General features: G+C 53.4%; 51 protein-coding genes and 1 pseudogene (2 of these 52 only partly in view). 13 read left to right on the forward strand and 39 right to left on the reverse strand.

What is annotated here, in order from left to right; translation table 11 throughout:
* The 6 genes from NNL38_RS20755 to NNL38_RS20780 all read right to left on the reverse strand — a co-directional run.
* Positions 1 to 176: the start of an ABC transporter permease gene (locus tag NNL38_RS20755; RefSeq protein WP_255390763.1), read on the reverse strand. The gene continues 643 nt to the left of window position 1, outside the view; the window shows 176 of its 819 coding nt (coding positions 1-176); it begins with the start codon at positions 174 to 176; its stop codon lies beyond the left edge, outside the window.
* Positions 173 to 1,159: an ABC transporter ATP-binding protein gene (locus NNL38_RS20760; protein ID WP_255390764.1), complete on the reverse strand. Its 987-nt coding sequence runs from the start codon at positions 1,157 to 1,159 to the stop codon at positions 173 to 175. Before NNL38_RS20760 ends, NNL38_RS20755 begins: the two co-directional genes overlap by 4 nt.
* The gene (locus NNL38_RS20765) at positions 1,156 to 2,499 is read right to left on the reverse strand and encodes a nitrous oxide reductase family maturation protein NosD (protein ID WP_255390765.1); all 1,344 of its coding nucleotides are present in this window, start codon (positions 2,497 to 2,499) and stop codon (positions 1,156 to 1,158) included. The genes NNL38_RS20760 and NNL38_RS20765 overlap by 4 nt, the downstream gene beginning before the upstream one ends.
* A 92-nt stretch (positions 2,500 to 2,591) precedes the next feature.
* Positions 2,592 to 4,490, reverse strand: coding sequence for a TAT-dependent nitrous-oxide reductase (gene nosZ, locus NNL38_RS20770; protein WP_255390766.1), 1,899 nt, complete (start codon positions 4,488 to 4,490; stop codon positions 2,592 to 2,594).
* Positions 4,491 to 4,577: 87 nt separating this feature from the next.
* Entirely contained in the window at positions 4,578 to 6,710 is a 2,133-nt protein-coding gene (nosR, locus tag NNL38_RS20775) for a transcriptional regulator NosR (RefSeq protein ID WP_255390767.1), read from the reverse strand.
* A 320-nt stretch (positions 6,711 to 7,030) separates the two neighbouring features.
* The gene (locus tag NNL38_RS20780) at positions 7,031 to 7,927 is read right to left on the reverse strand and encodes a mechanosensitive ion channel family protein (RefSeq protein WP_255392298.1); all 897 of its coding nucleotides are present in this window, start codon (positions 7,925 to 7,927) and stop codon (positions 7,031 to 7,033) included.
* 531 nt (positions 7,928 to 8,458) lie between these two features.
* Here NNL38_RS20780 and NNL38_RS20785 point away from each other — a divergent pair.
* A complete protein-coding gene (locus NNL38_RS20785; protein WP_255390768.1) occupies positions 8,459 to 8,950 on the forward strand; it encodes a hypothetical protein in 492 nt (163 codons plus the stop codon).
* A 7-nt stretch (positions 8,951 to 8,957) separates the two neighbouring features.
* On the opposite strand, the gene NNL38_RS20790 is transcribed toward NNL38_RS20785, so the two are convergent.
* The 6 genes from NNL38_RS20790 to NNL38_RS20815 form a co-directional block, all read right to left on the reverse strand.
* The gene (locus NNL38_RS20790) at positions 8,958 to 9,407 is read right to left on the reverse strand and encodes a DUF3429 domain-containing protein (protein ID WP_255390769.1); all 450 of its coding nucleotides are present in this window, start codon (positions 9,405 to 9,407) and stop codon (positions 8,958 to 8,960) included.
* A gap of 109 nt (positions 9,408 to 9,516) precedes the next feature.
* Positions 9,517 to 11,043, reverse strand: coding sequence for a bifunctional GNAT family N-acetyltransferase/carbon-nitrogen hydrolase family protein (locus tag NNL38_RS20795; protein WP_255390770.1), 1,527 nt, complete (start codon positions 11,041 to 11,043; stop codon positions 9,517 to 9,519).
* Positions 11,044 to 11,210: 167 nt separating this feature from the next.
* Positions 11,211 to 11,420 (reverse strand): hypothetical protein, encoded by a 210-nt coding sequence (locus NNL38_RS20800; RefSeq protein ID WP_255390771.1) that lies wholly within the window; start codon positions 11,418 to 11,420, stop codon positions 11,211 to 11,213.
* A 50-nt stretch (positions 11,421 to 11,470) separates the two neighbouring features.
* Complete coding sequence (gene groL / locus NNL38_RS20805) at positions 11,471 to 13,066, reverse strand: chaperonin GroEL (RefSeq protein WP_255390772.1); 1,596 nt, start codon at positions 13,064 to 13,066, stop codon at positions 11,471 to 11,473.
* A 48-nt stretch (positions 13,067 to 13,114) separates the two neighbouring features.
* A complete protein-coding gene (locus NNL38_RS20810; RefSeq protein ID WP_255390773.1) occupies positions 13,115 to 13,405 on the reverse strand; it encodes a co-chaperone GroES in 291 nt (96 codons plus the stop codon).
* A 235-nt stretch (positions 13,406 to 13,640) separates the two neighbouring features.
* Positions 13,641 to 14,459 carry a LysR family transcriptional regulator gene (locus NNL38_RS20815; RefSeq protein ID WP_255390774.1) on the reverse strand — a complete coding sequence of 273 codons (819 nt, stop codon included), beginning with the start codon at positions 14,457 to 14,459 and terminating at the stop codon, positions 13,641 to 13,643.
* Positions 14,460 to 14,576: 117 nt separating this feature from the next.
* On the opposite strand from NNL38_RS20815, the gene NNL38_RS20820 reads away from it, so the two are divergent.
* On the forward strand, positions 14,577 to 15,452 hold the full coding sequence (locus NNL38_RS20820; RefSeq protein ID WP_255390775.1) for an MBL fold metallo-hydrolase: 876 nt from the start codon (positions 14,577 to 14,579) through the stop codon (positions 15,450 to 15,452).
* Between the two features lie 90 nt (positions 15,453 to 15,542).
* On the opposite strand, the gene exaC is transcribed toward NNL38_RS20820, so the two are convergent.
* Positions 15,543 to 17,063: an acetaldehyde dehydrogenase ExaC gene (gene exaC / locus NNL38_RS20825; RefSeq protein WP_255390776.1), complete on the reverse strand. Its 1,521-nt coding sequence runs from the start codon at positions 17,061 to 17,063 to the stop codon at positions 15,543 to 15,545.
* A 360-nt stretch (positions 17,064 to 17,423) separates the two neighbouring features.
* On the opposite strand from exaC, the gene NNL38_RS20830 reads away from it, so the two are divergent.
* Complete coding sequence (locus NNL38_RS20830; protein WP_255390778.1) at positions 17,424 to 19,244, forward strand: sigma-54-dependent Fis family transcriptional regulator; 1,821 nt, start codon at positions 17,424 to 17,426, stop codon at positions 19,242 to 19,244.
* Here the strand turns inward: NNL38_RS20830 and NNL38_RS20835 are convergent.
* Positions 19,241 to 20,122, reverse strand: coding sequence for a LysR family transcriptional regulator (locus NNL38_RS20835; RefSeq protein ID WP_255390779.1), 882 nt, complete (start codon positions 20,120 to 20,122; stop codon positions 19,241 to 19,243). The two genes, NNL38_RS20830 and NNL38_RS20835, sit on opposite strands and share 4 nt — an antisense overlap.
* 84 nt (positions 20,123 to 20,206) lie before the next feature.
* Complete coding sequence (locus NNL38_RS20840) at positions 20,207 to 21,304, reverse strand: GlxA family transcriptional regulator (RefSeq protein ID WP_255390780.1); 1,098 nt, start codon at positions 21,302 to 21,304, stop codon at positions 20,207 to 20,209.
* 86 nt (positions 21,305 to 21,390) lie between these two features.
* Here NNL38_RS20840 and NNL38_RS20845 point away from each other — a divergent pair, with 86 nt between their 5' ends.
* Positions 21,391 to 22,107 carry an HD domain-containing protein gene (locus NNL38_RS20845; protein WP_255390781.1) on the forward strand — a complete coding sequence of 239 codons (717 nt, stop codon included), beginning with the start codon at positions 21,391 to 21,393 and terminating at the stop codon, positions 22,105 to 22,107.
* 223 nt (positions 22,108 to 22,330) lie between these two features.
* Complete coding sequence (locus tag NNL38_RS20850) at positions 22,331 to 22,852, forward strand: copper resistance protein NlpE (protein ID WP_255390782.1); 522 nt, start codon at positions 22,331 to 22,333, stop codon at positions 22,850 to 22,852.
* 93 nt (positions 22,853 to 22,945) lie between these two features.
* Here NNL38_RS20850 and NNL38_RS20855 read toward each other — a convergent pair whose 3' ends face one another.
* From NNL38_RS20855 to NNL38_RS20865, 3 genes are all read right to left on the reverse strand, one after another.
* Entirely contained in the window at positions 22,946 to 24,781 is a 1,836-nt protein-coding gene (locus NNL38_RS20855; RefSeq protein ID WP_255390783.1) for a hybrid-cluster NAD(P)-dependent oxidoreductase, read from the reverse strand.
* Between the two features lie 194 nt (positions 24,782 to 24,975).
* Positions 24,976 to 25,617: a nitroreductase family protein gene (locus NNL38_RS20860; RefSeq protein ID WP_255390784.1), complete on the reverse strand. Its 642-nt coding sequence runs from the start codon at positions 25,615 to 25,617 to the stop codon at positions 24,976 to 24,978.
* 58 nt (positions 25,618 to 25,675) lie between these two features.
* Positions 25,676 to 26,566, reverse strand: coding sequence for an EamA family transporter (locus tag NNL38_RS20865; protein WP_255390785.1), 891 nt, complete (start codon positions 26,564 to 26,566; stop codon positions 25,676 to 25,678).
* A gap of 126 nt (positions 26,567 to 26,692) precedes the next feature.
* Here NNL38_RS20865 and NNL38_RS20870 point away from each other — a divergent pair, with 126 nt between their 5' ends.
* The 3 genes from NNL38_RS20870 (at position 26,693) to tnaA (ending at position 29,347) form a co-directional block, all read left to right on the forward strand.
* Positions 26,693 to 27,232, forward strand: a complete 540-nt coding sequence (locus tag NNL38_RS20870; RefSeq protein ID WP_255390786.1) for a MarR family winged helix-turn-helix transcriptional regulator — start codon at positions 26,693 to 26,695, stop codon at positions 27,230 to 27,232.
* Positions 27,233 to 27,525: 293 nt separating this feature from the next.
* The gene (tnaC, locus tag NNL38_RS24805; protein WP_369414639.1) at positions 27,526 to 27,600 is read left to right on the forward strand and encodes a tryptophanase leader peptide; all 75 of its coding nucleotides are present in this window, start codon (positions 27,526 to 27,528) and stop codon (positions 27,598 to 27,600) included.
* A 259-nt stretch (positions 27,601 to 27,859) separates the two neighbouring features.
* Positions 27,860 to 29,347 (forward strand): tryptophanase, encoded by a 1,488-nt coding sequence (gene tnaA, locus NNL38_RS20875; protein WP_255390787.1) that lies wholly within the window; start codon positions 27,860 to 27,862, stop codon positions 29,345 to 29,347.
* A 243-nt stretch (positions 29,348 to 29,590) separates the two neighbouring features.
* Here tnaA and NNL38_RS20880 read toward each other — a convergent pair whose 3' ends face one another.
* Together NNL38_RS20880 and NNL38_RS20885 are read right to left on the reverse strand one after the other, a co-directional pair.
* Positions 29,591 to 30,898, reverse strand: coding sequence for a DASH family cryptochrome (locus tag NNL38_RS20880; RefSeq protein WP_255392299.1), 1,308 nt, complete (start codon positions 30,896 to 30,898; stop codon positions 29,591 to 29,593).
* Between the two features lie 131 nt (positions 30,899 to 31,029).
* Entirely contained in the window at positions 31,030 to 31,953 is a 924-nt protein-coding gene (locus NNL38_RS20885; RefSeq protein ID WP_255390788.1) for a DMT family transporter, read from the reverse strand.
* Between the two features lie 134 nt (positions 31,954 to 32,087).
* Between NNL38_RS20885 and NNL38_RS20890 the strand changes: the two genes are divergently transcribed.
* Entirely contained in the window at positions 32,088 to 32,981 is an 894-nt protein-coding gene (locus NNL38_RS20890; RefSeq protein WP_255390789.1) for a LysR substrate-binding domain-containing protein, read from the forward strand.
* A gap of 69 nt (positions 32,982 to 33,050) precedes the next feature.
* Here the strand turns inward: NNL38_RS20890 and NNL38_RS20895 are convergent, their stop codons facing one another.
* The 3 genes from NNL38_RS20895 to NNL38_RS20905 form a co-directional block, all read right to left on the reverse strand.
* Entirely contained in the window at positions 33,051 to 33,620 is a 570-nt protein-coding gene (locus NNL38_RS20895) for a porin family protein (protein ID WP_255390790.1), read from the reverse strand.
* A 189-nt stretch (positions 33,621 to 33,809) separates the two neighbouring features.
* Complete coding sequence (locus tag NNL38_RS20900; protein ID WP_255390791.1) at positions 33,810 to 34,742, reverse strand: DUF3179 domain-containing protein; 933 nt, start codon at positions 34,740 to 34,742, stop codon at positions 33,810 to 33,812.
* A 106-nt stretch (positions 34,743 to 34,848) separates the two neighbouring features.
* Complete coding sequence (locus NNL38_RS20905; protein ID WP_255390792.1) at positions 34,849 to 36,003, reverse strand: serine hydrolase domain-containing protein; 1,155 nt, start codon at positions 36,001 to 36,003, stop codon at positions 34,849 to 34,851.
* Between the two features lie 277 nt (positions 36,004 to 36,280).
* Between NNL38_RS20905 and NNL38_RS20910 the strand changes: the two genes are divergently transcribed.
* Complete coding sequence (locus NNL38_RS20910; RefSeq protein ID WP_255390793.1) at positions 36,281 to 36,832, forward strand: 3'-5' exonuclease; 552 nt, start codon at positions 36,281 to 36,283, stop codon at positions 36,830 to 36,832.
* Between the two features lie 62 nt (positions 36,833 to 36,894).
* Here NNL38_RS20910 and NNL38_RS20915 read toward each other — a convergent pair whose 3' ends face one another.
* Complete coding sequence (locus NNL38_RS20915) at positions 36,895 to 37,350, reverse strand: hotdog fold domain-containing protein (protein ID WP_255390794.1); 456 nt, start codon at positions 37,348 to 37,350, stop codon at positions 36,895 to 36,897.
* Between the two features lie 358 nt (positions 37,351 to 37,708).
* Between NNL38_RS20915 and NNL38_RS20920 the strand changes: the two genes are divergently transcribed.
* A complete protein-coding gene (locus NNL38_RS20920; RefSeq protein WP_255390795.1) occupies positions 37,709 to 39,508 on the forward strand; it encodes a hypothetical protein in 1,800 nt (599 codons plus the stop codon).
* A gap of 84 nt (positions 39,509 to 39,592) precedes the next feature.
* Positions 39,593 to 41,698, forward strand: coding sequence for a YjbH domain-containing protein (locus NNL38_RS20925; RefSeq protein ID WP_255390796.1), 2,106 nt, complete (start codon positions 39,593 to 39,595; stop codon positions 41,696 to 41,698).
* 64 nt (positions 41,699 to 41,762) lie between these two features.
* On the opposite strand, the gene NNL38_RS20930 is transcribed toward NNL38_RS20925, so the two are convergent.
* The 15 genes and pseudogenes from NNL38_RS20930 to NNL38_RS21000 all read right to left on the reverse strand — a co-directional run bounded on the left by NNL38_RS20930 (position 41,763) and on the right by NNL38_RS21000 (position 57,262).
* Positions 41,763 to 42,749, reverse strand: coding sequence for a DUF3187 family protein (locus NNL38_RS20930; RefSeq protein WP_255390797.1), 987 nt, complete (start codon positions 42,747 to 42,749; stop codon positions 41,763 to 41,765).
* A 289-nt stretch (positions 42,750 to 43,038) separates the two neighbouring features.
* Entirely contained in the window at positions 43,039 to 44,544 is a 1,506-nt protein-coding gene (locus NNL38_RS20935; protein WP_255390798.1) for a hypothetical protein, read from the reverse strand.
* Between the two features lie 274 nt (positions 44,545 to 44,818).
* Complete coding sequence (locus tag NNL38_RS20940) at positions 44,819 to 46,294, reverse strand: hypothetical protein (protein WP_255390799.1); 1,476 nt, start codon at positions 46,292 to 46,294, stop codon at positions 44,819 to 44,821.
* A gap of 105 nt (positions 46,295 to 46,399) precedes the next feature.
* Positions 46,400 to 47,608, reverse strand: coding sequence for a cation:proton antiporter (locus tag NNL38_RS20945; RefSeq protein WP_255390800.1), 1,209 nt, complete (start codon positions 47,606 to 47,608; stop codon positions 46,400 to 46,402).
* Positions 47,609 to 47,625: 17 nt separating this feature from the next.
* On the reverse strand, positions 47,626 to 48,189 hold the full coding sequence (gene msrA / locus NNL38_RS20950) for a peptide-methionine (S)-S-oxide reductase MsrA (protein ID WP_255390801.1): 564 nt from the start codon (positions 48,187 to 48,189) through the stop codon (positions 47,626 to 47,628).
* A 77-nt stretch (positions 48,190 to 48,266) separates the two neighbouring features.
* A complete protein-coding gene (locus NNL38_RS20955) occupies positions 48,267 to 48,926 on the reverse strand; it encodes a cytochrome P460 family protein (protein WP_255390802.1) in 660 nt (219 codons plus the stop codon).
* A 98-nt stretch (positions 48,927 to 49,024) separates the two neighbouring features.
* Positions 49,025 to 49,579, reverse strand: a complete 555-nt coding sequence (locus NNL38_RS20960; RefSeq protein ID WP_255390803.1) for a cytochrome P460 family protein — start codon at positions 49,577 to 49,579, stop codon at positions 49,025 to 49,027.
* A gap of 61 nt (positions 49,580 to 49,640) precedes the next feature.
* Positions 49,641 to 50,066, reverse strand: a pseudogene (gene msrB, locus NNL38_RS20965) (peptide-methionine (R)-S-oxide reductase MsrB); the annotation flags it as partial.
* Between the two features lie 207 nt (positions 50,067 to 50,273).
* Positions 50,274 to 51,185, reverse strand: a complete 912-nt coding sequence (locus tag NNL38_RS20970) for a LysR family transcriptional regulator (protein ID WP_255390804.1) — start codon at positions 51,183 to 51,185, stop codon at positions 50,274 to 50,276.
* A 245-nt stretch (positions 51,186 to 51,430) separates the two neighbouring features.
* On the reverse strand, positions 51,431 to 52,657 hold the full coding sequence (locus NNL38_RS20975; RefSeq protein ID WP_255390805.1) for a DUF3179 domain-containing (seleno)protein: 1,227 nt from the start codon (positions 52,655 to 52,657) through the stop codon (positions 51,431 to 51,433).
* 120 nt (positions 52,658 to 52,777) lie between these two features.
* Complete coding sequence (locus tag NNL38_RS20980) at positions 52,778 to 53,683, reverse strand: LysR family transcriptional regulator (RefSeq protein WP_255390806.1); 906 nt, start codon at positions 53,681 to 53,683, stop codon at positions 52,778 to 52,780.
* 48 nt (positions 53,684 to 53,731) lie between these two features.
* Positions 53,732 to 54,895 (reverse strand): glutathionylspermidine synthase family protein, encoded by a 1,164-nt coding sequence (locus NNL38_RS20985; RefSeq protein ID WP_255390807.1) that lies wholly within the window; start codon positions 54,893 to 54,895, stop codon positions 53,732 to 53,734.
* Between the two features lie 420 nt (positions 54,896 to 55,315).
* Positions 55,316 to 56,008, reverse strand: a complete 693-nt coding sequence (locus NNL38_RS20990; protein ID WP_255390808.1) for a ChrR family anti-sigma-E factor — start codon at positions 56,006 to 56,008, stop codon at positions 55,316 to 55,318.
* Complete coding sequence (locus NNL38_RS20995; RefSeq protein ID WP_255390809.1) at positions 56,001 to 56,618, reverse strand: sigma-70 family RNA polymerase sigma factor; 618 nt, start codon at positions 56,616 to 56,618, stop codon at positions 56,001 to 56,003. Before NNL38_RS20995 ends, NNL38_RS20990 begins: the two co-directional genes overlap by 8 nt.
* A gap of 32 nt (positions 56,619 to 56,650) precedes the next feature.
* Positions 56,651 to 57,262 (reverse strand): hypothetical protein, encoded by a 612-nt coding sequence (locus NNL38_RS21000; RefSeq protein ID WP_255390810.1) that lies wholly within the window; start codon positions 57,260 to 57,262, stop codon positions 56,651 to 56,653.
* Positions 57,263 to 57,404: 142 nt separating this feature from the next.
* Here NNL38_RS21000 and NNL38_RS21005 point away from each other — a divergent pair, with 142 nt between their 5' ends.
* Positions 57,405 to 57,671 carry the beginning of a DUF4397 domain-containing protein gene (locus tag NNL38_RS21005; RefSeq protein ID WP_255390811.1) on the forward strand. It continues 1,125 nt past the right edge of the window, so the window shows 267 of its 1,392 coding nt (coding positions 1-267); it begins with the start codon at positions 57,405 to 57,407; its stop codon lies off the right edge, out of view.

Here is a 57,671-nt window from a genome sequence, read left to right on the forward strand (position 1 = left end):
GACAGGCTGGCGATTGTTGTCGAGAGAGAGGCGACGCCCAGTTGGCCGGAAGCGGCTGAACCATAGTAGCTGAGGCCGATGGCCAGTACCGCGAAAATGAATGTGATGGACAGTAGCCAGCGATTGCGCAGGCCATCCTGAAACTCTTTCAGGGCAACAGCGAATAAAGCATTCATGATGATGCAACCTCCGGTGGGGTAAGCGGGCGTCCGGCAGCGTTCGGCTGCGGGGCTGAGGGAGCGACAGCCCCCTGACACTGTGCGTCGTTTATGTTGAGGTAATACTGGTAGAGCTGCTCCAGGTTGGCCGGCTCGATGCTGATATCCGGCAGCAGAGGATCGTCCAGCAGCTGGCGGATCACGGCTAGTTTTTGCTTTTCAGGAACCTGTAGCTGCTCCGGTCCGGTTTGCCACTGGCTTAGCTCGGGGTGGCTGCTGAGGAGGGACGCCAGCTCAGGGATACGAATCGTGGCCGGGAGGTTGGCTTTCTCCCGCAACTGGGCTAGGGTGCCGATGGCTTTTTGGCGCCCCCCGGCCAGGATCATGGCCCGATCAATATGCTGCTCGACGCCTGGGAGGACATGGGAACAGAGGATGACGCTGGTGCCGTTGGATTTTAGCTGGTCGACACGCTGGTAGAAGTCCTGGGTGGCGATAGGATCCAGCCCGACCGTGGGCTCATCCAGCAGGAGAAGCTTCGGGTTGCCGAGAAAGGCCTGTGCCAGCCCGAGGCGCTGGCGCATCCCTTTGGAGTAATGTTTTACCTTCCGGTTTAAAGCATGGGTCAGGCCGACCTGCGCCAGCAGTGCTGGTACTTCCTGCTGACTGACTTGTTTCAGCCGGGCAAAGTAGGTGAGAATTTCCAGGCCGGTTAAATGGTCGTAGAAGCTGACGTTTTCAGGCAGGTAGCCAATTTGCCTGCGGCTTTGCCAGGCCTGTTTGGACTGGGGGTCCACGCCGAAAATACGAACTTCTCCGCTGCTGGCTGGGATCACCCCCAGAATGATTTTCATCATGGTGGTTTTGCCCGCTCCGTTATGGCCAAACAGACCAAGCACTTCTCCGGGGTTCAGCGCCAGGTTGATTGCCTGCAGTGCGTCCAACTGCTGATACTGTTTGCCGGTCTCGCTGAGTGAAATAATAGGTTTCGTTGCTGTCATTGGATTCCCCCGACGTATGCTGATTGGCCGGATGTTGAGGATGTTCGGGCTGCCGATGTGGCCGACTCTTCTGCTGAACCTGTCATGGGCAGCATCAACGGAAAGCTGTCTGTCACCCCTGCGGGTTTGAGGATTGGAAACTGTTTCTGGACCCAGCGCAGCATCAGGATGGCCGGGCTGTCCAGCAGCACCTTGGCTTCAGGATATTGCCAGACGAGCTTGTCGATGCCGTCATTAGGCTCAAAAGGCGTATCGCCGCGGCCATCGTTATTGAGATCCCAGCCGAGATAGTTGCTCCAGAAGTTCCCGGTGCCATTCTGGCTCCATTCCTGCTTCCGGTTCGAGACATATTTCACCTGAACTGGGTTGTTGAGAAAGGTGTTGCCAAAGACCTTGACGTTCTCTGAGCCGGCCGTCAGGTGAATACCGATTTCAGTGGTGTCAATGGTGTTGAAACTTAGGGTGTTGTAGCCCGAGTTGTAGACGAACAGCCCTTTGCCGTCGCGGCCGTTGACCTTGTGCTCCGGCTTGGTCCAGACATTGCTGATGCGGTTGTGGCTGATCTCTGAGTAGGTGATGAAGTTCATCAGAAAGCCGTAATCTTCGCTGTCGCGGGTTTCGTTGCCAATCACGGTCAGCTTGCGGGAGCTCATCAGTGCGTAACCGGCCCGGGTACGAAAGGCCAGATTGTCCTGAACCCGGTTGCTGTGGGAATACATATAGTGAATGCCGTAGCGAAGATCGTGCATGGTATTATTTTTTAATACACTTTGCTGGCTGGCGATAATATAGAGGCCGTCGCGGGTGTGGCTGACGGTGTTGTTACTGACGTCGGCATGTTGAACCCGGGACAGCTGGATGCCGTTGCCGCGGTCGGCTGAGCGCAGTTGCGGGTTCCCGATAACTTCATTGCCTTCGACTTTGATGTGTTGGCCGCCCTGGATCCAGATGCCAAAACCGTCCCCTTTCAGGCGGTTGTTGCGGATCACCAGGTGGCTGGCATGCTTGTCGGCATAGATGCCGGCATTTTGTGCAGTCAGATCGCGCCCCCAGTTGTGAATATCCAGGCCTTCAATCCGGATCCGCTCGTTCTGTAACAACAAGGCATGTCCTTTACCGCCGGCATTGATCCTGGCCCCCGGGGTGCCCTGCAGTTTGACGGCGCGGCGTATGACAAAGTTGCCGGTGTATTCTCCGGCAGCCAGGGTGATCACGTCGCCGTCGGCAGCGGTGTCCAGCACCTGCTGTAGGTTATCTTCCACTGAAACCCGAATGGTCTCAGCCAGCGCCACCGGCTGCAGACACAGCAATATCAGCAGTGAAATTATGGATTTGATCATCGCTGTCTCTCTTCCGCGATTTCTGTACAGGAGATTGCGTTCATGATGTCGATGAAGCGCCATCACCGAGTGATGGCGCTTTGGCACCGGGCTTATGCTTCGACCAGCATCCGGCCGCGCATCTCCATATGGAGGGCGTGGCAGAACCAGTTACAGTAGTACCACTGGACGCCCGGCTTGTTGGCAATGAAGGTGACTGACGCGGTCGCCTGCGGCCCAATCTCCATCTGTACGCCGTGGTTGGTCATACAGAAGCCGTGGGTGACGTCTTCGACCATATCCAGGTTGGTGACCACCATAGTCACTTCATCCCCGAGCTTGACCTTGAACTCGGTCAGGCCGAAGTTCGGAGCGACCGAGGTCATATAGACCCGCACCTTGTTGCCGTCGCGGATCACCTTGTTCTGGGTCATCACATCAACGCCGTCTTTTTCCGCCATCGCCAGTGTTTCAGCGAACATCGGATCATCCCGGGTCCACAGTTTTTTCGGTTTGACGACACTGCGGTGAACGATCATGCAGTCGTGGGGCTCGGCGAAGGTCGGGCCGTCATGGACCAGTTTCATTTCATCCCCGGAGATGTCGATCAGCTGATCGTTTTCCGGGCGCAGCGGGCCAACTGGCAGGAAGCGGTCTTTGGAGAATTTACACAGCGAGATCAGCCACTTGCCGTCAGCATCCCGTGTTTCCCCCTGTGAGGTGTGGTTATGGCCGGGTTGGTAATGGACATCCAGCTTCTGACGCAGGTAATTGACCTTCTCACCATTGTAAGCCTTGATCGCATCTTCAACGTTCCATTTGGCGATCTGGCTGTCGAGGAACAGGGTGGTGTAGGCATTGCCGCGGTTGTCAAAGGCGGTGTGTAGGGGCCCCAAGCCAAGCTCTGGCTCGGCAACAATCGCATCCCGTGGCTGGATCTTGTCGTCAAACAGGTCATCGAGCTTGTCGATGCCGATCACGGACACGGTTGGTGACAGTTTGCCGTTGGCAACAAAGTATTTACCGCTGGGCGAGGTGTTCAGGCCATGCGGTGACTTGGGTACAGGAACATAACGGGTGAGCTCTGAGCCTTTGCGGCCGTCCAGCACCGGGATATCGTTGCCGTTGTAGGTTTTATATTTGCCCGCTTTCAGAGCCGCTTCACAACGCGGCAGGTTGAATATCACCACATGATCCCGCTCAGCGGTGATCATCTCACCCAGGTTCATGCCCATTTCTGAGTTATAGCAGGTCGAGGCAAAGTACTTGCCGTCATAGTCGGCATCTGTGTTGTCGAGGTTACCGTCAACCATGACCTGGAACGCCACTTCCATCGTTTCGGCATCAATGACGTTGAAGAGGGAGCGGTAAGTGCTGACATCTTCCAGGCTGGCTTTGCCGTCGTTGTTCATTGGGATCTCGAACTCGCCGTTACAGAAGATGTACTTGGTTTCCGGGACTTTCTGCACCCGTAGCCCATGGATCGCCTGAACGTTCGGAACGGTCATCATTTTGTCGGTTTTCATCACATCACAACGGATCCGGGCGACCCGGCTGTTGGCTTTGTCATTGATAAATACGTATTTGCCGTTGTAGCGGCCGTCGGTCATGCTCATATGCGGGTGGTGTGAATCGCCGACCAGCATATCAACACTGTCGCCTTTAATTCGCTTACTTTCGTTGGTGATCCCCCAGCCGGTGGCGCTACAGGTGTTAAATACCGGGATCCGCATCAATTCGCGCATGGAAGGCAGGCCCATAATGCGCACTTCTCCAGAGTGGCCGCCACTCCAGAAGCCGTAATACTCGTCCATTTCGCCCGGATGGACAAATGGGGAATTTTGCGCTTCCTTGGCTTTGGCTTGTGCCATGGAGGCGAACATGGCCGCTGACATCGGGGCGACGGCTGCGCCCAGGCCGAGCGCCGCTGTTTTGCCGAAAAACTTGCGCCGCTCTTCGTTTTGCGGGGCATCCGGGTGTGCTGTCAGACCGTTGTTTTTGTTGTCACTCATTGTAGGTTCTCCGTACCGTGTCCTTCTACACCAGAGGTAGTGAGGTGTTGTGATTCTTGTTAAACATGCGTTGCTGTTTTTTGATGGTTATTCGGTGACCGTCACAGGAATATCTTGTGAGTTGTCCCGGCGTTTTTTGCGTGCCAGCTTTTTCAGCGGTGGGCACTTGGTATCGTTGTAATAGGTGATCTGGCAATCCAGGCAGTAATGGCATTCGCGCATATTGATGGTGCCATCCGGATGAATCGCCTGAATCTCACATTCTTTCGCGCAGGTTTTGCAGGGCTGGCCGCATTCAGGACGCCGCTTGAGCCAGCTGAACAGGCGCGCACCGCTTGAGACCGATAGGGCTGCGCCCAGCGGACACAGGTAGCGGCAGAAGGTTTTGCGCTGAAACAGGTTGAGCGTGAGCAGGAAGACTGCCCAGGCGATGAATGGCCATTCGCGATCAAACTTAAGTAAAAATGTCGTTTTGAACGGTTCGACTTCGGCGAACTGCTCCGCCAGGGCCAGGGAGTCCAGCGACAGGCCGAACAAGCCCAGCAGAATGAGGTATTTGATGGCCCACAGACGCTCATGAACGGCAAAAGGAAACTCATACTGAGGAATCCGGAAGTAACGTGCGGCGACATTAATCAGCTCCTGCAGCGCACCGAACGGGCAAAGCCAGCCGCAATAGACGGCGCGTCCCCATAACAGCAAGATCACCGCGGCAGCGCTCCACAGGGTGAAGATGATCGGATCGAGCAGGAACAGATCCCAGGAGAATTCCGTCATCAGGGCCTGGAGGAAGGTAAAGACGTTCACCACGGAGAGTTGTCCGCCCCATGACCAGCCGATGAAAACGACAGTCACCACCAGAAAGCCGTGTCGCAGGTTGTGCATGAATTTGGGGTGGCGCACCAGCAGATCCTGGAAGAAGAGGATCAGCAGCAATGTCACCAGCAAAGCGGCCAGAATGATGACTTCCAGCTGGCGCTCCTGCCAAACCTGTTCCGTGAGAGACAGTTCTGGTTCGGGGTAGATGGCCGGCGGGGTGTCCACATATTGATCCGGCATGTCATAGTTGCCCCGGAAGCTGGAGAAAATGCTATCGACCGGCCCGGTCTGGCGTCGTACCAGCAGCTCCAGTTGCCAGTCGGCACCTGGGTCAAATTCGTGGTGGGCTTGGATACGAAAGACAGACATTTCTTTAAACGCAGGTGCACCCGGAATATAGAGATCTGTGATGCGATGGTGGTCAAGGTCACGAAAGTCGATTTCACTGTCGTGCTGGTGAACCTGGATCCGGTCAAAAATGCCCCCGCGTACATAGCCGGAACCTTTAAAGGAGTAACCGTTGCCCAGTACGACCACCAGGTGCTCGTCTGGCTTGAGTGTCGACATCAGCCACTTGTAATCTGTATCGCCAAACAGGTTACGGCCAATGGTCGGAACATCCGCCAGCGCGTAATAGAGCTCGGCAAACATCGCCTGCTCTTCCCCGGCCGGTGCCGTGTCCACATGCTCGGCTTCAGTGCCGACAAAGGCTTGATCCACGGTTTCACGGGTCAAGAACAGTTTTCGGATTGAACCGTCTCCGGTGAGTTGCTGCCAGGTGGCGGGAGCAAACTGATCCTGAATGATGGTTGAGGGCGGCTGAATTACGCCTTGCTCTGTCGCAATGATCCCCAGCGATTGCGCGGCTTTGGTAGCAGCTTTGGTCAGCGCGGCATTCATCACTTTCACCGTGACGGTGGCCCCGGATAGGCCATCTATGGCCACGTAGCCGGGTTCGGTATTGCCGCCCACTTTGATGCGGTCCGACACGGACAGGCCAAGGTACTGCTCGGCAAAGGCAGTTAGCTTGCTCTCCGGGATCCCGGCCAGAATAATCGGTTCATGATGTTCCAGCACCTGAGCGTTCAGGTATTGTCCTTGCGGATCGATGACGACCAGCATGTTGACTGGTTCGCCGGAGTAGGCCGGGATAAGAGCAATATCATTGGTTTCAAAAGCGTAGCCAATGATTTCCTGTGCTTGGTATATCTCCCGGACAGGCGGCTCACCTGCTTTGTCGGCAATGCGGGTTGCTTCCGGGAAAGTTGCTTTGATCAGCGGCAGCGGATCCTTCGGCGGGCTGACAAACAGGGCATTGGCCGGTGAAATTCCGGAGAAGAAAAGGGCAACCGCAAAGATTAGCTGTATTGCTGTTGCACTGGCTCGATTAATTCTTTGCACCACTCACTCCCTGGCCGTTTGCGGCTCTGTTATCTTTAATGATGCATTCTATTTGCAACTTTTATGGGGTGGCGTGATTAAGATCAAATTAGTTACAACTGGTTACATATTACTGTTCAAAATGAGAGGTTTGTAGATAATTTGCCTAGTGGCTTGCCTGACTGTTTGCACGGATGTGTGGGGAGACCTGCCCGAATGGAGGCCATTTGAGACAGCGTTATTTGATACGACACACGCCAAGACAAAACGGTCTGATACAAAAAGACCGCCTTCAGGGAAGACGGTCGGAAAGCATGCGGAACCTTGTTTCCTTGCTGTAGTTAAGATACCGACTGGCTAAAGTCGCCAGAGACCTCCTGCGGCCGTGTCACCGTTTTTTCCTTGCTCTGGAAGTGGTGGCAGTAGAGGCCCATGAAATCTTCGCGGATCAGTTGCTCAATCTCCGCGGCGCGGTTGGTCGGGCAAAAGAGCATAAAATGCACCAGTTGTTCTCCGGTTTCTGTATTGGAGAGCTGGATGTGCGGCTCTGCCCCCGGTAAATCAACCCCGGCGTGGCGCTCAATCACATGGTTATAGCGCTTGGCGACTTCGGCAAAATCGTCACAGTGCTCATCCATCTTCGCTAGCATGATCGGCACCAGCGGGTATAGGTTCACCGTTTCACGAATCGTGACCGAAAAATGGTGATATACATAGCGCTTCATAAAGTTCATGTTCTTCACCGGCACGCTGAAAAACATGCTGTTCGGAAGCGTGACTGTTTTTCCCGTATAGTGATAGTTACCGTGATGAATATCGACTTCTTGGATCACGGTTGCCATCAGGTTGTGCTCAATCACCTCACCACACAACGCGCCGACTTCAATCCAGTCGCCAATTCGGAAAGAGCGAGAACTGGCACGCTGGATCGAGCCGGTAAAGCAAAGGATGATCTCTTTCGAGGCCACGACGACGGCGACGGCAATGGCCGTCAGCGACAGGGCGAACTTGCTGATCTCTGCCTGCCAGAGAATGAACAGCAGCAGCAACAGGACTGAAAAGGTGCCGTTTTTGGTCCGGGAGATCCATTTGCGCTGCTCGTCGCTGAGGAAATTATCGTCTCCGCGGATCCGGGAGATGGTCAGGCGCCTCAGTAGCAGCATGATGCCGAACATCAGGGCGCTGAACAGCAGTTTATGTTGCAGCAGGTAGTCGGCAATTAAATCAAAGTGTTCCACAATCATGTTTTGTATCATTCGGTTTTTGTTAGACTTTTCCGCGCTTAGCCGGAACGGTGGGACAGGAACAACGGCTAAGCAGGTTTGGTGTTGTTCTCAACATAAAGGCTGAAAATTCTCCACCATGTTTGCCGGGAAGTAAATATGGTTGGAAAGTTTATTTTCACTTGCCGCGGCGCCCCCTGACTTTATTGCATGTGCCTGAATTTATTGTCCTATACTCCATGAATATCAGGCTTGGCAAAGGGGAAAGTGCCGTTGCCTATCTGTGTATGGGATAAATTGTGCCCACTTGGCGCAGGCTGTTGACGCAATTTTTGAGTTGATACCGCAAAAGTGGTGCCTGAAACCATGTTTAATTGATGTTGCATATGGTCGGGGGTGTCCGAGATATGGCAACCTACCGCCAGTGCCCGGCACCCGGCAAGTGTGGCGGGCATGTAATCAGGCACATTGGTGCCTGCGGGCAGATTATTCTAAATTGTGTGGAAGCGTTGCGCTTGAGCCCATGAGCGCGATTAAGGACTCGTTGTGATCCGATTCATTCAACTCATTGTTGCTTTATCATTGCTGGGTGGGGTTGGTTATTTCATCCTCCAGGACGCTATGAATGCCAGCGATGACGGACCTAAATATAAATATCTGGCATCTAAATACCGGCCGGAATCTGAAGAGCACAGAAATTTGTATCTTCATCATGCCAGTATGCAGGATATCCCGATGCCGGTCGGCAACTGGGAAGCGTTTGCCGGGCCTAGCCGTCACTTTCTGCTGAAAGTGAATGAGAAAGGCGGCTTTGTGCTGTCGATTAATCCTAATGCGAACGATACCTCGGAAGGGGCGATCACCGGAATGCTGACCATTACCGGTCAGGCATTCAAGGCCCACCATGTGGTCGGCTCGGCGAAACAGATCATTCCGAAAAGTGGCCATTTGATCGTGAAAGCCTACTCGGACAGCGAATACCAGGTGATTCATCCGCAAACGATGGAAGTGATCCGGTTTGAGCGCATTGCCGGTTAAGGGAGGCTCAGCTTGCTAAAGCAATGAGATGGATTAGGACGACAATCCCGGTTAGCCGGTTACGCATTGGTTGATAATCGGCGGGCTGACCTTCTTTTTCAACCTGCCGAATCTTCATCTCCGCAAACCACACCGCAATAAAGCCAAACAGCAGCAGCAATACCGACAGGGCGAATTGCTCAGGTGCGCGCAGTAGTACCCCCCAGGCAATCAGTGAAAACAGAATGCTGAGCAGCAGGGCGTTACGGCTCAGTTTGTGCTGGATGTGATCAATCGCATTGCCCCATAAGATCCCGGCGAGGAAACTCAAGATCACCGCACTATAGGCGATGAAGAGTTGCTGTGGCGGGATATCAAACAGCTTGGTTTCGCTCCAGAGACAAGTCAGGCTGATGATGAAAGGTAGCAGGCCAAGGTAAGCCAGTCGGGTCATGAGCTTGGTGGCAGGTTGTTTCATAAGCGTCTCCTGAGTGGTTCTGATATCAAATAGATGGCTTTGCAATCAAATGGGCCATCGGCCCAGGTGGTCATCCGTGCCGTGCATTACTGAGTTGCATTGTGGCGCCTTACTTGCTGCGATTTAGCGGGCCGTACAGATCGGTACGGCGGTGGCGCAGGTTGGTGACTGAACCTTCCTTGTTGAGAAATTTGAGTTTATCCAGATCCACATCAGCAAAGATGATCATTTCGGTATTCGGGCTGGCTTCGGTGATCGTCGCATCATGGGGAAAGTAGATGTCGGACGGTGAAAAAACCGCAGACTGGGCATACTGGATATCGACGTTATCGACCCGAGGCAGGTTGCCGACACTGCCACCGATCGCAACATAGCACTCATTTTCGATGGCCCGGGCCTGGGCGCACAGACGAACTCTCAGGTAGCCGTTTTTGGTATCAGTCCAGAACGGGACAAACAGGATCTGCATGTCTTGTTCGGCCATGATCCGCCCGAGCTCCGGGAATTCGACATCATAGCAAATCAGGATCCCGATCCGTCCGGCATCGGTATTGAAAACTTTAATTTTCTCGCCGCCGTCCATCACCCAGTCGCGTTGTTCGTGGGGGGTGATGTGGATTTTATACTGCTCATCAATACATCCGTCGCGGTGGAGCAGGTAAGAGACATTATACAGTCGGCCGTTTTCCAGGATCGGCATACTGCCGGCAATGATATTGGTATTGTGGGTCACGGCCATCTGTGAAAAGCGCTGTTTGATGTCTTCGGTAAACTCACTCAGAAAACGGATGGCTTCCACCGAGTTCTGGCCGGTTTTCAGCCCCATCAGCGGTGCATTGAAAAATTCCGGGAACAGGACGAAATCGGCCTGGTAGTTGGACAGGGAGGTGACGAAGAACTCAGCCTGATCCATCAGGTCTTCGAGCGATAACATCGGGCGCATCTGCCACTGGACAATGCCCAGCCGGACCAGGCTTTTTTCCGACTCCAGCAGCGGTACCTCTTCTTCATAAAACACGTTGTCCCATTCGAGCAGGGTGGCGTAGCCGCAGGATTTGTCATCTTCCGGCAGGTAGTTTTTCATAATCCGCTTGACGTCAAAGTCGTTCGAAAGTTGGAACGAGAGGATCGGGTCATGGATTTCCCTGCGCTTCACCTTCTCGATATATTCCAGAACGGACAGCTCTTTGGCGACGCGCTGATAACCCGGAATTCGTCCGCCGGCCAGAATTGCTTTGAGGTTTTGATCACGACAGACTTCCTTGCGTGCTTCGTAGAGCCGCCGCCCCAGCCGCAGGCCGCGATAATCGGGGTGGACGAAAACATCCAGGCCATACATGGCATCCCCGCTGGCCTGATGCTGGATCACGTTTTGTTCGGTAATAATATCGGTATAGGTGTGGCTGAGGGAGAGTCGGTTGTAATCGACCTTGATGGTCAGGGCTGCACCGATAATTTTGCCGCTGTCTTCAATACAGATTTGTCCTTCAGGAAACTGGTGGATTAAATCCATAATGGTCATCCGGGGCCAAGCGCCGCCGACATCATAAAAGACCAGATCCATCAGCGCCGCCAGTTCATCATAGTCACCGGGCTCGATATTGCGAAGGTTCAACAGAGGCGTATTGTTCTCCATACTTTTTCCTTGTTCTTTATGGTGTTTTTTCGCCGGTTGTGTTGCTGAGAAGTTAGCCAGCTAATATGGATAAGTATATACAGCTTGCGTGGCGACTGGCGGATCGGGTGGGTTGCCGGCGTGCGCTAGATAGCAAACAAGGAAAATAAATCGCCCGGGCCGGATGTCTAATGGATACGCATCTTCTCTGCGTTCTGAAGTGACGACAGATCCAGGGTGAAGATAAGCACCTTAGGCGTTCTGGGCAAATAATGGTCGATGGAAAACAATTTGCCTGCCGGCTTGATCGGAAAGTTGAGTGCAGCGGGCCAGGCGGCCTGGCTGGGGCCAGAACAGCTTTCTGCGATTGAAAAATGCCACGATGGATAGCGGTTCATAAACACCTCGACATTGAGTGGCGGGCCGGAGTCCGGCCCGCCGAGTGGGTTTAAGCCTTCACCTCTTGGGATTGATGTTCAGTGACCATGGCTTCCGTGGTGATCATCAGTCCGGCAACGGAAGCGGCGAACTGCAGTGCAGAGCGCGTGACTTTTGCCGGATCCAGAATCCCCATCTCGAACATGTCACCGTATTTGCCGGTTGCGGCGTTATAACCATGGTGTTTATCGCCTGCTTTCACGGCATTGGCGACAACAGAGCCTTCATCGCCTGCATTGACAGCAATCTGGCGAAGCGGCTCTTCCATGGCGCGCAGGGCAACGCGGATACCGACGTTCTGATCATCATTGTCCCCCTTGAGATCAGAGAGCGCATGGGCAATTTTGGCCAGGGGCACGCCACCACCGGCCACAATCCCCTCCTCGACGGCAGCGCGGGTTGCATGCAGCGCGTCATCGACACGGTCTTTCTTCTCCTTCATTTCCACTTCGGTGGCCGCACCAATCTTAATCACGGCAACCCCACCGGACAGTTTGGCGATGCGTTGCTGCAGCTTCTCCTTGTCATATTGCGAGGTTGTGTTTTCCAGCTGGTTGCGGATCAGAGCGACTCGATCCTGAATCGCTTGTTCACTCGCAGCGCCATCGACAATTGTGGTGGTGTCTTTGGTGACCGTTACTTTCTTCGCATGGCCCAACTGCTCCAGGGTGACTTTCTCAAGCTCCAGACCGAGATCTTCCGTGATGACGGTTCCCGCGGTCAGGGTTGCAATATCTTCCAGCATGGCTTTACGCTGATCACCAAACCCAGGTGCTTTTACTGCCGCGGCTTTCACGATGCCGCGCATGCTGTTCACGACCAGGGTCGCCAGCGCTTCCCCTTCGATGTCTTCGGCAATGATCAGCAGGGAGCGAGAGGCTTTGGTCACAGCTTCCAGAATCGGGAGCAGCTCCCGGATATTGCTGATTTTCTTGTCAACCATCAGGATATAAGGGTTGTCCAGCTCGACCGCCCCGGCTTCCTGGTTGGTCATGAAATAAGGAGACAAATAGCCGCGATCAAATTGCATGCCTTCGACCACGGATAATTCATTGGCCATGCCCTGACCTTCTTCAACGGTGATCACGCCGTCCCGGCCGACCCGCTCCATTGCGTCAGCAATGATAGTTCCGATCGCGCTATCACTATTGGCCGAAATACTGCCGACCTGCTCGATAGATTGCTTATCGTTACAGGGCTGGGCCATCTCCCGAAGCTGCTCCACCGCAGCATCAACGGCTTTGTCGATACCCCGTTTCAAATCCATCGGGTTCATGCCGGAGGCCACTGCTTTTAGTCCTTCGTTGATGAGAGACTGAGCCAGAACAGTGGCTGTGGTGGTGCCGTCACCGGCTTCGTCATTGGCTTTGGAAGCCACTTGCTTGAGCATCTGGGCGCCCATATTTTCGAACTTGTCTTCCAGCTCGATTTCTTTGGCCACTGAAACCCCGTCTTTGGTGATGGTCGGGGCACCAAAGGACTTGTCGAGTACCACGTTCCGGCCTTTCGGGCCCAGGGTTACCTTCACTGCATCAGCCAGCAGGTTGACGCCGGATAGCATTTTTTGTCTCGCATCATTCGCAAATAAAACATCTTTCGCTGCCATTTAGTAAACTCCTTTATTCATTTCAATATATGAATCACAACGAATGAATTACTCAGCAACAGCCAGTACATCTGACTCAGAAAGGATGAGATATTCTATACCGTCGATATTTTCCGTTTTCGCACCGTAGCCTTCGTTGAAGATGACGGTATCACCAACTTTGACATCTAAGGCTGCCCGATCGCCGTTCTCCAGGCGTCTGCCTTGTCCGACAGCCAGTACCTTACCTCGGTTCGATTTTTTGACCGATTGGGATGTCAGAACAATTCCGCCCTCTGATGTATTGTCAGTTTCATGTCTTTCGACAATCAGTTTGTCATTTAAAGGACGAATCTTCATTGGGTGCGCCTCCTACTTAAATCTGTATGCAAAATAAAAGACATTGTTAATCATTGGTCGAATGAATAGTGACCTGAGGCGCTTACCTGCGCTCTCGCCGATTGATATAGGGTGGGAAAAATGAAGTTCAAGGGATTTTTTTGATAAAAAATTTTTATTGATCTGATAAATTTTTCTGCTTGATTCCGGGCACTATCTAGCACAGTGCCCATGAGCTAGCCGCGAGTCGGCGGGTTTAATCCAGTAAGGTTTGGATCAATCGCCGGGTTCTTTCTGGCAATAGTTTGCGTTGTTGATAAATCAGAAACAGTGGGAGTTCGGGGAGTGGCTCGGGTGTGGGTAGGCTGATTAACTCGCCTCGCTCGAGGTGAGGACGGCAAAATACGGCCGGAAGTACAGCGGCACCCATGCTGTTCAGACATAGCTGAAGCGACGTGTTGAGATCTGAGGTATGAATGTCAGGCGTCTGGTGGGGAAAGCTGGCCTGCTGGTGCGGGTCATGAACCGGCAGGTGTTGCCAGTGGGTGATGGGTTGATGCTGCGCCAACCAGGCCGGGCTGGCGACCAGCAGCAGCGATCGAGCACGCAGTGGACGGGCGATTAAATCGGGGTTGGCCGGATCGCGGCCGCGAATTGAGAGGTCGATTCGCTGTTCGACTAAATCGGCGACCTGATCACTCAGGACCAGTTCGATGCTTACTTTGGGATATTGGCGACAAAATTCGCTTAATTTTTCCAGTAGCCCGCTATCCGGGGTTGCTGCCGGATAGCCGACCCGGATCGGGCCGGCTATCTCATGGTTTGCAGCCAGTTGATTCTGCGCTTCATCCAGCAGGGTCACCGCCTGTGAGGCGCTGGCAAGAAACTGAATTCCTTCCGGTGTTAAGGCGACTCGCCGGTTGCTGCGCTGAAATAACCGGATCCCGAGGCGTTTTTCCAGCTCTTGGATCCGGGCGCTGACAGTGCCGCGGGGGAGCCCGAGCTGGCGTGCGGCGGCGGAAAAATTTAACAGCTTCGCCACGAGGATGAAGGTTCTGAGTGCGTCTATGTGCATCTGTGTCAAATTTAATTAGACATATTGTCTAATTAGTCTCATATATCCGGACAAAGTCAAGGCGCGTAAGCTGAACTTCCTGATTCATTTAATTGAGACGCATCAAGGAGTTTAGCTATGAAATATCCCCTGTTTAGCACCGTAATGCTGATGAGTATGACTGCCGCCAGTCAGGCAGAGGAAGTCACGTTGCAATGGTTAGGCGGCCCGACGCTGTTGGTTGAATTCGGTGATATCCGCCTTCTGACTGACCCGATGCTGGGAGAAGGTGAGCAGGCCTATCAAATGATTGATCCCAACCAGATGTTTCAACTCAGCCAGCTTCCGTCCCCGGTCGATCACAAGCGCCTGACCCCTTTGCCTGCGCTGGATCTCCAGGCCCTGGATGTGGTGCTGTTGAGCCACAGTCATGAGGATCATTTCGATCAGGCTGCCCGCAAACAATTGCCGAAAGATGTGGCCTTTGTCGCCGCACAGTCGGATGTGCCGATGGCCCGGGCGTTGGGATTTCGCCAGGTGACAGGCCTTCCCGTCGGGGAAAGCTGGTCATACCGTGAAGGGGAGTATCAGGTGACGGTGACTGCCGCACCGGCAAACCATACCCTGGATCAGGCGTTCTCGCCGGTGCTGGATGGCGGGAATGGCTACTGGCTTAATTTTCGCCATGGCGACTGGCACAAGAGCCTGTACTGGAGTGGTGACTCCTTTTTCACCCAGTCGGTTCAACACTGGCTGGCGGCCTATCCGGCACCGGATATTTTTGTCCCGCATGTGGGGAGAGTGGGCACCACCGGGCCTTTTGGTCAGCTGTCGATGGGGGCCGAAGAGGTGATTGAGGCGATGAAAGTTTTGCAACCGGTGCATACCTTGCCGATCCACCATTCGACGTATGCCCTGTATCTCGAACCCATCAGTGAACTGAAGCGTCATGCTGAGCAAGCCGGAATGCCGCTGGATTTGCCTGCGCCGGGCACCCGGATCAGTTATCGCTAGGTCTGTAGATGTAAAAAGGGGGAAAGCGTGTGGATGACATGGGCCGGAGCCGGCCCATGTCAGGGTTAGTTGCGGAGAAAGGGACGTGGCTTAGAAGAAGCCCAGTGGATTGACGTCGTAGCTCACCAGCAGGTTTTTGGTGTTCTGGTAGTGATCCAGCATCATCTTGTGGGTTTCCCGGCCGATCCCGGATTTCTTGTAGCCACCAAAGGCGGCATGGGCTGGATAGGCATGGTAGCAGTTGATCCAGACACGTCCGGCTTCGATCTGACGGCCCATGCGGTACGCCAGGTTGGTATCGCGAGTCCACACTCCGGCGCCCAGGCCGTACTCGGTATCATTGGCTATTGCCAGTGCTTCGGCTTCATCCTTGAAAGTGGTAATGGCAATGACCGGGCCGAAGATTTCTTCCTGGAACACCCGCATTTTGTTGTTCCCCTTGAGCATGGTCGGGGTAATGTAATAGCCCTGCTCAAGGCCGTCGCCTTGCTTGATGGCATGGCCGCCGATCAGCACTTCCGCGCCCTCGTTGCGGCCGATGTCGAGATAGCTCAGGATCTTGTCGAACTGCTCTTTCGACGCCTGAGCGCCGACTTGGCTGTCGGTATCAAGCGGGTTGCCCTGCTTGATGGTTTTCGCGCGCTCGATGACTTTGGCGATGAATTTGTCGTAAACCGATTCCTGGATCAGCACCCGAGACGGACAGGTGCAGACCTCGCCCTGGTTGAAGAAGGCCAGTAGCAGCCCTTCGACACATTTGTCCAGGTAGGCGTCTTCGTGATCGAAAATATCGGCAAAGTAGATATTCGGCGACTTACCGCCCAGCTCGACCGTCGACGGGATCAGGCTTTCCGCTGCGCACTTGAGAATATGGTTGCCGACTTCGGTTGAGCCGGTAAAGGCCAGTTTGGCAATGCGATTGCTGGTGGCCAGCGCCTGACCGGCTTCATGGCCGTAGCCGTTGACCACGTTGATCACGCCTGGTGGGATCAGGTCACCGATGGTTTCCATCAGCACCAGAATGGAAGTCGGGGTTTGCTCGGCAGGTTTGAGGACCACGCAGCAGCCGGCGGCCATGGCTGGGGCCAGTTTCCACGCTGCCATCAGCATCGGGAAGTTCCACGGAATGATTTGCCCGACCACACCGATGGGCTCCGGGAAGTGGTAGCTGGCGGTATTGGCATCGAGCTCGGCAGCAGAGCCTTCCTGGGCCCGGATACAACCGGCAAAGTAGCGGAAGTGATCAACCACTAACGGCAGGTCGGCGGCCAGGGTTTCCCGTACCGGTTTGCCGTTTTCCCAGGTTTCCGCCACGGCCAGTTTTTCAATGTTCTGCTCAATCCGGTCGGCAATTTTCAGCAGGATGTTGGCACGCTCGGTCACGCTGGTGGCCGCCCAGCCCGCGCGGGCGCTATGGGCTGCATCCAGCGCCAGGTTGATGTCCGCTTCCCCGGAACGGGCGACTTGGGTATATGCTTCGCCATTGACCGGCGAGATATTGTCAAAGTACTCGCCGCCGATGGGTTTGACCCACTCCCCGCCGATAAAATTGTCATAGTGCGACTTGAAAGTGATCACAGCGTTTTCGGTGCCTGGTCGTGCGTAAATCATAGATCCTTCCTTCTTTGCTATGGTGTGAGCCGTGTCTTTGGTTAGTGACGGTTGGTGATTCTGAACCATCCATCGCAGGCCACGGTCTGTTCACGTTATGTTTGCGGCTGGGTGGTGATGCCTCGCAAGGCCCGTCCCAGCACGTTGATTTTTATGGTGTTCTGATGTGTTCCGTCCCATGAGTTAACGCAAAGCACGGGCCAGAATTGCAGACTTGTTGTTAATGTTTTGTAACGCTATGATTAATAAAAGTTTGTTAATCCCTCGTTAAATTCACTCAGAGCAGCGGTAACTGCTTGAAACTGTTCAAGTGTTACAAAATGGAACAGTTGCTCTGTGACAACCTGGAACAGTTGGCTTATGCACCCATTTCCCGAGACCGATCTATCCCCCTGGCGTGACAATTGGCTGGAACAGTCCTGGCGCCGCAGTGAACAGGCCGGGCTGGCGCAACAACAGGCCCCTGAGCATGTCCGGCTGGATCAGCAGCAGTTGTCAGAGCGTCAGTTCCATGCCCAGGGATTGATCCGGGTGGTCGAGCAATGGGCCTTGCCCTTGTTTAATCAGATGCTGGCCGGCTCCAACAGCCGGTTGCTGCTGACCGATCAGGAAGGGGTGATTATCGGCGCCTGGGGGCAGTCGCGTTTTGAACAGCGGCTGACCAGTATTGCGCTGGAGTCCGGCGTATGCTGGCAGGAGAGTCTTAAAGGCACCAATGCGATTGGCACCGCGCTGGCCGACCAGCGGGTGGTCTCGGTGATCGGGGATCAGCATTTCATCCGCCAGCACCGGTTTATCAGCTGTTCGGCCGGGCCGGTGTTCGGGCCGACCGGGGCACTGCTGGGGGTGTTAGATATCACCAGTGAGCAGCAAGTGCATTCGGAGCAAGTCCGCATGCTGATCCAGACCATGGTGCAGCAGGTTGAGAATGCGCTGTTGTGCCAGATCCCGAACGGCAAATTCCGGGTTGATATCGCCTGTGATTCAGCACTGTTTGACAGCGGCTGGCAGGGGATTGTGATTGCTGATGCCGGCGGTCGGATCTTGGCAAAAAATGCCGTGGCGACCCGGTTACTGGCACAGGCCAAGTGTGCCGGGGAGCAACTGGAAGCACTGCTGGCGCGTCCGCAAACCGGGGCCAGCGCTATGATGCTTCCGGCCGGAGAGCTGGTGCTCAATTGCCAGCCGCTTGAAACGTCCGGCCATGAGCCGACACCGCGTTCTCGGGTGTATTCCCCGTCTTGTCCGCTTCATTACGGCGATGATCAGATTGAACAGGCCTGGCAACAGGCGTGCAAACTGATCAACAAAGACATCAGCCTGCTGATCCTCGGGGAAACCGGGGTCGGCAAGGGAGAATTTGTCAAACAGCTCCACCGCCATAGCCAGCGCCATGCCGGGCCACTGGTCGCGGTCAATTGCGGTGCACTGCCGCAGGAGCTGATTGAATCTGAGTTGTTCGGCTATGCGCCGGGGGCGTTTACCGGGGCCAGCAAACAGGGCTACCACGGCAAAGTGCGCCAGGCCGATGGCGGGATATTGTTCCTCGATGAAATTGCCGATATGCCGTTGGCCGCTCAGTGTCGTCTGCTGCACGTCCTGCAGGAAAAAGAAGTGGTACCGATTGGTTCGAATCAGGCACAGCAAGTCGATATCCAGATCATCGCCGCGACCCACAAGAACCTGGAGCAACTGGTGGCTGAAGGCTTGTTCCGCCAGGATCTCTACTACCGGCTCAATGGCCTGATCCTGACCTTGCCGGCTTTGCGCGAGCGCCAGGACCGGGCGGATTTGATTGCGGCAATCCACCGTCAGCACCGGCACCAGGCGCAGGAAATCTGTCCGCATCTGATGCAGTTGCTGAGTACTTACGCTTGGCCGGGCAATATTCGTGAGCTGGACAACGTGTTACGGGTGGCGACTTTACTGTCCGATCATGCCGCGCAGCTGACGCTGGCGCACCTGCCGCAGCATATTGCGACGCCGCTGGTGCAGCAGTCGCAGCCCCGGACGGCACAAGCGTCGGGAACCGGCAAAGATCTGCGTACCACTCTGTCTGATACCCTGCTCGAGACCTACCGCGCCAACAAAGGCAATATCAGCAAGACGGCCCGGATGCTGGGGATCAGCCGCAATACCCTGTACCGCAAACTCAGAAAGCTTGGGGTCCGTTCAACCTAAACGGGCTTATTCTGAAGTTGTTCGCTGAGGTAATCCACCAGAAGCCGGACTTTCGGTGACAGGTGACGATTGTGGGGGTACAGGGCGTAGATCCCGTCGTCATTTTCGGTGAACTGAGTCAGCAAGGGAATGAGCCGACCGCTGTCGAGATGGGGTTGGACGTAATAGTCCGGGAGCTGGACAATGCCTAGGCCTTTGAGTGCTGCATCGGTCAGGGCATGGCCGCTGTTGCAGCGCAGTGAACCTTTCACCCGGATATTACGGGACTTGCCGCCTTCCTGAAATCGCCAGTAATCCAGCGTGCCTTTGAGGCAGTTATGGGCATCAAGCTCAGACAGGGAGTCCGGGCGGCCGAAGCGGGACAGGTAGTCCGGTGAAGCACACACGTAAATGGCCCGGGTGCCGAGCCGTTTGGCCATCATGCTGGAGTCTTCCAGTTTGCCGAGGCGGATCGCCAAATCAAACCCTTCCTCAATCAGATCCACCTTGTTGTTTGACAGGTGCAAATCAATCGTCAGATCGGGATACCGGCAGGCGAAATCATTTAGCAACGGGGCAATTGTCCCTTCGCCATAGGTGACCGGTGCGGTGATCCGCAGGGTTCCCCGGGGCGTGCTCTGCAGGTGCGTGATGGCTCGCTCCGCTTCTTCCAGGCCGTCCAGCACCTGGCGGCAGTGCTGGTAATAGACGCGGCCGACTTCGGTGGTCGAGACCTTGCGGGTGGTGCGGTAGAACAGCTTGGTGCCCAGCCGGGTTTCCAGAGCGCTGATCTGGCGGCTGACCTGAGCGGTTGATATGCCGAGCCGCTTGGCCGCGGCGGTAAAACTTTCCGCTTCCGCCACGGCGACAAACTCACTGACACCTTCCCAATTGAACATATTCTTTTCCATCACAGACTGAGGGGGTGGAGCGAAATTGTGAGGAAATTTGGCGTAAATGCAAGCCTTGTTCCCGATATCGACTCAGGGCTCAGCTTGTCCCTGTGCCTGCATTTCCGGGGCCGGGCTGCGAAACGCTTTGCGATAGGCGCTCGGGCTGGTGCCAACCATCTGCAGGAATTTCTTGCGCAGATTCGCAGCGGAGCCTAGGCCGCTTTCCCCAGCCACCTGCTCGATGGAACGTTGGGTCGACTCCAACAGTTGCCTGGCGAGGTGGATCCGGCGCTGGAGAAGCCAGGTCGTGGGCGGCATCCCCAGTTGCTCGAGAAACCGACGATGCAAAGTGCGAGGGCTCACGGCGCTTCGCCGGGCCAGTTCGGTCACGGAGATTGCTTCAGCCAAATGGGCTTCGGCCCATTGCAATAGCGGCTGAAGTGAGTACGCACTGTCGGCCACCGGCGGGGTGGGGATGAATTGTTTCTGCCCGCCGCTGCGCTCCAGTGGCATGACCGACATTCGGGCACAGTGGGCGGCGGCCTGAGCGCCGACATCGCTGCGGATCAGATGCAAACAGAGATCGACCCCGGCCAGGGCACCTGCTGAAGTCAGTAGCTGGCCGTGGTCGATGTACAGCACATCCGGATCGACAGTGATGGTCGGATACTTTTCTCGGAGCAACCCGGCATAGTGCCAGTGGGTGGTGGCCCGGCGTCCGTCCAGTAGACCCGTGGCCGCCAGTACAAACGCCCCGGTACAGATGGAGGCGATTCGGGCACCGCGTTGGGCCGCCTGTCGTACGGCGCTTAATAGTGCCTCAGGTAACGGGGCGAGCGGATCATGAAGGCCGGGCAGGATCACCGTATTGGCCTGGATAAGATCCTCGACTGTGTGTGGCGCTGCGAGAGTGCCAAACGGGTGCCGGATCACGGGCGAATCGGCACACAGTTTCACCTGATACGGGTGGTCTCCGTTGCTTAAGATGACGCGCGAAAAGGTATCGCAGGGCAGGAAAGCATCGGTTGGTACCACGCCGTCATAGAGCGCCACGGCGATCTGATGCCGGGCTTGCGGGACGCGCTCACTTGATACTGCTTTATCTGATCGTTGCTTGTCTATTGCTGGATTATTGCTTGCTTCTTCGCGGAATGATTGCATTGTCTGATTTGTTGCGTTCATTGTCATATCGGCCACTTGGGGATTGTGGCAGATCCGGTACAGTTTTCAACCGAATCTGGCGCAATTGATTGCTTGAACAAGGAGATAGAGATATGAGCGCGTTAACCACCACCAAGCCCAAACCGGGAAAAGCCTGTATGCTGTGTCACCTGGCATCCGGCGCTGTGACATCATCGCTCAGCAAGGCCCGGAGTCGGATACGCCGCCACCAGCCGCCTTATCTGCCGCCGGAAGCGTACGCGATCCCGGACAGTGCGTTGAGCCAGAAAGCTCTGGCGCTGGTGACCGAGTGTAGTCCGACGTTTCTGTTAAATCACTCGCTGCGCAGTTATGCCTTCGGACTGGCGATGGCCCATAAGGTGAAGCAGCCGATCGATCAGGAAGTCTTTTTTGTCGGTTCTGTGATGCATGATCTCGGCCTGACCGAGACTTACGCGGGTGCGGAGACGTTTGAGATTGAAGGTGCACGGGCGGCCCGCGAGTTTTGCCTGAGGCACGATCTGGCACCCCAGAAAGCGGATCTGGTGCATGAAATGGTGGCGTTGCACAATTCGGTGGGGGTCGCGCACCGCTGCGATCCGGAAATCGCACTGCTGCATTTTGGTGCCGGGGCTGATGTGGCCGGGCTCTGGGGCCATGATCTGAACCGGCGGACGATCGCGGAGGTCTTGGCCCGTTTCCCGGAGGAAGGTTTTAAACCGGGAATGATTGCCCTGATTGAGCAGGAAGTTCAACGCAAGCCGCAAAGCTACATGTCGACGCTGGTCGAGCTCGGCTTTCTTAAGCAGATGGCAAAAGCATGCTGGTAGGTTGCCTTTACGGCGTGGAGCGGGCTGAGAATCAGCAGGCCGGATTACTGTGTTTTTCACTACACTCAAGGGAGCCTTTGGCGCGGGTCCTATTCTGTATTTGACAAAGTCTTGATATTCGACTGTTTTTTTGACTGAGCCCTAACCTGGCGATGACGCTGCGCGCACAAAAGGGTCACTATAATTGCACTGTGTTCGATGCTTTAGAATTGAAGGAGTCATCATGAAAAAGACATTACTGGTACTGGCGATTGCTGGTTTGGCGCTGGCTGGTTGTGATCAGCAATCCTCATCGACTCAGGAGCAAACCGACGCTGCCGCGGTGCAGGCCCAGCAAACAGACGTTGTTGATACCGCTGGCGTTGAGCAGGCAGAGACGAAAGCCGCTGCTGAACAGGAAGTTTATGTTGATGCAGCTCATAACGCTCAGAATGCCCTGGATTGGAACGGAACCTATCAAGGCACCCTGCCTTGCGCCGATTGCGATGGGATTAAAGTGACGCTGACTCTGAATACGGATGGCACGTATTCGCTTACCGAAAAATATTTGGGGAAAGAAAACGGTGAGTTCTCCTCAAACGGGAATTTCAACTGGAATGCGGCCGGAAATACGATTTCGGTTCCGTCTGATGACGGCGCATTTGCCCAGTATTTTGTCGCTGAGAATCAGTTGTTCCGCCTGGATCAGGAAGGCCAACGGATCACCGGCGATTTAGCTGAGCAGTATGTGCTGAGTAAGCAGTAATTCGGTACGCTGAAAAAGGCTATGCCCGGCAAATGCCGGGCATAGTTGTATCCGGCAACGGTGCATTGACTGATTGCCGGGGGGATGGAAGGGTCAGGACACCACTTCGATATCCGTTTTCGGAATACAGCAACAGGCCAGCACCCGACCGGCTTCGCGATCGCCCGGCAACAGGGCCGGTACATCCGGTTGCTCGACCTGCCCTGATTCCAACGTTACTTTACAGGAGCCGCAGAATCCGGCGCGACAGCTGTAAGCCATACCCAGTCCGGCATCTTCAGCCTGATCCAGCAGGGTTTTCTGGTTATCTCCCTCAAACAGGTTGCCATCCACGCTAATTGTGACGGCTTTGACCGGCGCGGCGTTGCCCCGGATCGGGCCGAAGGCTTCCTGATGATAGTGGGACTCATCCAGGCCGCGGGCCAGCAGCAGGCGTTTGGCCTCACTCATAAACTCTCCCGGACCGCAGACAAAGACCTGGCGCTCATTCAGGGCCGGAATCTGGTTCAGGTGTACGTTATCCAGACGACCTGTGAGCCCCTGCCATGACGTATCCGGACGGCTGAGGGCGATCTGCACGCTTAGCTGCGGGAACTGTGCGCTCAGTAAATCCAATTCTTGCTGGCATGGAATGTCCTGCCGGGTGCGGCACTGATGATAAAACACCACATCCTTGATTTGCTGATGGTCAGCCAGATAGCGCAGCATGGAGAGCATCGGGGTGATCCCGCTGCCTGCCGAGAGCAGGAGCAGCTTGTCGGTATGAACACCCAGATGGAAGCTGCCGTTCGGCTGCTCGGCCACCAGGCTGTCACCGACCTGGAAGTGATCATGAAGCCAGTTAGACACCCGCCCTTCATCGACACGTTTGACGGAGATGGCGTAACGGCCGGGGCGCGACGGGCTGGAAGAAAGGGTGTACCGGCGGGAGATAAACTCGCCATTGATTTCCAGTTGGATCGGCAGGTGCTGGCCCGGCTGATAGGCGGGCAGGGTCTGCTGTTTGACCGGTTCGAGCCAGAAGGTACAGAAATCCCGGGCAATGGTTTCACGCTCGACGCAGGTGAGCGTCAGATTCAGGGTGCTGTTGTCGGGATAAACTTCTTTGGGTTTGGTTTCCAGTACCTCAACCAGATCGCCGGCTCTGATCACGCCTTCGTTACGGGCGACGAGATTCTGACCGAAAAAGACATCACCGCTCTGATCGGCGCGGAATTTCAGCAGGGTGGCAAGCGGCTCTTTGCGTTCGTTGAACTGGCCGGTTTTCGGGTCGACCGTGGTCAGAATACAGCGCGCGCAGGGTTTCACCGCCTCGAATTCCACTTCCCCGATCCGAATGCGTTTCCAGCTGTCCTCGGCAAACGGCTCGGTGCCGGAAACCACCAGGTTGGTGCGAAACTGATCCATTGAATGGCGCTGGGTGCTGCGATCGTTCAGCGCTTGCAGCGAACCTTCACTGATCACTAGCATTGGGTAACCGTCGGCAAAGCTGACGTTTTGCCGGATTTTCGGCCGCACCCGGTTGGATTGCTCACCAGTGAATAGCAGTTTGACCGGCTCGCCGAGGAGATGGCTGAACCAGGCATCGGCTTTCGACGTGGTGGTATAGGCGCTGAAGCTGTCTTTCCACACCTGGGTATCGGTTTCGTTCAGGGCGAACTGATCGTATTTCAGTACCAGCGGCGACATCTCCGGGTAGCTCAGGGTCAGGCCCTGCGGCTGGAGCGTGGTGGTCACTTTGACCAGGGCCGGGTGCTTGCGGGCGGTGATCATACTGCCGTCGGGCTTGGCGACCATAAAGCGGCGATCGAAGCTGAGGCCTTGCCTTTCGACCCAGGCCTGCGACAGGCTCAGGCCGCGAATTGATTTGACCGGAAAGACGTTGATTTGCGAAAGCACGGCGGCTTGCGGGGTGGCTGACTGACTCACGTTCACTTCCTTGTGTAATATTATGGCTGTTATTTTTCGTCGCTATTTTAACAAACGGCGCGGCAGAATCATCGGCTTAGGTAGAATTTATGTGCGTAGGTGCATTTAGGCGGGGTAGGATTAGGTTCGAAAGCTGAGGCATCGTCTGATGAAAGGCCGGCGGGAAGTGGCCGGAGTGGCCACTTCCCGAAAGATTAGCAGATGTCCAGGATTGCCTCGACTGGTTTGCGGACTTTCTGCGGCCAGTTGCCCTCGCTCGCATAACCAACCGTGACCAGCAACACCGGAATATCCTGCGCACTTAAGCCAAATTCCGCGACAATACCGTCCGCGTCAAAGCCGCCGACCGCACCGGACGCCAGACCCATGCCTTCGGCCGCAATGATCAGGCTCATGGCCGATAATGAGGCGGAGCGGATGGCTTCATCTCGTTGTAACTGGCGGTCATTTTCGTGCATTGATGTGACCGTATCTACCCAGGATTGCTGAATCGCGGGAGAGATGATCTGCTTGTCAACGGACAGTTGCAATGTCTTGGCCAGTTCCCGGTATCCTTCCATCTGGCCACAGACGATATACGTCACCGCGGCCGCTTTGATCTGAGGCTGGCCGTAGGCCAATGCCGACAGTTTTTCTTTGCTCTCCGGTGTGTGTACCGCGACAAAGTACCAGTTTTGCATATTAAATGCCGATGGGGAAAAACTTGCCAGGCGAACCAGCTCGCGGATGGTTTCCGGCGCCAGGGTTTTCTCTGGATCATAGAGGCCGGTTGTCGAGCGAGATTCCAGCAGGTTGGCAACGGTGTTTTGTGCAGTAGCGCTGCGTGTCAAGTTCATGATGATTTCCTCGTAATGATTTGGATGATGTGTTCAATTAGTAAATGTCGTGTTTGGCTCAGGCTTTCTGAGGTTGCAGCTGTTTTGGTGCGGGCTGCCATTGGAGCACGGTAATGGCTATCAGCACGGTCAGGATGCCGCCCATCTGGCGAAGATCCAGGAACTGATCCAGCACGACCCAGCCGAGGACGAGTGCGGTGAGCGGGCTCAGCAGCCCCAGCGCCGAAACAGAGGTGGGTGACAGCAGCTTGATGCCACGGAACCACAGGGTGTAGGCAATCAGGGCACCGAAAATCGTCAGGTAGCCATAGCCCATCATGTTTTCCGGGGTCAGTTGCGGTAGCGGCGGATCGACCAGCATGGCGACCGGGGCCAGGAACAAGCCGCCGATAAACAGTTGCCATCCGCTAAAGGCCAGCAGGGGAATGCCGGTTTGCCAGCGACGGGACAGGAAAGTGCCCAAGGCCATGGCGCCAGTCCCGGCAGCGGCTGCTGCTAAGCCGATGGGATCCCACTGGCTGTCGGGAGAGACAAACAGCAGTGACATCCCCAGGATGCTGGCAAGCGCAGCCCCTAACGTCACCAGTGCGGGCCGGTTGTGATCGATAGACCAGGCCAGCAACATCACCAGCAGGGGCTGAATCGCCCCGACCACAGCGGCAATGCCGCCCGGCAGGCGGTAGGCCGCAACAAACAGCAGCGCCTGGAAGATCCCGATATTGAGCAGCGACAGGGTGATCAGTTTGGGCCAGATCCGGGCCGGCAGTGCCGCCCGGCTCCACAGGATCAGCAGCAATCCGGCTGGCAGGCAGCGGATTAACGCTGCGGTGAAGGGGCGATCCGGCGGCAGCCATTCAGTCGTTACAATATAGGTGGAGCCCCAGATCACCGGCGTGAGTGCCGTCAGTAGGGTGTTGAAAACAACTTTGTTTGCAGTGAAACCTGTCATGGTGTCCTTCCTTGTAAATTTATCTTTATTTCAAGATAAACTTACTTTGGATGTTGTTTGTCTTGATGTCAAGATAAAATTGTGACAAATTGAACACCCTCAATGACAATGAAGAAGGATGCAGAGATGAGCAAATTAGACGTCAAGCCGGAAAATGGTGCGGAGCAGACGAACCTACCTGCGGATGCAGTTGATGCCATTATTAGCCAGTGGCAAAACGAACGGCCTGATTTAAGTCTGGGAGCGATGGCCACTTTTGGTCGCCTCAAACGCTGCTCGGTACTCTCGCAACCGATGCTGGATAATACATTTTCTAAGTTCGGACTCAGTGGCTGGGAATTCGACGTGCTGGCGACCTTGCGTCGTTCCGGCGCGCCGTATCGGCTGGCGCCGACAACCTTGTTTTCGACCTTGATGATCACCTCCGGAACCATGACGCACCGGATGAAGCGGCTGGAAAGCAGTGGGCTGATCGAGCGTCTGCCCAACCCGAATGATGCCCGCAGCATGTTGGTTCAGCTGACGGACAAAGGGCTGGATTTGATTGAAAAGGCAGTGAGTGCTCATGTCAATAATATGGAATCCCGACTGGAGGCTTTGGATGCAACCCAGAAGGCGAAGCTGGATGAGGGGCTGAAAGTACTCTTGTCGGTTCTGGAATCCTGATCGCAGGTAATGCGGGAGCCGGAAGCGGTCAACCAGGCGGCCTTGGGCCGCCTGTTGGATGTATGGATAGGCACCGTGGCCAGAAGGTACCATGGTTAAATTCGGGAAATGTTAGATTTTTGTTGTGGAGATCTCGTTTTGATATTTTGATGAAAGACGCCTACGCTGATTTATAGATAATGATACATAGGACATTTGGAAGCTTAGTTTTCAAATGACCCTAATTTTCGAATAAGCATAGTTTTAAATAAGCATCGTTTTAAAATGACCGTGGCTTTCAAATAGGTGTTGTGATGAATAAATTAGTCATACTCAGCGATTGGTTTACCCTCGACTATAAAATTGCCTTCTTTTTCCCTTCGTACTAATCCTGCCTGCACATGTTCTGTGCACTGAATGATTGTCTCTGTTGTTGATAGAACCGGGTTTCTCCCATTGTAGTCTAATTTATTTTTCAGAGCGTCAATCTCATCAGTTTTTGATAGTGCCGTCACCATTGAGTAAATGAATGGTGTATGGGTTTCTATTGTCAAAAAGTAAATGCTTTTCATCGTTCTCTTATTGGCTCGTCCTGTACTTGATGGAGGCCTGTTCGAGTAACGAGAAAACAGAACCAAGGGTTTTAAAATGGAAAACTTTAAACATTTACCTGAGCCATTTCGTATTCGTGTGATTGAGCCGGTCAAAAGAACAACCCGGGAATATCGCGAGCAAGCCATTCTGGAAGCCGGAATGAACCCATTTCTGCTCGACAGTGAAGATGTGTTCATTGATTTACTGACCGACAGCGGCACCGGTGCGATCACCCAGGAGATGCAGGCGGCGATGCTGCGCGGCGATGAAGCCTACAGCGGCAGCCGTAGTTATCATGCCCTGGCGGATGCGGTGAAAGACATTTTTGGTTATCAATACACGATCCCGACGCACCAAGGGCGGGGTGCGGAACAAATTTATATTCCGGTACTGATTAAAAAGCGTGAAAAAGAAAAAGGACTGGATCGCGGTAAAATGGTGGCATTGTCGAATTATTTCTTTGATACCACCCAGGGCCATACCCAAATTAACTGTTGCGTGGCAAAAAATGTTTATACTGAAGACGCGTTCGACACCTCAGTTGAGGCGGATTTTAAAGGAAATTTTGATCTGGAAAAATTAGAGCAGGCAATTCTGGAAGCCGGTCCGGCCAATGTGCCTTATATTGTCAGCACCATTACCTGTAATTCTTCCGGGGGGCAGCCGGTCTCCATCGCTAATTTAAAATCTGTGTATGAGATTGCCCGAAAGTATGATATTCCGGTGATCATGGATTCGGCCCGTTTTGCGGAAAATGCGTATTTTATTCAGCAGCGCGAGCCGGGGTATCAGGATTGGTCGATTCAGGACATTACTCGCGAGTCCTATAAATATGCTGACGGGCTGGCGATGTCTGCCAAGAAAGATGCCATGGTACAGATGGGCGGGCTGCTTTGTTTTAAAGACGACACGCTGTTCGATGTTTACACCGAGTGCCGCACGTTGTGTGTGGTGCAGGAAGGCTTTCCGACCTATGGCGGGCTGGAAGGGGGCGCAATGGAACGTCTGTCCGTTGGCCTCTACGAAGGGATGCGTCAGGACTGGCTGGCGTACCGGATCGGTCAGGTCAAATATCTGGTCGACGGGCTGGAAGCGGTCGGCATCGTTTGTCAGCAGGCTGGTGGTCATGCGGCGTTTGTCGATGCCGGGAAGCTGTTGCCGCATATTCCGTCCGAGCAATTCCCGGCCCATGCGCTGGCCTGTGAGCTGTATAAAGTCGCCGGGATCCGTGCGGTGGAAATCGGCTCTTTGCTGCTGGGACGCGATCCGGCCACCGGTGAGCAGATGCCTTGTCCGGCAGAATTGCTGCGTCTGACGATTCCGCGGGCAACCTATACCCAGACGCACATGGACTTCATCATTGAGGCGTTCGAGAAAGTGAAAGCCAATGCGATGCATGTGAAAGGGCTGACTTTCACCTACGAGCCGGAAGTGTTGCGCCACTTTACCGCCCGGCTCAAAGAAGTGGAGACGGCTCCGGTTTTTACGCCAGCCAGGGAATCGGCGCAGCAAACCATCGCAGCAATCATCGCTGAGGAGTAAAACCCAAACACTACTGCTATCGTTCCTGCTACAGCTCTGATAAATGCGCTAAACAGTATTCAGCCCGGTCCAGCACGGCTTGTTGTCGGTCCGGGCTGAGCTGCTCGCCAAGGATCAGCTGCAGTGTTCGATAGTTTGTCTTGCGCATCAACATTGAAGAATAACGGTGGGTGTGAAATGGCGTCTGAGGCCGTGGCCGAGTTGCTTCGGGGTCGTTGAATGGCTTCAGCGTCGTGATTTGCTTCAGAGTTGAGGCCAGTCAGCAGCATCCATGGCATCCAGGTTGCCGTCGTGTTGATCGCCTTTCCACTTACGGATAAAGGCGCCGTCCGGATCATAACGTTGGGTCTGTTTTTCCAGATGAAAATGGCGATGTTCTTTGGGATCGGCACCGACTCCGGCGATGTACTGCCAGTTGCCCCAGTTTGACGCCACATCGTAATCAAGCAGTTGCTGTTCAAAGTAGGCGGCGCCGTAGCGCCAGTCCAGGCTCAGCTCATGGACCAGACAGCTGGCAACCAGTTGCCGGCCCCGATTTGACATATATCCGGTTTGATTAAGCTGGTGCATACAGGCGTTCACGATGGGGTAAGGCGTATTGCCGTTACACCAGCGTCGGTAGCGCTCGGCATAGTAACTGGTGTTGGGCCGGTGAGGCTTGATGCCTTGAAAGGCGAACAGCCTGGTCGGGTAACGATGGGCATACCACTGAAAGTATTCGCGCCACAGCAGTTCAAACTTGATCCAGGCAGTTGAGTTGTTGCGCTCAACGTGGCTTTCGTAGTGCTGTAGGCGCTCGATCAGGGTGTTGGCTGAAAGGCTGCCCAGCGCCAGCCAGGGCGAGAGCTTGGTGGAGTTCTCCCAACCGTCAAGGGCATTTCGGGTCTGTTTGTAGTCGCTGGGGGCACGACTGGCGAAATAGCCCTCAAGTTGTCTGAGCGCCGCTTGTTCACCACCTTGAAAAACAGAAGGGCGATGGGTGAGCAGCGGGCTCAGCACATCAAAATGGAGCATATTTTTTGGGGGCGGTGGTAAACGGGCCAAGTCCGGGAGCGGCTGCCGGATCGGCAGATCATCAACCAGCTTGCGAAACTGCGAGAAGGTGGGCGGAAGCTGCTCAATGTGGAACGGAAGCGCTTCCGGGGTAAAGAGCGTATGGCTGGGCGTGGTGGTGAATATCAGGTAAGGATAGCGTTCGGTCAAAGTTTGCCAGCTTTGGTTTTCATAATATCCGGCATGCTGGCTGCGATAGAGGCGGGTGATATTGTATTGGGTAATGAGTGCCGGCAGTGTGTTCAGCGGATGTTCCAGTACAATCAGCAGTTGTTGTCCGAGCTCGGTGAGTTGCAGGTCCAGATCGGCCAGTGACTGCAGGAGAAACTGCTGGCGCCAGGGGCCGAGTGGGTTGGTGTGATAGGGCAGTCGGTTGACTTTACTCAGGGGCAGGCAGTAAACACACAGCAGGGTGTCGACTTCATCGGCTGCCCGCTGTAGCGCGGGATTGTCATGCAGTCGCAGATCATTGGAGAACAGATAAAGTCCGGTTGTCATCATCACCGCCTGATCGTTTGTTTTATGTTGATGATTAATAACTATAGATCGGCGGCATTGCGGTCAACTGGGTTTTCTGTATTCAGTGAGTGAAAGCCCGGATCACATGAGCGATGTTTGATATTGCAAACTCAGGGATGTGCTGTTGGTCTGCGGTGACGAAGAGCCTGCAACCAGCCGGGCCCGAAAGTATTGAGCACAGTGGCGATGATAATCAGCGCAATGCCGCTGATTTGATGCCCGTGCAGTTGTTGCTCAAAGAAGCTGAGTTGCCAGATCAGGGCAAAGGCCAGGTTGGTATAGATGAGCGGGGCAAGTTGGGAGCCGGTTTGGGCATACTGGTAGGCTTTGGCCCGGCACAATTGGGTGTTGGTGGTACTCACCGCCAGCAAGAGCAGAAAAAGTAACGCCAGGTTTTCTGGAGCTGTGATGGCCAATTCGGGTAAACCATGTCGCCAGACGTCTGCCAGCGCCAGGGGCAGCATAAAGAGGCCGGCCATGAGAAAACACCACCCATTGAGTGCTGTTGCAGGGAGTTGACTTTTACTGCCCCGAAACAGGGTGAGTTGTGAGCAAGCGTTAAAGAATCCGGCGGCCAAGCCTACCAGCAGTTCCGGGCGTATGTTGATGCCTTGCGAGCTTTCTGCCTGAAGCAGGACGCCGACAAAGGTGATGGCCAGGCAGGCCAGTGTCAGCGGTCGTACCGGGGTTTTGAAAATCATTTTTTCTAATAAAGGGATGAACAGGGGGCCGGTACTGAACAGCACCACGCTTTCAATCAGGGTTAAGGTGTTCAGGGCGATCAAAAAACAGATCTGACTGCCGATGATGCACAGTGAGCGCAGGGTAATACTCCGCCAATGCGAGCGGGCCGGGACGACCCACCCGGAGACTTTCAGCATCGCCAGCATGAACACTGCGGGTAAAATAAAGCGCAGGAAACCCAGGGTTTCGATGCTGAAGCTGTCGGTGAGCCATTTGGCGAGCAGGCCGTTCAAAGACAGGCTGAAAGTAGAGGCCAGCATCAATAAGACTGGCCGGAAATCGGTTGTCATTGGCACCTCCTGAGTGGTTGTATATGACTGGTGGGCTGTTGTGGCCTGTGCTGAGTTGTTGCGGTCAGTGTAGGCGGCTTGCAGGAATCAAAAAAGCGAATAATACTGACCAAAATGGTTAGAAAAACTTACAAATGAAAAAGCTCGTTCCTTTAAAGTCTATTTATGCCTTTGTCGCGGTGGCTGAAACCGGGAGTATGACGGATGCGGCCGAGGTGCTGTATGTCAGCCATTCTGCGGTGAGCCAGGCGATCAAGGCGCTGGAAGCGCAACTCAACCGGCCGCTGTTTCGCCGCGTCGGACGCCGGGTTGAGCTGAACGCGGCCGGCCGGAAGTACTATCGTCAGGTAGCGCCGGCACTGACCCAGATTGTCGAAGCCAGCGAGTCGTTGGCCCGGGAAGCGAGCAGCAACCGGTTGACCTTGAACATGGTGAACTCCCTGGCGCTGCACTGGTGGATCCCCAGAGTGCCCGACTTTCAGCAAGCCGCACCGCAGATTGACGTGCGGATTTCCACCTTGAACCATGTATTTGATCTGGAACAGGAAGGTGTTGATGTTGCCTTAATCCACGGTCAGCCGGAAGACTGGCCGGGTTATCACTGTGAAAAGCTGGGAGATGATGCGCTGATCATGGTCTGTAGCCCTCATCTGCTGGCTCAGCCACAAGAATCCCCTCAGCAGCTGCTAAGTCGTTATCCGCCGATTTATGTGGCCAATCCCCGTCGGCAAGATGACTGGCAGCTTTGGTGCCAGGCAAGCGAAGTATCGGTGCCTTCTTCACAGAAAAACTTAACATTTAACACCTCTGTGCAGGCGGTTCAGGCGACTATTCGTCAATTGGGTATACTGATCACCCATCAGCAGTTTGTGCGCGATGAAATTGAGCTTGGCATGTTGGTTCAGGTGGGGCAAGCCGTGGTTCATCCGCAGCGGCATTTTTACCTGGTTTGTCCGCCGGACAGGCTTAAACAAGAGAGTGTGCAGGTACTCAGAAATTGGCTGCGTGGCGAGTTTTCCCGGGGCTAATTGATGATAGGGTGATTTTAGATAGGAATATTATCGGGGACGTGGTTGCCCCCGATAAGCGTGACAGGCTTAGAAGTGGTAAGCTAAGCCTACAGAGATGAAATCCACATCGAGTTCATCCAGGGTGTAGCGCTCAAATTCACCGCGGATAGAGAATCTGTCCATCTGGTAGACTGCACCGGCACCAAAGAAGGTATCCGTACCGTCATCCAGATCCTGGGTGAATGTAACATTACTGGCTGTGGCTTCTATTTCAGTATCCCAGAAATGAAAACCAAACTTACCGAATAGCTTAAAATGCTCACCTAGCGGTAGGTTACCAACGAGCGCGGCACCTAGTGAAGTTGACTCGACCTCTGCTTTTGCAAAGTTATTTTGAATGGTGACAGCTCCTAAGGTCGCAATATGAGCTTCCATGCTGATAAAATCATTGAAGTTAGCGCCACCGAAGAGTTTAAAGCCGGTATCTTCGTCATCAATAGAGAGGCCCATGGCTGATTCAAAAGCTCTTACTTCTTCAGTATCCAAATCTTGATAAGTCGTTTGACCCAGTGAGGCGCCAACATAACCACCGGCTGCGTTCGCCATGGCCGGGGAAAGGGCTGCAATCAGGCCTAAGCTAATCAGTGTTTTTTTCATTATATGTTCCTAGTTTGATATAACCGCGCAGGAGCATATAGACTAAATCATTCTTTATGAATGGCTTTTTCTTGCTTGTGTGAATTATGTCAATATTCCTGACATATTTGATCGTTGAATACATTAGCTTTGTATAAAAAATCCTCGATTCGACAGAGGGGCTATAGTTAGTCCTTTAGGCGGCAGGGCTTATGCCTTGAAAATCAATGAATCAGGGTAAAAAGCGTACCAGGCAAACCAATAGAGGATTGTGGTTGTGAGCAGTTGACCTTGCGGGTCTGTGATCCAGGCTGATTGATTGTCCTTGTCCCAGTGAATGAGGAGTCGGTTACCTTCAAAGGTGTATGAAAATTTTGGCTTATCTTGTTTTCTTAATTCTGAAAACGGAAAGGCGATGACGCTATTTTTTCCTTTATATCCCAACACGGTTTCTTTAGTTGGATAGCTGGCGGGTGCCTGATTGGCAACCGGGAAATAGAGGCGAGGGGAGCGGGCGTACCCAGCGTAGGGATCTTGCTGATAGTTGCGGACATAGCCGGTTTGGGTCGACAGCACCAGCGTTGCCGGATGTGCTTCACGCCAGGCCTGCCAGCGGGTCAAAGTCAGCGGGTATTGTTGGAGTGAGCGGCCTGATAACGAACCACTAATCGCCTTGCCCCGGATTTGCGACCAGAGCGATTCGGTCTGATGGTCATACATCAACACATCCGAATTGTAGAGTAATCCAGAGACGCCGAATGTCAAAGTCCGTCCCTGTTGTTTTGAAAGAAAAGCCATCCCGGAGCCGCAGAGCGGGCAGTAACTGACGATAAATGAACGGCCCTTGATTTTGTCATTCACAATCTCGTGCCAGTTCAGAATTTTGATTGGATAGGCTTTACTGACCCCACCCATGGAGAGGCCTAAGATCACATCATCAGGGGATAAAAACCGGGCTTGACTGGCAGCAACAAAGCGAGGCTTCAGAATTGCCGGAATGCCGTCTTTTCCCGGACCGCCGGATAAAATTTGCGACGCGGGAATGGTCAGGTTATCGAGAATAAAGCTATTGAAAGGCGCAGCCTGTAAACTCAAGGGTAAAGCGAAAAACAGTCCGTACAGCAAAGCCAATATCAGTTTCATACATCCCCCGGTATAACCCTCAAAGCGCAGATGACTCAGATCTGGACCGTGATTGTCTGGGGATATTTCAGCTTTTGTGGTCGTGTTAATGTTTTCGGGCAGATTGTTATGGGCTGTTCGCTAAAGACTCCGCGATCGCTCTGAAGGCAGTCAGGGCAAGTTCCATACTTTCATAATTGTTTTCCATAAAGCGGGTATCTGCGCTGTTTTTCACAATCACGACATCAGCCAAACGGTTGATGTAGATGTACTGGCCGTAGATGCCAATAGCGACAAATTCTTCGTTGGCGTGTTCCGGGATCCACCACTGATAACCGTATCCCCAATGGGTATTGGCGCTGTCTCTTTTTCCCGGTACCAAGTGTGGCGCATCCGGGGTGATACTGTCTTCAATCCACTGCGCCGGGATAATCTGTTCGCCATTGAATCGGCCGAAATCCCGATACAGTTTGCCAAATCGCAAGTAGTCCCGGCTTTTGATATTCAGGCCACCCAGTACCATGGGTTCCCCGGTGCTGTCGGTCAGGAAAATGGCATCGCCTTCGGGCTGGATTTTGGACCAGAGTTTGGCTTCAAAGTAGTCTGTGATCTTCTGCCCGGTGGCGGCGCGCAGCACCATGCCCAGGACATGAGTGTCGATACTGACATACGCCATGTAGGTGCCCGGTGTTCGCCACCGCTGTAACGTGGCGGCAAATTCATCAAAACTGCCCCCGAGCGCCATCAATCGACCCATCCGGTTGATGTCGCTGTTAAAATCGCCGTAATCCTCGTTGAAGTACACCCCACTGGACATTTGCAGCACATCTTTAATCGAAACGCCGTCATAACCGGAGCCTTTCAGGCCGGGGACATAATCCGTGACGGGTGTACTTAAGTCCGCAATGGCCCCTTCCTCAACCGCGATACCGAATAAGGCACTGAGAAATGACTTCGCCATCGACCAGGAGATCCTTGAGTCATGTTCATCGGTTCCTTGGTAATAGGACTCAAAGGTAATGGTATCGCCTTTGAGTACCACCAGGGCTGTAGTGCCGGAGGCAGACAGCCATTGTTGTATTGAGTGATCCGCGCCTTGATATGAAAAAGTGCTGGGGAGCGGTTGGGGGGACGCCTCAAATGGATCAACCGGGCCGGTACGTGTGATGGTGATCGAGGGAAAAATCTGCGCCATGTTCGAGAAGTTCTTCACGATGACAGCGGGCTCAAACAGACGCACGGTATGATAGAGCTGTCGTAGCTCGGTGTGAAAAAAGCCCATGCCTCCGATGAGGAGAATGAGAAGGGCTGCGGCCCATTGTACAATCCTTCGCTTCAAGGTGTTTCGCTCCGTCTGAGTTTTTCTTTTGATGAGTGTGGTGGATAGCGCTTGCAGTCACCAGAAAACGTCATCATGTAGTGAATGTTTTTCGCGTCAGCTCAAAAAGTCTTACCAGAACCGGCTTCATCGATTGTTGCTCTGATAGGCCTCGCCTTTGCCCATGTTGTCTTTGAAATGGTATCCTGCGTGCCCTTGTTAGTGTTGTGCCGGAAACAGAATGAATTTTAATCGTATCGTCTGCTTTGATCTCGAAATGTGCTGCTGGAATGATGGTCGGGAATCAAGGACCGGAGAAATCATCGAAATTGGTGTTGCGGAGCTGGATTTAGTCACGGGCCAAATCGTTCGCCGGGCACAATATTTCGTCAAGCCGGAGCACGACGAAGTGTCGCCGTTTTGTACCGAGCTGACAGGTATTAAGCCGGATGTCATTGACAAAAACGGTAAGCCGCTGGCGACGATTCTAAAATCCGTCGAGCAGAAGTTTGGTGGCCGGCATAAGATATATGCTGCCTGGGGGCGGGATGATGCGATTTTGCGGGCTGAATGCAAAGCCAAAGATTTGAAAGTCCCGTTTAATGAATACCTGAACCTGGCGACGCTGTTTCGCTTGCAACGTCATGTCACCAATAAGCGTTGTGGGCTGCGGGCCGCGATGGATATGGCGGGCCTGGAATGGGAAGGACGCCATCATTCCGGTTATGTCGATGCTTATAACCTCGCCCGACTGGCAAAGACCCTATTTCTGCCGGGAGAGCCTCAGTCTTGAGTTGAGGCCATCATGAAGACCGCCGTAATTGAGTTGGCAACGGCGGTATTTTAGACCCGCAATTAGATCAAACGGACATTCATCGTAATTTCGGCCCGAAAGACCAGGTTGCCCGCGGTATCTCTCACTTCTACGGGGACGTTTTTATCCCCTTCTGTGGTCCAGTCAATGGCCTCGCCCAGTGCTGTAGCTGTTAAATCCGTTGTCGCCTTTTTTAAATACGCAACCGTCATGCCCACGGGGATCCAGCGGCTTTTCACCGGCACAGAGACATCGGTCATCATGCCTGCGGCTAACTCAGCCATGTTGCACATCGCAATGGCATGGACGGTGTTGATGTGGTTTGTCACCCGACGCCGCTTTTTAATTCGAACTTTGGCAAGGCCCGGCTTTAATTCATGGATTTGTGGCTTGATTGACGCGAAATAGGGCGCTACCCAGCAGACAATAAAGGTGAAGATTTGCTGGCCAAACGGAAGCTTAGCCAGACGTTGATAGATCTTGAGGTTTTTTCGCATATTCATTCCTTGTTGCGATTCAATGTGATGAAAAACACCTGGTCCTACCAGATATTTTTATCACAAATACATGAGGTCGCAAACAAGACGTTTAAGTCAGGAGATTATTCGTGCTGCGATTATGTTGAATCGTTTATATTTCAGCAGCAATCATTGTTGTAATTGTCAAAAGTCGAAAAAGGTGGTGGGGAGAATGCTTCAGTACTGAGAATGATGGAGGTCGGGAAGGTGCATGAATTCACAAAAACGGAAGAAATTATGCAATCTGTTTTGTAATTCTTTTGTAAACCTCTGTGTATATCTTACTATGCATTCACTTTTTCAATGATGATTATAACTCCGATTCAAAGGATGAATTATGAGCCGCTCAAAATTTGCGTATAAGAAGCTCGCACTCACGGTCATGTTGGCCAGTGGTGTGTTGGCTGGTTGTTCTGACTCTGATGGGATCTCAAAAAAAACAGATCCAACCCCAACCCCGCCACCAGCCGCGAAAACGATCGTTAACCCGGTTTCTTTGATCTTTCAAAGTATTGATACGGGTGTATTAACTGACCAGGAAATCACTTTCACTTTGCGCGGCGAACAAGTGCAGTACCTTTTCGTTCAAGGTGCTGATGAAAATACAGATAAAGCCGAAGCGAATAGTAAATCCTATACAGCAAAATCTGGAACTGTTCAGATTAGCCGTGTTGATGGCGCTTCGGTGAATGAGTTTACTCTGGAATTGCATGCGACTTCGCCGGGTTTCTTTGCGACGGGTAAGAATATTCTGATCCCGGCTCAAAGCGCAGGTGTCGCAGGGAAAGAAGGTGCCAGTTATGATGTGTTCTTTACGCCGCTGGTACCTTCAAACGATGAAGCGCCGATTGCTGCTGCGCAAGAAACGATTAGCTCCGACAATGGTGGTGCAGTTGATCGTGAAATTACAATTGCAACACCGCCTCCAGCTGATCCTGACTCGGATCAAGCCAAAGCGATGGCAAACACCAAAGTTGAAATGAAGATCCCGGTGGGGACTCAGCTGTTGGACGCAGCTGGAGATCCTGTCACAGGAACGGTAACCGCAAATATTGTTCATTTTTCGAATGAGCCGAATGGGAATGCGAGCAATGAGTCGGTGTTAGATGCCTTCCCGGGGGGGCTGGAGCCGGATATCATTCTTGATGCAAACGGAGATGAAGACCCTGCTTTAGCTGGTGGTGGCTTTATTTCTGCAGGCTTTACCGCCATCCAACTGCAAAATGAACAAGGGGATACGGTTGCTCAGTTTGACCAGCCGATTACCCTGACGTTTGATGTACCGGCGGACACCATTAACCCGGAAACAAAAGCTAAAATCAAGACCGGAGAAACGATTCCGGTTTGGTCTTACGATGAAACAACAGGGCGCTGGAAAGCTGAAGGAGAAGGTACTGTCGGTGATTTGAATGCAGAAACGAATACCTTCACTTTAACCAAAAATATTACTCACTTGTCTTACTACAACTTGGATTATTTCTGGGGAAGCCGTTGCTATGCGGATATTAAGTTGGAAGAAGTGAACGGGAATGATTATAACCCAAGAGTGATCTTTACCCGTGCTGGTGGTGGTTGGAGTAAGAGTCAGTATATTTGGGGGATGGGAAAACATACATTCGCTCGTATACCAGCAGATGGTGCCGGTAAATTACAAGTGGTTTCCCGTAGTAATTATCGCGATGGGCTGATTAAATCTGTCACCCATAAAAATGGTACCGCGATTGCTGTTGCGAATGATGGCAGTATCACCCATAACTTCTGTGACCTGGATGGTTCGACTATTAAGATTGAATCTCCTGAAACCAGAACTTTGAATGTCTCGCTTGAAAGTAAGTGTTTGGACACTGGAGAAACGAAAGTTCAACCAGGTGTTGTCGAGGTTTACTCTCAAAACATGCGTCGCTACTTTGGTACGGTGACGCCAGCAATTGATAGTGCGGCATCTATACGCTTAGTACGGGCTGCTTATAAATTGAAAGGGACTATTTATACCGAAAAGTTTGGTAACCAGCAGGTTGATCAGAATGTTGTCGTAAATAAAGATACCAGTGTGACCCTCACATTCCCTATTGATAAATGTGGAACCACGACCGGCACAACAGGTACAACGGGTGCCAGCGGCGGTAGCGGCGGTTAATCATTATTGATAAACAAAAGGCAGGCGGAAGCCTGCTTTTTTCGCATCAGGTACAGATAAATAGACGTTGTAGTGAGCAGTTGAATGAAAGAACAACATGCGAAACAGAGGATGTTTCGTTGGGTTGGAGCGGGGATCCTGACGCTCTTCCCCTTGAGTGGGCAGGCCAACTCAACCATTGAATCGCATTTTTCCCAGACCGGCTTTACCGGCGCGCTTCGCACCCCGAATACCCAAACGCTGGCTTTTGGTGATATCTCATTAGGGTGGAATTTTGAAGACAATATTGATACCGGCAGCGGCTATTCAGATGGTGCCCATAATACCGTGATGTTGGGATTGGGGATTTTCCCCGGTTTTGAATTTGTTTCGCAAGATACTTATAAGCGATTTAACGGCGATGTCGGTTGGGGGAGTGCTGGCAGTGATCTCTCGTTCTCGGCAAAGCTCTCCAGTGCGGCGTGGTTTCCCGACTCGCCATTCTCCATTGCAATCGGCGCTCAGGATCTGGGCGGGATTGCCAGCCATCATGATAATCAGTATTTGGTGGCAGGTTATGATTGGCAAGGATTCAGACTGAGTGTCGGTTATGGCCGCGGCAGCGCGACCAACCAGATGGGCGTGAATTACCTTGAGGGCGGATTCGGCAGCCTGGAGTGGCAGACGTTTGACTGGCTGCAACTGATTACAGATTACGACGGCACCGGGATCAATGCCGGCGTTCGCCTTTCCACCCTCGATGGCTGGTTGCCCTGGCAGTCGCGCCTCAGCGCAACCTGGCAGTTCTATTCAGACAGTGAAACCAAAAATCGTGATAATGCCTACGCGGGTGTCCAGTTGTTGGTGCCGTTGTCGCTGTCACCATCTCAGCAGAAGATTGTCCCGCGCACCAAATCCTTGTGGCGGGAATATGAAGCTCCCGGTTTAGCGGCAGAGGCCGTCACAGAGAACCCGCCGCAGGCGTCGGAAGCCTTACCGCAGGCAAGTGCCGATGCTGCAGATATCGTCATGAAGCGATTGGCGGATCATGGCTTTCAACACCTCAAGGTGGCCGTGCAAGGCGATCATTTGAGTGTCGCGCTGGAAAATAACCGTTATCGGCGCAATGAAGTTGATGGGGTTGGTGTGGCCATGGGGATGATCAGCGATGCCTGGCCGGGTCGCTTTGATTTATACCTGCTGAATAACGGTATTCCGGTGACTAAAATCAGAGCCCAATCGCCGCGGGTTCAGGACTACTTCCGGGGGGATGCGCCGAGTGTCAGTGGGCTGAATATCTCTACAGTGTCTACCTATGATTATTACGCTGTCCCTTGGAGAGACCCATCGCGCGCTAATTCAGCCTGGATCCCGAATATTAACTTTTCGCCGAACTTGCGCTCGACCTTAGGCACGGAGTTTGGGGTATTTGACTATTCACTAGCCCTTGGCACCAACCTGGTATGGGATTTATGGCCCGGTGCCAGCCTTGATGTGCGCCACCTGTTGCCCTTGGCGGTCAGTGATGATGTTGAGCAGGTGTCCTGGCATCCGGTTGAAGAGCATGAAAATGAAGTCGACCGGATTCTGGTTCATCAGGCGTTTGGATTGCCGCTGGGCCTGTTTACCCAGTTTAGCTATGGTCGGGTGTATGGCGACTATATCGGCGGGATGAACGAATCCCGTTGGCAGTCAGCTAGTGGCCGACATAAGTTCTCGCTCCGGGTGGGGTATTTTGAGCAGGAAGATACCGAATTCGAAGCGGAGCCTCGGCTGTTGTCTTACCGCTATTACCTGCCGGAATGGGATTGGGCACTTGAAGTGCAAAATGGCGAGTACTGGCGGGGTGATACCGGCTCTGCGGTGAAGTCAAATCACTGGTTTGGGGATGTTCAGGTGATCATTGAAGCCCATACCGCGGGTGAAGAATACGCAGGGATGTATTTCAAAATTCCGCTCACGCCAAGACAGGAAATGAAACCAAAGTATGTCCAAGTCACCGGGATCGAGGAATGGCGCTGGGGTTACTATACCAAAACGTCGGGGGATGATAACCGGATCACGCCCGGAGCGATTTGGGAGCCGGAGCTGCAGCACAATATCGAGCGGCGTTATTTTAACCGCGATCGCCTCTCGCCGCTGTATATCCGTTCGCAGCAGCACCGGATGAAAGCGGCGTATCAGCAGTATGTTCTCGGTAACGCGGATTAATTTTGCGGACCTATGGTGTTTCAGCGGGGCCTAAGTGGGCCCCGTTGTTTTTCAGGTAACTGAGTTAAAATCGGTATCGATAGCCGAGGGTGAACGCAATATCAGTACTGTTATCCATGTTGAAGACATTCTCGACCACTGAGAATTCAATGGCGCTGTGCGGGAAGTGGTAACGATAACCCAGCAGGATTTCATGGGATGGCTCGGACAGATCCGAAGCAGCATCGGTTGCTCCCTCGTAGATGTGGTATTCCGTCAGTAAGCGGTGCTTGGCGGTCAGTTGATACTGGTAACCAATGCCCGCCGCCAAAGCGACGGTGTTGTAGGGGATATCAACCAGCACATGATCGTTCTTGCGGTAAGAGAGGCCCAGCATGCTGTAGAATGCGTGTCGATTACGCCGATAGCTGTAGTTGAGCTGGAGCGCTTGCTCAAAATTGCTGGTCTCGAAGGGACCGCTGGGAACATAGTTGTAATAGATTGCGCCACCGATTGAGAGGCCGTGGCGGGGCGTTTCCAGAAGTTGATAGCTGGTATAAAACGTAAAGGCATTCCCCAAAGTTTCATTGTTGAAATCATGGAGCTCAATTCCATATTCAGGAACAGACAGATCAAAGGAGTGATCTTCAACTTCATCCCGGCCGTTTTGCCCGATGCCGAAGAAATCATGGAATGATGTGGTGACATTGTCCAAGTGATTATTGGCAGTAAATCGCCAGGTGTAATCCAGCTCCACCAGCCACTTTTCATTGATTTGCCACAGGCCGCCGATAGAGAGCGCATTTTGATAGTAATCGGCGTTGTACTCCTCGGTGTGCGCCCAGACACTGGCGATGGTTGCGGTGGTATAGAGCTCTACTGTGCCGGGGGCATAGCTGAAACCACTACGCATGAGCGGGGTCAGGCTGTTGGACTGGATAGGCGACTGGGCGTAGGTTTTCAGTGGGCCATAGTCATCATCCCGTGAGGGTGGCTTAGCCAGCACCGCAGTCGAAAAGCTGACCGCAGCCAGTCCCGAAAGCGAATAGAGTGTGATACTGCTTTTTTTCATCACATTGCCGTTTGCGTTGTCTGTCTTGTTGAGCTGTCAAGCTTTATGAGAGGAGCTTTATAATTGAAGTTACCTGACCGTTGTCTGAATCAAGCTGTAAGTATTGAAAACAAATCTGTGATTCAGATGTGGTGTTGTAGGTTATTGTTCTCAGTGTAGTGAAGGCACAGCGAGTTCGGTTGCTTGGTTTTGCGACTTGATCTTCGGGCTGAGAAAGCGGCGATCTGAGGAAGACTGACGCGTCAAGCGGGAGCTCAAAGGCCCGCTTGACGCTGCATAGTGAACTGTTTTAAGGGATGAGCAGAGTCGGTTTGGCTTGGTAAGAGAGTGCAAAGTCGATCTCCCAGCTCATCCCGTTCATGTTCAGGCGGCCGTCGGGTATGCCGGCCATGCCGGGTTGTCCGGTATCTGCTACTTCCCATTGCAGGGTTTGCGGCGAGGTGAGGTTGCTGAAGTTATCCCCCTGTACCGCATCATCCAGAGTCATGATGTAATGCTTGTTATTCAATTTGGCAGCACCGTAAACCCGGACGCTGTGACCCCCTTTCCATTCCCCGGCAATGTCGTACCAACTGAACAGAATTGTGACTGCACGGCCTTGAGCCAGCTCATCAAAAATCCACTCCCAGGTGGGAAACAAGCCTTCCCGCTGCGAAGTGATCCCATCCATGATCACCGTGCCGTTGTCACAGCCGGCATTATCGCCCAGCACCAGGGCGCTGCTGCCCTGATGGCGAAACTCGGCGGCGTCCAGGGAACCGGATACGGGGTCGGCCAGGTAACCGAATAAACCGCGGATTAAACCGCAGAAGGTGGTGTATCCGCCTGTGTTCAGATTCTGGACATTATCCCGGCGGCCATAGCTGTCAATATTCGCCACCAGGCTGTTGGCTGGCTCGGGCTCCCAGATCAGCACATCTCCGGCGGAACCGATTTTGCCGATGCCGCGGATATGCGACTGAGGTACACGCCAGGCGAGCGGCAGGCCGTCATATCTGTCCTCCAGGTATTGCAGGGCGTTGGCATGGGCGATGGGAATACATTGGTTCCGGCCCGAGTCCAGGTTGGGTTGATCAGCCTGAATGACCTGAATCGGAAAATCGAGATCATCAGGCAAGGAAGGTGCCGGTGTGACAGGTTGTGGCGGTCTGCCGAGAGACAGGGAATCGGGGATGGTGGATGATACCGGGCTTGTCCGGCCGTCAACATGCCCGGCCCCTTCTGCGTTGGTTATGGCCGTGCGAACCGGGTAAATATGAGAGGGAAACTGCGCTGCAAATTGCGCGATATCTGTGATTGTGGGTAATGGCTGCGATGAGAATAAAATCGTTGCCCGGATTTGCCGGACGCTCCCTTCCCCATCTTCTCCCGGACGTAAATCAAAATATATCGCGCGTTCTGCTTGCCGGCTGGCGGGCAGTGTTGGTGGTCTTGGTGTATTCCGCCCATTTTTGCGGGCATGGATGTTATCGTTATCAGTCTCGGTGCGGCGTTCATATTTATGCGGCGTCTTCATATGAGCGGCTGTTATGTGAGCCGCGGGACCGTCGATAAATAAATTATCGACGGACCAGGTTGGCATTGTCGCGCCTGAGCCGGAGTCCGGATAAAGAAAAACATTGATGTAACCTGCACCGAGCGGTTTTCCTCTGCGGTCGAGCAGGTGCTCAGGCTTTACTTTGAATTGTCCCCAGTCACTATTCGTGATTGTGCCGATTTCGAGATCAAACGTCACTTGTTCAAAGCGGATCGCCCCTCGATCTGCGGTGATCGGCAGGATCGATGTGTTGTTCACCGGCGGGTATGTGAGGTCAGGGCTGCTTGCTATGGATGAGGTGCTATGGAGTAGTGATAAAGCGAAAAAGAGTATTGGGATCTGTTTCATCGTTGTAACTCAACAATTGAAGGTATTGTCAGGCTAACGCTTGGCAGGCTGTGCCTTACGATACCCTCCCCTTAATGGGTAGGATCAATGACTTGAACGTATTGTTTAGCCGATAGAATCTAATGAGTATAGAAATCTGGGGAGATTAGCGTTTCTGGTTGTTGAGACGATTGCGAGACCCTTTTCAATCTCTCCCCCGGACTTGAGGGTTTGAGGGCTGTTCGAACAGTGTCTCGAAAATGAAAGGGTCGTCGAAGTGACGCCGGCCGATGAAAGCCGTGGCGTGATGGCCGAGCTGACGCTGCGTCCCTGGTGATTTTACCCCGAGTGGCCACAGATAGAAGCGCTCGGCACGGACGCTGGCCGGCAGCATGCCTTGCTGGTTGAACAGGCTCTGATAGGTGTTCTCTGTCGTCGGCAGGCTGCGCAGCTGATGGTAGGGCATCATCACCAGCGGACGGGCATGCGTTGTCGTGCGGAGCCACTGAACATTCTTTAGCATGTGTTCGCCGTGGGTGAACGCCACCCCAAGTGTATCGGTGCGCTGCCCGGCATAGATATGCAGGGTGATGGGCCACTCAATCTGGGGATCCGGTGGCGAAAACTTGAGTGCAGGCGTCAGGGCAAACACCATGTGGTAGCACCCGCAATGATGAATGCTGTCGAGAATGTATGGGTTGCCGTCGGGATCTAATGTCAGCCGGATCAGAACGCCATCAAACGGGCCGGCATAGGGATCGAAAGACGTCCGTGCGGTGCGGTTGGCAAACCACAGACTGTAGTTGAGTTGTATGAGCGTCTGGCCATAGAAGCGAGTCAGGCTGACATGGGTGTATAGCGCCGGCTGGCGAACATTGATCATGGGTCGGTTCGGGCTTGCGTATGCCACCTGGCCGGGCAGATCATCCCGAGAGCGGGATTCGACTTCAAACACCGGGGCATAGTAGGCGAGCAGGCGCTTTAGTTGCACTTGGGTCAGGCGCGGCCAGGAGAGTGCCGACTGCTGCCGGGCGTGTTGAAACCAGCGTCGGATTTGTGAGCGGGTGAGCGACGGCTTTTCGGGGATGGCATAGCGGATCACGCTACCGGCTGGCGGTTGGATGAAATGGCTGATGAGTCGGCGTTTCTCCTGGTTCATTGACGGTTTGGCGATATGCTTGCTGACGGGATATACGCCAAAAATGCGTTGCCAGTCCGAATAACCGGAAGGGAACTCGGGCGGGCTCGCCGTCAGGGCTGACCAGAAAGCCGGATTATAGAGGTTACGACTCGCTAGTTGCGTGGCACACTGCGCCAGTTGCTCTGCCTCAAATCCGTGTTTATTCGGCAGGTTCTGATATTCAACCTGCCGCTGCATGGCAGCGTGCTGCGTGACATAAGCCAACCACTCCTGCCTTTGCTGGCGGGAAGTTAAGCCGGGAAGCCAGGACAGGCTGAAGCGGTTGAAGGCAAGGTGCGGAAACCTGGGATCCCAGACCAGCTGGGCATCCTGAACGCCGTGATGCTGTACGGCTTGCTTAAAGTCAGTGAGCAGCGCGAGGCAAGCCGTTTGGGATTGGGTGTAGATTTGTGCCCGGGCCGGGTTCGAGTCCGGGATCGGCTCGGGAATCGAGGCACATGCGACCAGAAAAATCAGCAACCATAGCGCTGGAGCACGCATACGCACCTCAATTCGTGACATTACTTTAAGTGAAGCAGAGAAATCACTATCTGTGCAAAATCGGATGCGTGTCGCGGGGGAGTCGTGTCGTTTTTTGTTGCGTGATTACCCCGGCTTTCTCTGTAATTGCTGGACAAATATCGGGTACAGCACCAGAGAGAATAGAATCATGACGAAAGAAATGGATAAGAATGTTTCTTTTAACTCAAATGAGTCGGGTAATAATAATATCAACGCAATTGAGACGGCGCCTCTGGCACCGGAAAAATTCAGTAACCAAAATTCCTGAGGCGTCAAATGTTCACCTTCGATGGTAATCGCAGGGAAAAGCAGCAAGATAGCCACAAGCCTGGCAACGATTAACAGGATGAGGGACGTGATGACTAAAGAAAATGTGAGCAAATCGAAAGAAGCGAGTCCGCTAAAACTGGCGCCAAGTAAGAAGAACAGGCTGGCATTTGCAATATATTCGAAATAGTCCCATAAGCAGCCCTGAATATGTGTGTTCTGGTCCGGCTCCGGGCGTTTATAACCGTAGGCCAGCGCTGCGGAAAAAACGGCAAGAATTCCGGAGAAGTGCAGGCTTTCAGCGAGGAGTAAGCTGCCAAAAGCCAGCGCCAGGGTCATATTTGTTCTGAGTGAAAAGTGTTCCCCGTGCCAATAAGCCAGCAACCAGCGTGCGGCCCTGCCCAGTAAAACACCGATGATTAAAGCGCCAGTAATGTGGCTGAACAGGCTTGCACTGCTGTTAACCGGGCTGAATGTTGCACCTTCGAACATCAGGAGCATGAACACGCCGAACACAGTGACAACAAAACCATCATTCAGGATCGATTCTCCTTCAATCAGAAGTTTGCGTGATTCCTGCAGCGTTTTGTTTTCATGTAATAAAGCGCCGATCGCTAAAGGGTCTGTGGCAGAGATAATTACCCCGAATAGCAGAGTTGCCAGCCACGGCATTCCAAAGACAAAATGAAGAATCGCCCCGATGATGACCATGCTGATCAGGATCCCGACGCTGCCAATCAGGCTTGCCGGCAGCAGGACTTTTCGAATATGGTGCAAGCAGATTTTTTGTGTAGATGAAAAAATCAGTAAAGGAACGAAAGCATAAAGCACCAATTCTGAGTTGAGGGTAATTTCCGGCAATCCTAATTCAGTGGTGGTGGATAGAAATCCATACAGGACTCCGAGCAATAGCACCCAGACAATATCAGGCAGCAGCCTGGTTCGGTGTGAATAGTAGGTGAGCGCATTGAGTCCGACCAAACTTAAAACGACAAATGCAATGGCGACAAATGAGAGACTGTTCATTAGTGGTTTCTCGGATCTTAATCACAGGGCACGCCGAGTCCGCCTAGCCCACAATACCCGGAAGGGTGCTTCGCAAGATACTGTTGGTGCTTTTCTTCGGCATAATAAAACGCCGGCGCGGCCTTGATTTCTGTGGTGATGGGATTGAAGCCAGCCCGTAACAGCTTTTGCTCGTAATGCTCCCGAGAACGGTGAGCGGCTTCTGCCTGCTCATCGGACGTTGTAAAGATCACTGAGCGGTATTGGGAGCCGACGTCATTGCCCTGGCGAAGCCCCTGTGTCGGGTCGTGCCCCTCCCAAAAGCTGGCGAGCAACTGCGCATAGCTGATGATCGCCGGGTCATAGACAACGAGGACGACCTCGGCATGGCCGGTATGCCGACCGCATACTTCCATGTAGGTCGGATGAACCAAGTCTCCCCCTGCGTAGCCAACGGCAGTGGTATAGACTCCTTTCAATGTCCAGAATCGCTTTTCAGCGCCCCAGAAGCACCCCATTCCAAAGATGGCCGTTTCAAGTCCGTCAGGAAATGGCGGCGTCAGTGTTGTCCCGTGGACATCATGACTGGCTGGTACAAGCATGGGCACTCTGTCCTGCGGTGTGTTGTTGCCTGTATGGTTCATGGTCTGTTTCCTCAGTTTTCAATCACAGGGGCTGATTACATCCCTTTCCCTTTTGCGTCGCGCAGCACCGGATAGTATTGGGTAAATACCCAGTCATCCTCGGCGAGTGCCTGGTGACAGGCCATATTGCAGGAGGCTGCTGGCTGAAGTTTGGCTGTTCTTGGATAAGGTGCCGGCTCATGACTAAAGGTAAAGTAAGCCCAGTTTCCTGGTTCATCAGGGAAGCGTTTGGCATCTTTTACGGTCGCCTCCAGCCCGATGAAGTCGCCCTGGAAATAACCTTTCCCACTGGAGGCCTGTGTTGAACCAACACTGACCAGCTCCTTGATAATGACAGTACCTTGCGGAAATTTCCCCGTCTGCTTGTAGTGCGCGTAAGCCTCCGGGTTGATGTATACATTATGAAACTCGGGGAAAGATGCCTGGGGCGGGTTCAGATCATTTGGCGTGAGAGGGCTGCCGATATAAACCCATTCTCGCCAGGCAAAATTATCGGGTTGAATTAAGTTACCCTGAGCATCAAATTCTACCGCCTCTTTTGCGTTATCACCTTTCGCTGTGGCAGGCGTGATAGTTGCCGACGTAAAATAAACCACAGTAAACAGGCCGGCGAAGAGCGCCGTACTGAGCATAGTACCGCATATAGCACTGAGCATTGCATCAAGGAATAAAGCAGAGCTTTTTTGCGTTTTCATTTCTCTCTCCTTTCGCTTAGGTCGAACTGCATATGTGAAAGCAAAACCAAAAAACAACGCGCTTTGGTGATGCGACACGGAAGTGTTCGTCAGAAGGTTCAGTTTTCTTTCAGTACCGGATAGCCTTCTTCATAGATCCAATCCGTCTGTTTGGCAGGAATATGGCAACCAAGGCAATCCACTTTGTAATCTGTCACTAAATTTTTCTCTGGGGCGTCCGGTTTATAGAGTGCCCAGCCCCAGCCATCCCCCCACTGGGGGTTATCAGGAAAGCGTTGGTGGGAGTCTTTTACCATGACAAACCACTCTTTTAATTTGGGAGTGGCGTAGCTGATACCACGGCCGGTTGTGTAATGCCCTGTCTTGGCTGTTCGCAGTTCCTTCACGAGCGTGGCACCATCGGGGAATTTGCCGGTTTTACGAAAAGCTGTAATTGTTGCTTGCTCGGTGTAAACGTCATGGAAGCCACTGGCTTCACCATGGGGTATAAACCAAGATCCGAGATGGACCATACTGGTCCGAAACCCGGTCGGAAAAAGGATATTGCCGTGCTTGTCGACATAGGGTGAGAAGGTATCCTCAGCCGTCAGCGAGGGAGAAGCCGCAATGGCAATCATGAATGCGATATGGGGCGTGATGTTATAGCATTGCATCAATCTTTCTCCCATGGCTGAACTTGTGGCGGTTCGTTCCTATGAGGACTTGTTGTCGAGGCTATTGCGCATCCTGCTCTTTGGTCTCGAACAGGTGTAAATATTGCCCATAGCCTTGCGCTTCAAGCTCGGCGACGGGGACAAACCGGAGTGCGGCAGAGTTGATGCAGTATCTCAGGTTGGTTGGGGGTGGCCCGTCCGGAAACAAGTGCCCAAGGTGTGAATCAGCATCACGGGAGCGCACCTCGGTACGATTCATACCGTGGCTTCGATCATTGACCTCGATGATGTGCTCGCTCGCCAGGGCTTGATAAAAACTCGGCCAGCCACTATGCGAGTTATATTTATGCACGGAAGCAAAGAGTGGTTCGCCACTGACGATATCAACATAGATCCCTGCTTCCTTATGATTCCAGAACTCATTTTTGAAGGGTTTCTCCGTGCCGTTATTCTGGGTTACTTCAAGCTGGGTTGGAGAGAGGTTTGCGAGTCGGTCAGCTTTATCGCTTTGGTTGGCATTAGACATGTATCCCCTCCTGCATCATGAAGCCGGATCCACCAATCGCGGTGCGCGCTGGTGATGCCTGCCTAAACAACCCCGCGGTTCTGGTGGGGTTGTTTGGGTCTATCAAGAGCCTAGTCGCCTGTGTTCGGCGGGGCCAAGATCCATTTGTTGGGTTTCAATAAGTGATGCTTATGATGAGGCGGATTGGCTGGCATCTCGCTGAGCAACCGACCAGTCGTGGGTACTGACATGTTTCAGCAATTCACTGAGTGCCGGCGGGGACTGGGGGTGATCGACGACGGCAAACTCGACCTTACGGGACATCACGGGGTCGATGATGGGCCGGTGCTCGAGCTTTGTATGAAGCAGTGAGAATTGCGGCATGACACTCACGCCCACGCCGTCAAGGACCATGCTCTGAATCCAGTCTTCACGCTGGCTGCGGAATGCGACATCTTGCTGGATATCATGCGCTTCGTGAAATTGAAGGATCTCCTGCCGGAATTCGCAGTGTAATCTGTCGACGTAGCGTTGCCGGGCAATTGCCCGCAACGGGACTGCCGCCCTATTTGAAAATTCATGGCCGGGCGGGAAGGCGACCACCATTCTTTCCTCAAACAGACTGATGTAGCGTAGTTGCGAATGGGGCGAGCCATGGCGGGCGCAGAGTGCACCGTCGATTGCCCCGGAGAGCAATAGGGGCGGTATTGATGCCGGTGTCACATCATGCAGGGTGATAGAAATCATCGGATGCTGGGCCTGAAACGTATCCAGCATCTCGGTGATCAGCCATGGTCCTATGGTGCACATGACGCCGATATTCAGCTCTGCTATCTCGCCCGAAGTGACGGCTCTTGCCGTCGCCCTGACCAGGTGCCGTGTATGATCGATTTGCTCGAAATGCCCCCGCAGCGACTGACCGAGTGCCGTTATCCGGGTGTGGCGGCCATCCCGGAGAAACAGCTCCCCGCCAAGCTCGGTTTCTAATCGTTTTATCGCCTGGGTCAGCGCCGGTTGAGAGACGTAGCACTGCTCTGCTGCGCGCGTGAAATTCAAGGTGTTTGCAAGGGCCAAAAAGTAGCGAACCTGATTGAAATCCATGATAACTCCGGGTATTGATCGGGCCGTGCTCAGCTTTCTTTCGGAAATAGCGCAGGAAAAATGTTTGAGAACAAGGCAGAATTTTCAGATAAGTAGTTATTCTACAATCAAAAATTCTAACGCAGTTATCGAGCATTTTAACAAGCTAGGATGACCCCTTATTTACTGCGATTGGTATAAGTGAAGCAAATGAACGCCGATTTGCATAACATCGGGATTACGGCCGCTGTGATCTTGATGACAGATTATACGCGGTTGATATCTGTTTCGGGGAAGAAGTTCGCCCAGATCACCCAGAAGGCGCCAGCTTTCACGGTTTCGACGCGAGGCAGCTTGCCGTGCTGAGTTTGACCAAAAAAGTCGATGTCCGTAATTTGCTTACCGGTGGAGTTATAGAAAATACCTAAGCTCTTAAATTCTTTGCTGTAGCTGATCACAACCGCTCTGCCTCCGATGGTGGTATTAATCGGTTGTGCCTGCTCTTTGACAAATTCCTCGGTGTAAGCCACATAGTCGTTGCCGATGTTCAAGCCGTGAATGAGTGCTTTACTTGGCAGACGCGTATCAATGTGATCTAAAGTCGGGAAGGTCGGCTCTTCGTTGGTTGCCTGGTGGGCCACCGCCAGTTTAAAGATGAGCTCCATCATTGGATCGTAAATCGCCAGGAATGGGTTGTTCCAGAACGTCGGACGCATATCTTCGACCAGATAGTCATTCACGTAGACTTCGCCATCCGGATAAGCTTCGGCAAACTTTTCAAACGGCATGCGGAAAGTCGGCCATTCACGCATCCGGGCTTCTGAACCCGCGTTATAGTCTGATTCTGTCTGGCCCCAAAGCTGCTGAATCGGCTCACCACTGTTTTTATCGAACATAATCAAGTTGTTTTCCAACTGGCTCATCGGTGCCAAATCCAGTTGTTGTCCGTTGATTTCCGGTGTATATGCCATGCCCAGGTTGGTCAGGCCGCAGTAAGTCATGACGACATGTTCACCGCCCAGTTCACCATTCCCCGCAACGTGGGGACGAAGCAGTTGCTTATCTGAGTGCGCGCGGGCTTTACCATTGATCTCCAGAACGATGACGCTCTCGTAGGGGTTGACATATTTTTTGGCTTCTTTGATGGACACAAAGACACCGTTATCCATACGGGCACGCATCATGATATGTGGGTTAATCATGCCGCTGTAAAATGTGAAACAGAAGAACAGTGTCAGCGTGATAAAGGCTTTGTTGCCGACAATGTCGCGTTGTCTGTATTTGAGGTAGCCGGCAATCGCCATCGTTGCGATTGCACCAAACGCAATCGCCCAACGGTTGTACCAAACCCATATGGTTGTTTCCCGGGGAGACTGGACGACCCATTGGCTGACGTCCGCCAGATCTTTGAAGAGTAAAAAACCAAGCACCTGGGCGATGAGTATGGTCAACCAAAATATCTTTTTAGCGTGGATGTCGAAAATGTCTTTCATAGCAGACTCTCATTGATTCACAGAGTGGTTAATGAGGAGTCTAAGTCGGGCCGCAAAGTAGATAAATGCCCTCTGCTGAGATGAATTGTGCCATGGAATGGAACAATTTATGGCCCGTGATTACGTCGGTAACTGGCCTTCTATCGTGCTGAGTTTCTGTTGGAGAAATTGCTGGATATCTTTGATCAGCACCCGGACTTTGCCGGGGACAAAACGGCGGGAGTGATAAACCCCGTAGATAGTGAGCGGAAAGCAATATTGACCGTCAAATAAGCGGACGAGTTGAATGTTTTTGACTTGATCAACGGCCATGAAGAGTGGCAGGCAGCCAACGCCTTGACCGGCTGCAGTCAGGGCCCGTAACACATAGGGAGAATCCGCAGTACATTTCGGCATGGCAGGGAGTTCGATGCTGCCATGGTTCCAGGAGAGTTGTTGGGAAGAAAACTGGTGCATGATCAGGGTGTGGTGCTGCTCAAGCTCTGCCGGTGTTTGTGGAATACCATGGGTGTTGAGGTAATCCGGGCTGGCAAAGTAGTCATAGTGAAGGGTGGCGAGCGGGATCGCGATGAAGGATGAGTCCGGCTGGCTACCGATGTCGATCCGAAGATCAAAGCGTCGATCGGCCATTGCCGACAAAGGCTGATTGGTGGAATGAATGACCAGAGAAAGGTCAGGGTATTGCTGGCAAAATTCGCTAATATGATCCGTGCAGAGTTCCAGAATACAGTCCGGCGCGTACAGGGTGAGTTTGCCGGTGTAATCGCCCTGGCGATGTGCAATATCCTTTTCAGTCGCCGCGACGTCATCCAGGATTTGCGTTGCTTTATGATAAAACGCTTCGCCGACTTCAGTCAGGATCAGGCTACGGGTGGTTCGCTCAAGTAGTCGGGTTTTGAGGCTTGCTTCCAGATTGCGGATCCGGCGGCTGACCGTTGATTTGGGCAGTTCGCAGTACTCAGCGGCCTTGGTAAAGCTGCCTTGTTGTACCACCTGTACGAAGAGCGCCATATCATCCAGGTTCATTGTTATTATCCTGTACTATTTCTGATCACTGACTGACTTTGATTAGTATTACAAAATAATATGTGGCAGATACCGCGATAAATCCTGGGTCACGCGGGAGCTGTCTTCACGGATGGAAATACCACCCGCTTGATCGTTGATCAGCCAGCTGCCAATCAGGGTGTAGCTGTCGTTAAATTTGGGGAGCGGGTGGTACGCCTGGTAAATCATCCCTTCATCGCCATACGGGCCGTCAACCCGGAGGGTCTGGCGGCCTTGTTCAACAATACTGATATTGGCGCCTTCACGGGAAAAAATCGGCTTGATGACATAATCGCGTAATTCACTCAGGTTGCGATCATCGGGAAAATACGCTGGCAGCAGGTTCGGGTGGCCTTTGAATTGCTGCCATAACAGCGGGAGCAGGGCTTTGTTGCTGAGGATTGATTTCCACATCGGCTCCAGCCAGTTGACTTTGGCTTCAGGCAGATAATCGGCGTATGCTTCACGGAACATGAACTCCCACGGGTAAAGCTTGAATATCCAGCGAATGGGGCGATCGCGCAGATCGGTAAACTCCTGTTTGCTGTTCAGGCCAATATCTTCCACATGGACAAAGGCGGTCGATAAACCGGCCTCCTTGGCACAGTCTTCCATGTACTGCACGGTACCACGATCTTCCTCGGTATCTTTACAGCAGGCGAAGTGTAGTGTCTGGCCGGGTTGTTGGCGGGCGAGCTCCTGAAAACGGGACATCAGTAGCTCCTGCAACAGGTTGAACTGGTCGGCGTCCCGGCGGATGGCACCGCTGTTGACCATATCTTCCAGCCACAACCACTGCCAGAAACCCGTCTCATAGAGGCTGGTGGGCGTATCGGCATTATTTTCATACAGTTTGGCCGGGCCGTTGCCGTCATAGGCAAAATCGAGTCGGGAGTAGAGAGAAGGCTCGCGGCTTTTCCAGGAATCGAGCACTGGTTGCCACAGGGGTTCGGGGATCTGGAATTTTCGCAGCCAGTAATCATCGGCAACGACCTGTTCGACCACCGCCAGACACATCTGGTGCAGCTCTTCGGTCGGATCTTCCAAGTCGCGCTCGATCTGCGCCAGGGTGAACTGGTAATAGGCGGTCTCGTCCCAGTATGGCTCGCCGTACATGGTGTGAAACCCAAAACCAAACGCTTTGGCTTGCTCCCGCCAGTGCGGTCGCTCGCGACTCTCGATTCGAAGCATGGGATTGTTCCTGAGGTTAACTGAAAATCACTTGAGGTGGCAGGCAGTTAGTCTACCTGTATTTGACCGCGTGGGGGAACTGTCAGTGGTCAGAAGTGGGAAGTATCACCCGATGCGGGATGTCAGCCGCTGGCGGCTCGTGAGAAATAGGCCCCTTCAATGCTTGGCTACTGAGTGATGGAGGAAGGGGCCAGATGTACCAATGTGTTGCGGACGCTAGCAATGTTAAAACGCTCGGTACGAACATCCCGAAGGAATGCTCAATCAGTATAGGGAGCTGATTTAGAGTAAAGAACCTAATTCTGGCACTTGATCCTCAATGAGGCTGAAAAGGACGATGGCTCAATTGCTCTGGGCAGGCATCAGCCAGCCCCGGAGAATGTTCTGGGGCTGGCTGGATGGGGGGACGGAAAACGGCACTCAGCGGAAAAAGAGCTGGCTGAACGGGTTCAGCAGCGTCGCCAGGCCGGAAGTAAAGTGCAGCGGTGCATCCAGCAGGGTCAGGCACAGGCAATCCATATCGGGCCGGGTTTTTGGGGTATGCTGATGCTCGGGGGTTAGGACAATAAAGTCCCCCGGCCGGTAGGTGGCTTTCTCATCGACAAACTCCCCGGCCAGGACCAGGGTAATTTCCTGTCCCTGGTGGGTATGCTGGGGCAGGGCACTGTCGCAGTCCATGTAGATAAAGTTCATTTTGCTTTCACCGCCGGTATTCACATGCGCCCGTTTCAGGTTACCTGGCAGCCGGGACCAGGGACCAATTTGATCAGCATGTGCCCTGAGCGCACGGGGAAGCGGAAACACCTTGTTGTTCACCGTGATGGTTTGGCTGACCTCAGGTGTCGCCTCATCATGAGGGGCTTCCTGGGTCTTGTCGGTATCACTGCGGGTGAGGATCTGCGCCATCATTGCTGAGAGTTCTTCGGACAGCGGTTCGTGCGGTGTCAGGGCCAGTGAACGTGCTTCCTGCACTTCCAGTTGCGCAACATGTTGTTGGCATTGCGGACACAGCTCCAGGTGCGAACTGATCAGAATACTTGAAGCCGGATCCAAATCACCGCTCGCATAGTCGGCCAGGAGGTCGGTGTTCGGGTGGTAGCGAATGTCAGTCATCCAGGGCCTCCTTCATTTTTTTCAGGGCCAGCCGTAGCCGGCTTTTGATCGTTCCCAGGGGGACGCCCAGCGCGTCAGCGACCTCCTGATGGGATGTTCCTTGCAGGCAAATCATTCGAACCACTTCGGCCTGAGCAGGCGGTAAGGTGCTGACCAAATCTTCCAGCTCCTGGCTGACAATCGCTTGAAATTCGTCGGGTAAGCGGGTTGGATCATGTTCTTGTGCCAGTGTCGGCCAAAGATCATCACCTTGGACCCAGTCGTTCTGGTGTTTCATCTTTCGCAGCAAATCGAATTTAACATTCCGGGCCACGGAGTAGATCCAGGTGACCGCAGCGCCTTTGGATTCATCATAGAGGTGGGCTTTGAGCCAGAGTTTCAGCATAGTTTCCTGGACGACTTCCATCGCCATGGCATCATCCCTGAGCTGCTTGCGAGAATAGTTCAAAAGCTTAGGGGCCATGAGTGTGAAGAGCTTTTCGTAACTTTGCTGACACCGGAAATACGCAATCTGGAATAACAGCTCAGCGACATCCGTTGCCGGGACGGCTTCGTCTTGCATGGGCTCCTTGGCCTTGTTGGCGTGCGTGGTTCGATCGATTTTAATCATTATTCTACTGCAAGCTTGGGATCCATACCCAGTTAACGCAACAGGTTGCTGCAGAGATCACCCTGCTGAACAATTTTTTCCAGATAGCGCAGACAAGTCGTTGGAGAAGGGGGGCGGAGCAAGCGCTGCTTGGTGGCCACCGGTAGGGGCAACAACTCCAGCCAGCGCCGGCATAACCAGGATGCATTGACGTCACGGGGTGTTGGTGGAATTTCAGCGTGTGGTGAGCCATATTCCTGCAGCCATTGGACGTATTTTTGTAAAAGCAGGTGCGTAGCGGGCACGGGGCTGTCTTCGCGCCAGAGGGGCCGCAAGGCGGCGGACAGGGAAGGAGCGCCCGCATGCTGGGGAGATGGACAGATCACCCCCCACAGCGCCAGTCGCAGCTCAACTTGAATTTGCGGCCCGCTTAGCCAGTCAACCTGACGGATCACTGCATGCGTCACCAGATCTCCGGGTTGATTTGCGATGTCGCCGTGGCTGTCTTGCATCACCAGCCACATGCCTTCGGCCCGGGTTGCAGCACGAATCATTTCGGTAAATACAATGCCGTTCCCGGACAGCTGCCAGTCCCGGCCAGGCAGCAAATGATCCGTTGTGGTCAGAAAAGGCAGGGTTAGCTGAGGCGGATGGGCAGGCAGCACAGTATTCTCCTTTGCGTGGTTTCATCTTCTATTTTCTATACGCAGTGCGGCCACAGTTAGATGAATGGCGAGCTGAACTTATCGCACATGTATTGATGAGCGAGCTGAAGTGAATTTACCGCACACGTTGAGATCGAACCCGATGGCTGCGTCGTATCTACTCTCGATCAACAACCAGGAAGAGGGTATTGATATGAAGTTCAATTCATTCGCGATCATGATCGGTTGTACGACCTTGTTGTCGGGGTGTCTGCTTCAAGATGATGAGTCACAGATCCGGGTGACGCATGCCAGTTCTGATGCGCCGCCGGTTGCGATTGCGCTCAATGATGCCGTGGTCGACGGATTGGAATCGGTTGATTATCAAGTGGGGAGTTCGCTGATCAACCTGGAATCCGGAACTTACAGC

The organism is Photobacterium atrarenae (assembly GCF_024380015.1).
GTDB lineage: Bacteria > Pseudomonadota > Gammaproteobacteria > Enterobacterales > Vibrionaceae > Photobacterium > Photobacterium atrarenae.

Coding starts and splice junctions, on each gene's coding strand:
- NNL38_RS20940 (WP_255390799.1), bottom strand. CDS start 46,294: ATGCGTGCTCCAGCGCTATGGTTGCTGATTTTTCTGGTCGCATGTGCC.
- NNL38_RS20830 (WP_255390778.1), top strand. CDS start 17,424: ATGCACCCATTTCCCGAGACCGATCTATCCCCCTGGCGTGACAATTGG.
- NNL38_RS20790 (WP_255390769.1), bottom strand. CDS start 9,407: ATGAAACAACCTGCCACCAAGCTCATGACCCGACTGGCTTACCTTGGC.
- exaC (WP_255390776.1), bottom strand. CDS start 17,063: ATGATTTACGCACGACCAGGCACCGAAAACGCTGTGATCACTTTCAAG.
- NNL38_RS20765 (WP_255390765.1), bottom strand. CDS start 2,499: ATGATCAAATCCATAATTTCACTGCTGATATTGCTGTGTCTGCAGCCG.
- nosZ (WP_255390766.1), bottom strand. CDS start 4,490: ATGAGTGACAACAAAAACAACGGTCTGACAGCACACCCGGATGCCCCG.
- NNL38_RS20870 (WP_255390786.1), top strand. CDS start 26,693: ATGAGCAAATTAGACGTCAAGCCGGAAAATGGTGCGGAGCAGACGAAC.
- NNL38_RS20990 (WP_255390808.1), bottom strand. CDS start 56,008: ATGACTGACATTCGCTACCACCCGAACACCGACCTCCTGGCCGACTAT.
- NNL38_RS20955 (WP_255390802.1), bottom strand. CDS start 48,926: ATGAAAACGCAAAAAAGCTCTGCTTTATTCCTTGATGCAATGCTCAGT.
- groL (WP_255390772.1), bottom strand. CDS start 13,066: ATGGCAGCGAAAGATGTTTTATTTGCGAATGATGCGAGACAAAAAATG.
- NNL38_RS20885 (WP_255390788.1), bottom strand. CDS start 31,953: ATGACAACCGATTTCCGGCCAGTCTTATTGATGCTGGCCTCTACTTTC.
- NNL38_RS20930 (WP_255390797.1), bottom strand. CDS start 42,749: ATGAAAAAAAGCAGTATCACACTCTATTCGCTTTCGGGACTGGCTGCG.
- NNL38_RS20985 (WP_255390807.1), bottom strand. CDS start 54,895: ATGCTTCGAATCGAGAGTCGCGAGCGACCGCACTGGCGGGAGCAAGCC.
- tnaA (WP_255390787.1), top strand. CDS start 27,860: ATGGAAAACTTTAAACATTTACCTGAGCCATTTCGTATTCGTGTGATT.
- NNL38_RS20900 (WP_255390791.1), bottom strand. CDS start 34,742: ATGAAACTGATATTGGCTTTGCTGTACGGACTGTTTTTCGCTTTACCC.
- NNL38_RS20865 (WP_255390785.1), bottom strand. CDS start 26,566: ATGACAGGTTTCACTGCAAACAAAGTTGTTTTCAACACCCTACTGACG.
- NNL38_RS20820 (WP_255390775.1), top strand. CDS start 14,577: ATGAAATATCCCCTGTTTAGCACCGTAATGCTGATGAGTATGACTGCC.
- NNL38_RS20960 (WP_255390803.1), bottom strand. CDS start 49,579: ATGCAATGCTATAACATCACGCCCCATATCGCATTCATGATTGCCATT.
- NNL38_RS20840 (WP_255390780.1), bottom strand. CDS start 21,304: ATGACAATGAACGCAACAAATCAGACAATGCAATCATTCCGCGAAGAA.
- NNL38_RS20890 (WP_255390789.1), top strand. CDS start 32,088: ATGAAAAAGCTCGTTCCTTTAAAGTCTATTTATGCCTTTGTCGCGGTG.
- NNL38_RS20910 (WP_255390793.1), top strand. CDS start 36,281: ATGAATTTTAATCGTATCGTCTGCTTTGATCTCGAAATGTGCTGCTGG.
- NNL38_RS20860 (WP_255390784.1), bottom strand. CDS start 25,617: ATGAACTTGACACGCAGCGCTACTGCACAAAACACCGTTGCCAACCTG.
- NNL38_RS20895 (WP_255390790.1), bottom strand. CDS start 33,620: ATGAAAAAAACACTGATTAGCTTAGGCCTGATTGCAGCCCTTTCCCCG.
- NNL38_RS20920 (WP_255390795.1), top strand. CDS start 37,709: ATGAGCCGCTCAAAATTTGCGTATAAGAAGCTCGCACTCACGGTCATG.
- NNL38_RS20845 (WP_255390781.1), top strand. CDS start 21,391: ATGAGCGCGTTAACCACCACCAAGCCCAAACCGGGAAAAGCCTGTATG.
- NNL38_RS20800 (WP_255390771.1), bottom strand. CDS start 11,420: ATGAACCGCTATCCATCGTGGCATTTTTCAATCGCAGAAAGCTGTTCT.
- NNL38_RS20995 (WP_255390809.1), bottom strand. CDS start 56,618: ATGATTAAAATCGATCGAACCACGCACGCCAACAAGGCCAAGGAGCCC.
- NNL38_RS20975 (WP_255390805.1), bottom strand. CDS start 52,657: ATGAAAGACATTTTCGACATCCACGCTAAAAAGATATTTTGGTTGACC.
- NNL38_RS20945 (WP_255390800.1), bottom strand. CDS start 47,608: ATGAACAGTCTCTCATTTGTCGCCATTGCATTTGTCGTTTTAAGTTTG.
- NNL38_RS20835 (WP_255390779.1), bottom strand. CDS start 20,122: ATGTTCAATTGGGAAGGTGTCAGTGAGTTTGTCGCCGTGGCGGAAGCG.
- NNL38_RS20760 (WP_255390764.1), bottom strand. CDS start 1,159: ATGACAGCAACGAAACCTATTATTTCACTCAGCGAGACCGGCAAACAG.
- NNL38_RS20880 (WP_255392299.1), bottom strand. CDS start 30,898: ATGACAACCGGACTTTATCTGTTCTCCAATGATCTGCGACTGCATGAC.
- NNL38_RS20795 (WP_255390770.1), bottom strand. CDS start 11,043: ATGGAGAACAATACGCCTCTGTTGAACCTTCGCAATATCGAGCCCGGT.
- NNL38_RS20815 (WP_255390774.1), bottom strand. CDS start 14,459: ATGCACATAGACGCACTCAGAACCTTCATCCTCGTGGCGAAGCTGTTA.
- NNL38_RS20905 (WP_255390792.1), bottom strand. CDS start 36,003: ATGGGCTTTTTTCACACCGAGCTACGACAGCTCTATCATACCGTGCGT.
- NNL38_RS20850 (WP_255390782.1), top strand. CDS start 22,331: ATGAAAAAGACATTACTGGTACTGGCGATTGCTGGTTTGGCGCTGGCT.
- NNL38_RS20925 (WP_255390796.1), top strand. CDS start 39,593: ATGAAAGAACAACATGCGAAACAGAGGATGTTTCGTTGGGTTGGAGCG.
- NNL38_RS20915 (WP_255390794.1), bottom strand. CDS start 37,350: ATGCGAAAAAACCTCAAGATCTATCAACGTCTGGCTAAGCTTCCGTTT.
- NNL38_RS20810 (WP_255390773.1), bottom strand. CDS start 13,405: ATGAAGATTCGTCCTTTAAATGACAAACTGATTGTCGAAAGACATGAA.
- NNL38_RS20980 (WP_255390806.1), bottom strand. CDS start 53,683: ATGAACCTGGATGATATGGCGCTCTTCGTACAGGTGGTACAACAAGGC.
- msrA (WP_255390801.1), bottom strand. CDS start 48,189: ATGCTTGTACCAGCCAGTCATGATGTCCACGGGACAACACTGACGCCG.
- NNL38_RS20970 (WP_255390804.1), bottom strand. CDS start 51,185: ATGGATTTCAATCAGGTTCGCTACTTTTTGGCCCTTGCAAACACCTTG.